General features: G+C 44.2%; 55 protein-coding genes and 1 pseudogene (1 of these 56 running past the window's edge). 21 read left to right on the forward strand and 35 right to left on the reverse strand.

The genetic code is table 11. The features are described from left to right. Positions 1–140: 140 nt before the first annotated feature. Entirely contained in the window at positions 141–1,877 is a 1,737-nt protein-coding gene (locus R7M92_RS07025) for a BCCT family transporter (RefSeq protein WP_021035854.1), read from the reverse strand. 319 nt (positions 1,878–2,196) lie between these two features. Between R7M92_RS07025 and R7M92_RS07030 the strand changes: the two genes are divergently transcribed. The 6 genes and pseudogenes from R7M92_RS07030 (at position 2,197) to R7M92_RS07055 (ending at position 8,074) form a co-directional block, all read left to right on the forward strand. Then, positions 2,197–3,384: an aromatic ring-hydroxylating oxygenase subunit alpha gene (locus R7M92_RS07030; RefSeq protein ID WP_213972879.1), complete on the forward strand. Its 1,188-nt coding sequence runs from the start codon at positions 2,197–2,199 to the stop codon at positions 3,382–3,384. 1 nt (position 3,385) lies between these two features. Beyond that, a complete protein-coding gene (locus tag R7M92_RS07035) occupies positions 3,386–4,822 on the forward strand; it encodes an aldehyde dehydrogenase family protein (protein ID WP_318132996.1) in 1,437 nt (478 codons plus the stop codon). Positions 4,823–4,964: 142 nt separating this feature from the next. Further along, positions 4,965–5,126, forward strand: a pseudogene (locus R7M92_RS07040) (rubredoxin); the annotation flags it as partial. Beyond that, positions 5,115–6,398, forward strand: coding sequence for an NAD(P)/FAD-dependent oxidoreductase (locus tag R7M92_RS07045; protein WP_318133120.1), 1,284 nt, complete (start codon positions 5,115–5,117; stop codon positions 6,396–6,398). The pseudogene R7M92_RS07040 and the gene R7M92_RS07045, both read left to right, overlap by 12 nt. A 12-nt stretch (positions 6,399–6,410) precedes the next feature. Continuing rightward, entirely contained in the window at positions 6,411–7,727 is a 1,317-nt protein-coding gene (locus R7M92_RS07050) for an FAD-binding oxidoreductase (protein ID WP_318132998.1), read from the forward strand. Then, entirely contained in the window at positions 7,724–8,074 is a 351-nt protein-coding gene (locus tag R7M92_RS07055) for an ethanolamine utilization protein EutQ (RefSeq protein ID WP_017635301.1), read from the forward strand. The genes R7M92_RS07050 and R7M92_RS07055 overlap by 4 nt, the downstream gene beginning before the upstream one ends. 226 nt (positions 8,075–8,300) lie before the next feature. On the opposite strand, the gene azu is transcribed toward R7M92_RS07055, so the two are convergent. From azu to norR, 4 genes are all read right to left on the reverse strand, one after another. After that, positions 8,301–8,753 carry an azurin gene (gene azu / locus R7M92_RS07060; protein WP_005375211.1) on the reverse strand — a complete coding sequence of 151 codons (453 nt, stop codon included), beginning with the start codon at positions 8,751–8,753 and terminating at the stop codon, positions 8,301–8,303. A 335-nt stretch (positions 8,754–9,088) separates the two neighbouring features. Next, positions 9,089–9,739 (reverse strand): HAD family hydrolase, encoded by a 651-nt coding sequence (locus tag R7M92_RS07065; protein ID WP_054578640.1) that lies wholly within the window; start codon positions 9,737–9,739, stop codon positions 9,089–9,091. A 256-nt stretch (positions 9,740–9,995) separates the two neighbouring features. Next, a complete protein-coding gene (locus R7M92_RS07070; RefSeq protein WP_054578641.1) occupies positions 9,996–10,514 on the reverse strand; it encodes a hypothetical protein in 519 nt (172 codons plus the stop codon). Between the two features lie 399 nt (positions 10,515–10,913). Then, complete coding sequence (gene norR, locus R7M92_RS07075; RefSeq protein ID WP_258634038.1) at positions 10,914–12,446, reverse strand: nitric oxide reductase transcriptional regulator NorR; 1,533 nt, start codon at positions 12,444–12,446, stop codon at positions 10,914–10,916. A gap of 190 nt (positions 12,447–12,636) precedes the next feature. Here norR and norV point away from each other — a divergent pair, with 190 nt between their 5' ends. The 4 genes from norV (at position 12,637) to R7M92_RS07095 (ending at position 16,740) form a co-directional block, all read left to right on the forward strand. After that, positions 12,637–14,139 (forward strand): anaerobic nitric oxide reductase flavorubredoxin, encoded by a 1,503-nt coding sequence (norV, locus tag R7M92_RS07080; RefSeq protein WP_017821263.1) that lies wholly within the window; start codon positions 12,637–12,639, stop codon positions 14,137–14,139. 8 nt (positions 14,140–14,147) lie between these two features. Continuing rightward, the gene (gene norW / locus R7M92_RS07085; protein ID WP_318133000.1) at positions 14,148–15,296 is read left to right on the forward strand and encodes an NADH:flavorubredoxin reductase NorW; all 1,149 of its coding nucleotides are present in this window, start codon (positions 14,148–14,150) and stop codon (positions 15,294–15,296) included. Positions 15,297–15,338: 42 nt separating this feature from the next. Continuing rightward, positions 15,339–15,677: a DUF1971 domain-containing protein gene (locus tag R7M92_RS07090; protein WP_005375231.1), complete on the forward strand. Its 339-nt coding sequence runs from the start codon at positions 15,339–15,341 to the stop codon at positions 15,675–15,677. A gap of 184 nt (positions 15,678–15,861) precedes the next feature. Continuing rightward, positions 15,862–16,740, forward strand: a complete 879-nt coding sequence (locus R7M92_RS07095) for an NAD(P)-dependent oxidoreductase (RefSeq protein ID WP_017821261.1) — start codon at positions 15,862–15,864, stop codon at positions 16,738–16,740. A gap of 195 nt (positions 16,741–16,935) precedes the next feature. Here R7M92_RS07095 and R7M92_RS07100 read toward each other — a convergent pair whose 3' ends face one another. From R7M92_RS07100 to malK, 17 genes are all read right to left on the reverse strand, one after another. Continuing rightward, positions 16,936–18,375: a catalase gene (locus R7M92_RS07100; protein ID WP_318133001.1), complete on the reverse strand. Its 1,440-nt coding sequence runs from the start codon at positions 18,373–18,375 to the stop codon at positions 16,936–16,938. 292 nt (positions 18,376–18,667) lie between these two features. Then, positions 18,668–19,285: a glutathione S-transferase gene (locus R7M92_RS07105; RefSeq protein WP_318133003.1), complete on the reverse strand. Its 618-nt coding sequence runs from the start codon at positions 19,283–19,285 to the stop codon at positions 18,668–18,670. Positions 19,286–19,299: 14 nt separating this feature from the next. Further along, positions 19,300–20,334, reverse strand: coding sequence for an NADP-dependent oxidoreductase (locus R7M92_RS07110; RefSeq protein WP_170893371.1), 1,035 nt, complete (start codon positions 20,332–20,334; stop codon positions 19,300–19,302). A gap of 151 nt (positions 20,335–20,485) precedes the next feature. Next, positions 20,486–21,085 (reverse strand): TetR/AcrR family transcriptional regulator, encoded by a 600-nt coding sequence (locus R7M92_RS07115; protein WP_005385858.1) that lies wholly within the window; start codon positions 21,083–21,085, stop codon positions 20,486–20,488. A gap of 50 nt (positions 21,086–21,135) precedes the next feature. Then, positions 21,136–21,456: a N(4)-acetylcytidine aminohydrolase gene (gene yqfB, locus R7M92_RS07120; RefSeq protein ID WP_005385855.1), complete on the reverse strand. Its 321-nt coding sequence runs from the start codon at positions 21,454–21,456 to the stop codon at positions 21,136–21,138. A gap of 68 nt (positions 21,457–21,524) precedes the next feature. Next, positions 21,525–21,920, reverse strand: a complete 396-nt coding sequence (locus R7M92_RS07125; protein ID WP_053350073.1) for a VanZ family protein — start codon at positions 21,918–21,920, stop codon at positions 21,525–21,527. 2 nt (positions 21,921–21,922) lie between these two features. Then, positions 21,923–23,230, reverse strand: a complete 1,308-nt coding sequence (locus R7M92_RS07130) for an oligosaccharide flippase family protein (protein ID WP_021707644.1) — start codon at positions 23,228–23,230, stop codon at positions 21,923–21,925. Positions 23,231–23,238: 8 nt separating this feature from the next. Further along, the gene (locus R7M92_RS07135) at positions 23,239–24,270 is read right to left on the reverse strand and encodes a glycosyltransferase family 4 protein (RefSeq protein WP_258477454.1); all 1,032 of its coding nucleotides are present in this window, start codon (positions 24,268–24,270) and stop codon (positions 23,239–23,241) included. After that, complete coding sequence (locus tag R7M92_RS07140; RefSeq protein ID WP_318133005.1) at positions 24,267–25,100, reverse strand: putative capsular polysaccharide synthesis family protein; 834 nt, start codon at positions 25,098–25,100, stop codon at positions 24,267–24,269. The genes R7M92_RS07135 and R7M92_RS07140 overlap by 4 nt, the downstream gene beginning before the upstream one ends. 15 nt (positions 25,101–25,115) lie before the next feature. Further along, on the reverse strand, positions 25,116–26,363 hold the full coding sequence (locus R7M92_RS07145; RefSeq protein WP_318133006.1) for an O-antigen ligase family protein: 1,248 nt from the start codon (positions 26,361–26,363) through the stop codon (positions 25,116–25,118). Beyond that, positions 26,329–27,381, reverse strand: coding sequence for a glycosyltransferase (locus R7M92_RS07150; protein WP_253657192.1), 1,053 nt, complete (start codon positions 27,379–27,381; stop codon positions 26,329–26,331). The genes R7M92_RS07145 and R7M92_RS07150 overlap by 35 nt, the downstream gene beginning before the upstream one ends. Positions 27,382–27,383: 2 nt before the next feature. After that, the gene (locus R7M92_RS07155) at positions 27,384–28,193 is read right to left on the reverse strand and encodes a putative capsular polysaccharide synthesis family protein (protein ID WP_005375261.1); all 810 of its coding nucleotides are present in this window, start codon (positions 28,191–28,193) and stop codon (positions 27,384–27,386) included. Further along, positions 28,171–30,351, reverse strand: coding sequence for a polysaccharide biosynthesis tyrosine autokinase (locus tag R7M92_RS07160; protein ID WP_318133008.1), 2,181 nt, complete (start codon positions 30,349–30,351; stop codon positions 28,171–28,173). Before R7M92_RS07160 ends, R7M92_RS07155 begins: the two co-directional genes overlap by 23 nt. A 15-nt stretch (positions 30,352–30,366) precedes the next feature. Further along, positions 30,367–30,900 (reverse strand): polysaccharide biosynthesis/export family protein, encoded by a 534-nt coding sequence (locus tag R7M92_RS07165; protein WP_005375265.1) that lies wholly within the window; start codon positions 30,898–30,900, stop codon positions 30,367–30,369. 12 nt (positions 30,901–30,912) lie between these two features. Continuing rightward, complete coding sequence (locus R7M92_RS07170) at positions 30,913–32,118, reverse strand: outer membrane beta-barrel protein (RefSeq protein ID WP_213867401.1); 1,206 nt, start codon at positions 32,116–32,118, stop codon at positions 30,913–30,915. Between the two features lie 10 nt (positions 32,119–32,128). Continuing rightward, positions 32,129–33,529, reverse strand: a complete 1,401-nt coding sequence (locus tag R7M92_RS07175; protein ID WP_318133010.1) for an undecaprenyl-phosphate glucose phosphotransferase — start codon at positions 33,527–33,529, stop codon at positions 32,129–32,131. Positions 33,530–33,951: 422 nt separating this feature from the next. Next, positions 33,952–35,070: a maltose/maltodextrin ABC transporter ATP-binding protein MalK gene (gene malK, locus R7M92_RS07180; protein ID WP_005375271.1), complete on the reverse strand. Its 1,119-nt coding sequence runs from the start codon at positions 35,068–35,070 to the stop codon at positions 33,952–33,954. Between the two features lie 672 nt (positions 35,071–35,742). On the opposite strand from malK, the gene malE reads away from it, so the two are divergent. The 3 genes from malE to malG all read left to right on the forward strand — a co-directional run bounded on the left by malE (position 35,743) and on the right by malG (position 39,478). Beyond that, positions 35,743–36,921, forward strand: a complete 1,179-nt coding sequence (malE, locus tag R7M92_RS07185) for a maltose/maltodextrin ABC transporter substrate-binding protein MalE (protein ID WP_005375272.1) — start codon at positions 35,743–35,745, stop codon at positions 36,919–36,921. Between the two features lie 79 nt (positions 36,922–37,000). Further along, the gene (malF, locus tag R7M92_RS07190) at positions 37,001–38,575 is read left to right on the forward strand and encodes a maltose ABC transporter permease MalF (RefSeq protein ID WP_005375273.1); all 1,575 of its coding nucleotides are present in this window, start codon (positions 37,001–37,003) and stop codon (positions 38,573–38,575) included. A 12-nt stretch (positions 38,576–38,587) separates the two neighbouring features. Then, entirely contained in the window at positions 38,588–39,478 is an 891-nt protein-coding gene (malG, locus tag R7M92_RS07195; RefSeq protein WP_005375275.1) for a maltose ABC transporter permease MalG, read from the forward strand. A 367-nt stretch (positions 39,479–39,845) separates the two neighbouring features. Here malG and R7M92_RS07200 read toward each other — a convergent pair whose 3' ends face one another. From R7M92_RS07200 to R7M92_RS07210, 3 genes are all read right to left on the reverse strand, one after another. Continuing rightward, positions 39,846–40,091: a hypothetical protein gene (locus R7M92_RS07200; RefSeq protein ID WP_005375277.1), complete on the reverse strand. Its 246-nt coding sequence runs from the start codon at positions 40,089–40,091 to the stop codon at positions 39,846–39,848. A gap of 171 nt (positions 40,092–40,262) precedes the next feature. Then, positions 40,263–40,748, reverse strand: a complete 486-nt coding sequence (locus R7M92_RS07205; protein WP_005375279.1) for an acyl-CoA thioesterase — start codon at positions 40,746–40,748, stop codon at positions 40,263–40,265. A gap of 145 nt (positions 40,749–40,893) precedes the next feature. Continuing rightward, positions 40,894–41,799 (reverse strand): DMT family transporter, encoded by a 906-nt coding sequence (locus tag R7M92_RS07210; RefSeq protein WP_047101784.1) that lies wholly within the window; start codon positions 41,797–41,799, stop codon positions 40,894–40,896. Positions 41,800–41,897: 98 nt separating this feature from the next. Between R7M92_RS07210 and R7M92_RS07215 the strand changes: the two genes are divergently transcribed. Then, complete coding sequence (locus R7M92_RS07215) at positions 41,898–42,686, forward strand: AraC family transcriptional regulator (protein WP_047101782.1); 789 nt, start codon at positions 41,898–41,900, stop codon at positions 42,684–42,686. Here the strand turns inward: R7M92_RS07215 and R7M92_RS07220 are convergent. Then, positions 42,681–43,598, reverse strand: coding sequence for a M14 family metallocarboxypeptidase (locus R7M92_RS07220; protein ID WP_318133011.1), 918 nt, complete (start codon positions 43,596–43,598; stop codon positions 42,681–42,683). The two genes, R7M92_RS07215 and R7M92_RS07220, sit on opposite strands and share 6 nt — an antisense overlap. A 172-nt stretch (positions 43,599–43,770) precedes the next feature. Here R7M92_RS07220 and R7M92_RS07225 point away from each other — a divergent pair, with 172 nt between their 5' ends. Then, positions 43,771–44,676: a DUF808 domain-containing protein gene (locus R7M92_RS07225; protein ID WP_017821242.1), complete on the forward strand. Its 906-nt coding sequence runs from the start codon at positions 43,771–43,773 to the stop codon at positions 44,674–44,676. A 95-nt stretch (positions 44,677–44,771) separates the two neighbouring features. Here the strand turns inward: R7M92_RS07225 and pyrC are convergent, their stop codons facing one another. Continuing rightward, positions 44,772–45,800 carry a dihydroorotase gene (pyrC, locus tag R7M92_RS07230; protein ID WP_262634137.1) on the reverse strand — a complete coding sequence of 343 codons (1,029 nt, stop codon included), beginning with the start codon at positions 45,798–45,800 and terminating at the stop codon, positions 44,772–44,774. Positions 45,801–45,955: 155 nt separating this feature from the next. After that, positions 45,956–46,120 (reverse strand): YqaE/Pmp3 family membrane protein, encoded by a 165-nt coding sequence (locus R7M92_RS07235; protein ID WP_005375297.1) that lies wholly within the window; start codon positions 46,118–46,120, stop codon positions 45,956–45,958. 267 nt (positions 46,121–46,387) lie between these two features. Here R7M92_RS07235 and R7M92_RS07240 point away from each other — a divergent pair, with 267 nt between their 5' ends. Continuing rightward, positions 46,388–48,205: a hybrid-cluster NAD(P)-dependent oxidoreductase gene (locus R7M92_RS07240; RefSeq protein WP_213897556.1), complete on the forward strand. Its 1,818-nt coding sequence runs from the start codon at positions 46,388–46,390 to the stop codon at positions 48,203–48,205. A 100-nt stretch (positions 48,206–48,305) separates the two neighbouring features. Here R7M92_RS07240 and nadE read toward each other — a convergent pair whose 3' ends face one another. After that, positions 48,306–49,136 carry an ammonia-dependent NAD(+) synthetase gene (gene nadE / locus R7M92_RS07245; RefSeq protein WP_005375299.1) on the reverse strand — a complete coding sequence of 277 codons (831 nt, stop codon included), beginning with the start codon at positions 49,134–49,136 and terminating at the stop codon, positions 48,306–48,308. A gap of 178 nt (positions 49,137–49,314) precedes the next feature. On the opposite strand from nadE, the gene R7M92_RS07250 reads away from it, so the two are divergent. After that, positions 49,315–49,848: a nicotinate-nicotinamide nucleotide adenylyltransferase gene (locus R7M92_RS07250; protein ID WP_213870348.1), complete on the forward strand. Its 534-nt coding sequence runs from the start codon at positions 49,315–49,317 to the stop codon at positions 49,846–49,848. Between the two features lie 14 nt (positions 49,849–49,862). Further along, a complete protein-coding gene (locus tag R7M92_RS07255) occupies positions 49,863–50,345 on the forward strand; it encodes a hypothetical protein (RefSeq protein ID WP_017635276.1) in 483 nt (160 codons plus the stop codon). 127 nt (positions 50,346–50,472) lie between these two features. On the opposite strand, the gene R7M92_RS07260 is transcribed toward R7M92_RS07255, so the two are convergent. Beyond that, a complete protein-coding gene (locus tag R7M92_RS07260) occupies positions 50,473–51,081 on the reverse strand; it encodes a hypothetical protein (RefSeq protein WP_005375302.1) in 609 nt (202 codons plus the stop codon). A 191-nt stretch (positions 51,082–51,272) separates the two neighbouring features. Here R7M92_RS07260 and R7M92_RS07265 point away from each other — a divergent pair, with 191 nt between their 5' ends. Beyond that, positions 51,273–52,382, forward strand: coding sequence for a 1-acyl-sn-glycerol-3-phosphate acyltransferase (locus tag R7M92_RS07265; protein WP_005385027.1), 1,110 nt, complete (start codon positions 51,273–51,275; stop codon positions 52,380–52,382). 73 nt (positions 52,383–52,455) lie between these two features. Here the strand turns inward: R7M92_RS07265 and R7M92_RS07270 are convergent, their stop codons facing one another. After that, entirely contained in the window at positions 52,456–53,055 is a 600-nt protein-coding gene (locus R7M92_RS07270) for a hypothetical protein (RefSeq protein WP_005375305.1), read from the reverse strand. Positions 53,056–53,373: 318 nt separating this feature from the next. Between R7M92_RS07270 and R7M92_RS07275 the strand changes: the two genes are divergently transcribed. After that, positions 53,374–53,646, forward strand: a complete 273-nt coding sequence (locus R7M92_RS07275; RefSeq protein WP_005375306.1) for a YnjH family protein — start codon at positions 53,374–53,376, stop codon at positions 53,644–53,646. Between the two features lie 88 nt (positions 53,647–53,734). Here the strand turns inward: R7M92_RS07275 and R7M92_RS07280 are convergent, their stop codons facing one another. Next, positions 53,735–54,034: a YfcZ/YiiS family protein gene (locus R7M92_RS07280; protein ID WP_005375307.1), complete on the reverse strand. Its 300-nt coding sequence runs from the start codon at positions 54,032–54,034 to the stop codon at positions 53,735–53,737. Positions 54,035–54,641: 607 nt separating this feature from the next. Here R7M92_RS07280 and R7M92_RS07285 point away from each other — a divergent pair. Then, the gene (locus R7M92_RS07285; RefSeq protein ID WP_005385033.1) at positions 54,642–55,103 is read left to right on the forward strand and encodes a TetR/AcrR family transcriptional regulator; all 462 of its coding nucleotides are present in this window, start codon (positions 54,642–54,644) and stop codon (positions 55,101–55,103) included. A 112-nt stretch (positions 55,104–55,215) separates the two neighbouring features. Here R7M92_RS07285 and R7M92_RS07290 read toward each other — a convergent pair whose 3' ends face one another. The 3 genes in view from R7M92_RS07290 to R7M92_RS07300 are tightly spaced (at most 9 nt apart) and all read right to left on the reverse strand, a layout consistent with a single transcriptional unit that may run on beyond the window. Next, complete coding sequence (locus R7M92_RS07290; protein WP_005385036.1) at positions 55,216–55,998, reverse strand: heme ABC transporter ATP-binding protein; 783 nt, start codon at positions 55,996–55,998, stop codon at positions 55,216–55,218. After that, entirely contained in the window at positions 55,998–57,035 is a 1,038-nt protein-coding gene (locus R7M92_RS07295) for a FecCD family ABC transporter permease (protein WP_005375318.1), read from the reverse strand. Before R7M92_RS07295 ends, R7M92_RS07290 begins: the two co-directional genes overlap by 1 nt. 9 nt (positions 57,036–57,044) lie before the next feature. Then, positions 57,045–57,377, reverse strand: partial view of a hemin ABC transporter substrate-binding protein gene (locus R7M92_RS07300; protein ID WP_205461280.1) — the end only. It continues 537 nt past the right edge of the window; only the last 333 of its 870 coding nucleotides appear in the window; its start codon lies off the right edge, out of view; its stop codon occupies positions 57,045–57,047.

The following is a 57,377-nucleotide window of genomic DNA, read 5'->3' on the forward strand; positions in this document are numbered from 1 at the left end:
AGTTCTTTTAGTTGTTGATTTCATAACACTCTCCAATTTTGGGGGTGGAAAGTGTCAACCTTATTTAGGACGGCACATGGTCATGTTAAAAAGCGGGAATATCAGTTCCCGCTTTTTTAATTGATTGATGAAACGACGCACTAACTTAGTACTGGTCCCTGATTGAGTGTGGAATCATCTTTCAGCGAGGATCTTGAAGCGATAGGCTCGGAAGCCACAGTTTTGCTTTCAACAAGCGGTTCAACAGGACCATCAAGTTTCTCTTGTTCTGGGTGAACATGTTCAGGAAGCATTGCCCATGGCTTAGGTTCGCGTCGAATACTATGGAACAGCGTTAAGCTCATCACCGCGATAAAAATCGCGATAGGGAAACCGGCAATAATGGAGGCCGTTTGCATTGCTTTTAACCCTCCTGCATATAGAAGCACTCCCGCAATGGCAGCGATCATGATTCCCCACAATACGCGTATAGACGTAGGAGGCTCACTGTGTCCAGCGGCATCGAGGGTACATAGAACCAAGGTACCCGAGTCAGCGGAGGTAATGAAATAAGTACCGAGTAATAAACACGCAAGTACGCTAAGTAGTTTACCAAACATACCTGTATCTAGATTGTCGAATAGCGTAAACAAAGCGCGTGTCGTATCGGCTTTAGTCGCTTCAAGAATCGGGCCGCCAGAAAAATCCGCAGGTGGTGTTTGTTTGGCTTCTTGTGCCGCAGTGACTTGCTCTTGATGAGCAACACGAGCGTCTTGCTCTACCTTTAACGCTGCGCCACCAAATACTGAAATCCATAAAAACGTGATCAGCGTAGGTACGATGAGAGCACCACCGATAAGCTCACGTATTGTGCGCCCTTTAGAGATACGAGCTACAAACATGCCAACGAAAGGTGCCCAAGTCATCCACCAAGGCCAGTAATAAGCCGTCCACCAGTTTTGCCAGCCAGAGTCATTCTGTGCATCGCTCCATAAGCTCATACCGACAATGTTTTGTGCATAAAGCCCCGTGCTTTCAAGTAGCGTATTTAAGATATAGCGAGTTGGGCCAATATAAAGTACGACCAGCACGAGTGCGAGTGAAAGCAGCATGTTCCATTCTGATAAACGGCGAATACCTTTCCCTACACCAGATAGCACCGACGCAACCGCACAAGTACAAAGGGAAACGATAATAAAGAGTTGAATCCCCAAACTAATGTCTAGGCCAAAGGCTTGATTCAAACCAGAGTTTATTTGGATAACTCCCATCCCCAAGGTTTGAGAGATACCGAAAGCAGTCACCGCGACGGTTAGGATATCAACCGTGTGCCCGATAGGCCCATAAATACGATCGCCAATCAAAGGGTACAAGATAGAGCGTAGGGTAAAAGGCAGATCTTTACGGTAGGAAAAGTAGGCTAATGCGAGTGCAACAATAATAAAGACAGACCAAGGATGTAGACCCCAGTGAAAGAATGTCAGTTTCATTGATGTTGTTGCGGCTTCATTGGTCAGGCCTTGAGTAAATGGGTTGTCAGCGTAATGCCACATCGGTTCGGCGACCGACCAGAAAATTAAGCCTATCCCCATGCCTCCGGAAAAAAGCATGGATACCCAAGACAAATAACTAAACTCTGGTTTTTCGTCATCTTTACTCAAACGAATATGTCCATATCGACTAACCATAAGGTAAAGAAGAAAACCGACAACGAGTGAAACAAGTCCGATGTAAAACCACTTCATATTCTGCAGCAAAATGCCGGAAATCGTTTCGAAGTATTGGCCCGCTTGGTTGGCGAGAATGGCGCAGAAAAGTACAAAACCGATAACGACGATCTTTGATGCGATAGTCACAGTCGGATTGAGTCCTTTCAATATCCCAGATGTTGCTCTCATAGGCATCCCTCACAGTGCGTTTGTTTTAGCGTTATTGTTTGTTGCGTTATTGTTAATTTTTGAAAGAGAGTAGAGAGAGGGCTTTTGTGTTTCAACTGATTAATACTCATCGGTTAATGAGTATTAATCATGACAAGAAGATCATTGTTAATTAAAAGGTTATTTTTTTGTTCGAGATCAATGCATGAATGACAAAAACTCATCCAAGCCCGGCGAAAAAGTCGTTTGTTTGTTGCCGGGTTGTTAATCAAAATCATCTCCACTAACACAACACGATGTTGTACGCACTGGATGCAACTCGACTCTCGGAGATAAGAATATGAGCAATGTCAACCAAACCATTATTCCTGTTGAACTTGTTGATAATGTACTGAACCCAATCAGTGAAGCAACAGGAATGCCGAATCAGGCCTACACCAGCGAAGAGTATTTTACTTTTGAGCGTGATCAGGTGTTTGGTAACACTTGGGTATGTATTGGTTTTGCATCAGACCTGCTTAAAAATGGTTATGTGATGCCACTTGATTTCATGAATCTTCCACTACTCATGATGAGAAATCGCCAAGGTGAAGTCCAAGTTTTCCACAACGTATGTAGTCATCGTGGTATGAAGCTGGTTCATGAGGCAGGCGAAGTTCAAGGCATGATTCGCTGTCCTTACCATTCATGGACGTACGATCTTGACGGCAATCTAAAAGGCACACCACACATTGGTGGTATCGCAAAACATAAAGATGATCGATTTAAGTGTGAAAAGCACGGCCTTAAGCCACTTCGTTCAGCCATTTGGATGGACATGGTATTCGTCAACTTATCGGGCAATGCAGAAAGCTTTGAAGACCATATCGCGCCGCTAGAGCAACGTTGGCAGCAATTCTTAGGTGAAGAAGGATTAGGGCTTCTTCGCCGCGTGAACATGGGTGGCAACTTAGAGATAGAAGTGAAAAGTAACTGGAAGCTTGCCGTAGAAAACTACTGTGAAGCTTACCACTTACCTTGGGTGCATCCGAGTTTGAATAGTTATTCTCGCCTAGAGGATCACTACAACATCATGTTTGCAGAGCGTTTTGCTGGCCAAGGTAGTCTCGCATACAACCTCTCTGATACTGCAGGAACACACTTACCTAAATTTCCAAGCTGGCCAGAAGATAAACTGCGTCATGCAGAATACGTTGCACTCTTTCCAAACGTGTTGCTTGGTATTCAAGCCGATCATGCCTTTGCGATGATGATTGAACCAATCACTGCGAACAAGAGTGTTGAGCACCTACGTGTTTTCTATGTGGGTGATGAAGCAACGAAAGATGAGTTCGCTGCGTGCCGTACTGCTACGGTTGAGTCATGGCGAGTCGTATTCGGCGAAGATATTGGAGCGGTCGAGGGCATGCAGGAAGGTCGTTACTCACCTGGCTTTGGTGGTGGTGTGTTCTCACCAGAAATGGATGTTCCGACGCATTTCTTCCAAACCTGGTTGGCAAAGCAAGTGAAAGCGGCACTGGAGCAGTAAGATGATGCATTACCTTAATTATATTGATGGTGAGTGGTGCGATTCAGAGCAAGCGCTGACCGTCATGAACCCTGGCACAGCCGAAGCGTATGCGACGATTGCAGAAGCCACTATCATCGATGCCGACCGCGCAATGGCAGCGGCACGTCGAGTGGTCAAGCAAGGTCTTCTTTCGGACGTTCGTCCAGCCGTCAGAACCGAGTGGATGTTAAAAGCCGCCGCGGCTATTCGTGAAATGGTTGATGAAGGTGGGCTAGTTGCCTGCCGTGAAAATGGGAAATCTTTGCAAGATGCCAAAGATGAGTTTTTAGAATCGGCACGTTACTTCGAATACTACGCTGGCATGGCCGACAAGCTGGAAGGCTCGTCAATTCCGTTGGGTAAAGATTATGTCGATTTCACCCAATATGTGCCGTTTGGTGTGTCAGTGCAGATTGTGCCGTGGAATTTCCCAGTTTCTATTTGTGCACGCTCATTAGCTCCTGCATTAGCTGCTGGTAACGCAGTGGTGATCAAATCGCCAGAGATTTCCCCACTCGCTATGACGTTGTTGATTAAAGCGATTGAAAAAGCGGGCTTCCCAAAAGGCACGATTAACTTGCTATGTGGCAAAGGCTCAGTCGTTGGCAGTCATTTGGTGCAGCACCAAGAGGTCGATCAAATTGTCTTTACGGGTTCTGTTCCAACTGGCCAACGCATCCTGCAAGATTCAGCGCAACGCGCTACTCCATCGGTGATGGAGCTGGGTGGTAAATCGGCTGCTATCGCGCTGAAAGATGCGAGCCTCGAAACACTTTTGAAAAGCGTCCAGGTCGGTATTTTCTTTAACGCTGGTCAAGTGTGCTCGGCAATGTCTCGTTTGCTGATTCAAAAAGAGCGTTATGAAGAAGTAAAAGCGGCGGTAGTGGAAATGGCAAAAAGCCTAACTATTGGTCAAGGCGAAAGCCAGCCGGACATCACACCCTTGGTATCGGCTGATCAACAAGCGCGCGTGCTTGAAATGATAGAACAAGCAAAAGCCGACGGCGCGAATATCCTAACGGGTGGCTACGCACCTGATTTATCGGGTTACTTTGTGGCACCAACGGTGATTGAAGCCTCACCAGATATGCGTATTGCTCAAGAAGAAGTGTTTGGTCCTGTACTGGTAATTACGCAGTTTGAAACCGATCAAGAGGCTGTTGAAATCGCGAATGGCACCGATTTTGGCCTAGTCGCTGGTGTCTTTGGTGAAAGCCTAAACCAAACATTGCGTGTGGCACAGCAACTGCGTGGTGGACAAGTGTTCATCAATGAATGGTTTGCTGGTGGCATCGAAACACCATTTGGTGGCGTGGGCTTGTCCGGGTTTGGGCGAGAAAAAGGACAAGAAGCGATTTATAGCTACGTCCAGACACGCAATATTGCCATTCGTTTGCAGCAAGACAGCAACGTATAGCTACCGTGTAACTGTATTTTCATCACCTCGTACCGGCTTGGATTTCAGACCACAAGCTAGGGCGAGGTTGATGGAATCACAACAAATCTGACAGCGGTTTGTAAACACGGAAATTCTGAACAAGGTAGTTGGAGTATAAGTGATGAGAAAGTGGCTCTGTATTATTTGCGGCTTAATCTATGATGAAGCACAAGGTTGGCCATCCGATGGCATTGCACCAGGAACAGCATGGGAAGATGTACCGGATGACTGGTTATGTCCTGACTGTTTAGTGGGTAAGGCCGATTTTGAAATGATCGAAATTACCGACGATGCGCCACTAGAAGAGGTTGCAGCGGTGTCTTCGGTGTCGGTAGAAGCGTCTGTTCAGCCAAATACGGCTCAGCCTCTTCCATCTGAAGTTACTCAACCTGTATTCTCAAATGACCCTATCGTTATCATAGGTAGTGGCCACAGTGGTTACCAGTTGGCGGCGGCACTTAGAGCACAATCCGAGACGGTTGCTATCACCATCTTTACCGCTGATGATGGCGCTTTGTACAGCAAACCAGCATTGTCTAATGCACTGGTCATGAACAAAGACGGCGACGCGCTACAAAGTGAGAGCGCGTTGGAGTGGGAAAGCCGTCTCAATATCCGAGTTTACCCGCATACCCGTGTTGAACAGATCGATCGTGCCAATTCAACGTTACATACCTCCATCGGTAAATACGCCTACAGCCGCTTGGTACTGGCAACAGGTGCATCACCGATTGAAATCCCAATTGAGGGCGATCGCTCTTGGGTTATGAGTGTGAACGACTTAGTTGATTACCGCCGTTTCAGAGCGGAGCTGCAAGACAAAAAGCGCATCGCGATCCTAGGTGATGGCTTAATTGGCTGTGAGTTCGCGAATGACCTGATCGAAAGCGGTTATGAAGTGACAGTTATCGGGTTGGGTCAATGGCCAATGGAGCGTTTGATCCCGCAACAGTTGGGTGAATCATTACAAAGCGCACTTGCCGAACGAGGCGTGCAATGGGCTCTACAAGACAGTATCGCCAGAATCGAGCCAAGGTCCGAATCCAGTGCGGTTTTACATCTGAACAGTGGCAAGCAGATTGAAGCAGATCTAGTGCTGAGCGCGGTTGGACTCAAGCCAAATGTTTCTCTGGCTGAGCGCGCGGGGCTTGAAGTTGGCCGGGGCATTAAAGTGAATCAATTCGGCCAGACGAGTGATGAGAATATTTACTCGCTAGGTGACTGTGTTGAAACTGAGCAAGGTTGGCAGCCCTATATTGCACCGATTAATCAAATGATCCCTTCTGTAGCGAAAAGCTTGCTAGGCGATGTCGCCCCTATCTCGTTAACACCAACTCCAGTGATTGTAAAAACGCCGATTCTTCCACTCACGATTTTCCCGGTAGCCGCTGAAGAACAGGGACAATGGTACATCGAGACCCAAGCAGATGAATTGACCGCTGCGTTTTATTCACCAGAAGGAGCAATGCTCGGTTTTGCGTTGCTAGGAAGAAAAGTACAGTCATTACGCGGCCCTTGGCTAGATCAATTGTCATTGAAACTGTCAGCAGCGTAGCGGAGAAAAAAGATGATTCATTTACCCAATGATGACGTGACGTGTGGTTGGTACCATGCGTTGCCAAGTATTCCAGAAAAATCGGCGTTAAAAGGTAAACAAAGTGCTGACTATGCCGTGTTAGGTGCCGGTTTCGCAGGCCTAGCTATGGCAAGACGTTTAGCTGAACTTATGCCTAATGCACGAATTATACTGATTGATGCGCAACGTATCGGCCAAGGGGCTTCAGGAAGAAATTCGGGCTTTGTTATCGATTTGCCTCATAAGTTTTCACTTGAGCATCCCGACCCTGAGCACAAACAAAAGTTATTGTCGCTCAACCGTTCTGCGATTGCTCAGCTAAACACTTTAGTGTCGAAGCACAGTATTTCTTGTCAGTGGTCAGCAAAGGGCAAATATCAAGGAGCCGTAGGGGCGCGCGGTGAAGCGTATCTCGATCACTTTGAGCACCTAATGAAAGACCTTGGCGAACCATACTTCCATGTTAATGGCAGTGAGCTGGCGAAAGTCTTGGGAACCAACTACTACAGCCGCGCAATTTACACGCCAGGTGGTTATTTAATGCAACCTGCTGCTTTGGTGCGTGGGCTAGGGGAAAGCCTTCCAGAGAACGTCGAGGTGTTAGAGAACTCGCCAATCCGCAAGCTCAGTAAAGAAAACGGTTGCTGGGTATTACATGGAGATAGTGGCTCTGTTGAAACCCCTGAACTGCTGCTTGGGACCAGTATTTTTACTCGGGAGTTTGGTTATCTTAAAAACAGACTACTTCCAGTGATGACGTTTGCAAGCTGGACGCGTCCATTAACCGACGCAGAAATGCAACGATACGGAGGTGAGCTGAATTGGGGGTTAACTCCAGCTGATCATGCGGGAACGACGTTACGTATGACCGCCGATCGACGTATTTTGATCCGCAATACTTACAAACACGTGCCGAAATATGGCTTAAGCATGAACGATAAAGTCAGAGAACAAATTCGCGACGATCATCGTCAGGTCTTTCTGGCGCGTTATCCCGAGCTGGCCGACGTACCATTTACTCACACATGGGGTGGGGTGTATGCAATCTCTCGTAACTTTACTAACTTTTTCGGTCAATTAGATGAAGGTGTTTATGCCAGCGCTTGTGACAATGGTGTTGGTGCTGCGTGGGGAACCATTTCTGGAACACTGTTAGCTGACTATGTCGTTGGTGCGACATCTAAATCATTGGATGACATACAGCAAGTGACAGGAATGCCTTGTTTGAATCCGCCAGAGCCTTTTTTAGGTTTGGGAGTAAAAACGCGTATCCAATTAGCAAAATGGCAAAGCCGGAGTGAATTATGAAGCCAGTCAAACTTGTTGATAGTAAAAGTCTAGATTTCAATGTTCGTGGTGATACGCCGGGAATGGCGTATGTTGCCAGGGCGTTAAGCCCAGAAATTTCACCAAACATAGGCGTAGGCTTTGCTAAATGGGAAGGCGCTAAAGTGGCTTGGACAGTGCTTTATGATGAGGTTATTTTCGTGATTGAAGGCTGTTTCGAGCTGACCGCAAATGGTGAAACACATTTTGTGCACCCAGGTCAGATGCTGTGGATACCGGAAGGGACTGAATTGGTTTATGGTGGGCATGCTCTGTTCGGCTATGTGGTTCATCCAGGAAACTGGAAAGAGTTACATGGTATTGAATGACTTTTATCATTTAGTAGTGTTTCGGAAAGGCAAAACAAAAATCCGATTTTTACCCATGAGTTTTCGTAAAAGAACTTAATCTCAGTGGAGCAAGGGTTTCTTACTTGCTATGTTTCTTGGTCACGTTTCCAGACGTGTTAGACCTTTCTCAATTGCTATTTTATCTATCAAAAAGGGAAGCCTTGGCTTCCCTATAATGAGTCTTCTTTTGGCTTGGCTGAATCTTTTATTTTAGCTCAAATTTACCCTGCATGATTGCCCAGTGACCCGGGAACGAACAGAAGAATGAATAGTCACCGCCGGCTTTCATTTTCTCAGTACTGAACGTAATGCTGGTGCTTTCACCGCCACCAATTACTTTTGTGTGAGCGTAGACGCGATCATCATTTGGTTTTACGTAGTTATTTTCTGCTCCAGCTGCCATGCCATCAGTACCGACTGCTTGTAGGTTGGCTGTGTCAGAGATGACCACGTTGTGACCCATCGATTGCGCTGGCATCTTACCTGTGTGATTCAGCGTTAGTTTTACCTCTTTACAAGTGGCTGGTACGCTCAATGTTTTAGTAGAAAACTGCATCATATCGTTAGCATCTAATGACACTTCACACTCGGCACTGGCTTGGGCACCAAAGCTCATTCCTACTAATGCGAAGGTTGTTGCTAATAAACGTAAAGACATATAACACTCTCCATTTTGTATTTTAGGCTGACTTGGATTGATCTTATCCAATAGTTCTCATTATCAGCCAATTTTCACTCCAAAAACGTGCTTCAATCGGTATATTGACGTTTTGTTGCAAGCTTGTACTGGTCAGTTCCGCTATTTGATCACTCAAATGCCTTATTTCATGCGATTGCGTGAGTTAAATCAAAAGTCGTGATTAGCCAGAGTTAAGGTGAAAATAATCTCTCTAAACGGGTGGCAGAATTGTTTGGTTTTACGGTATTGGAGAGGTTTCAAGAAAGAAGCTCAGCTAAATTGCTGAGCTTCTAGAGAACAGACGACAAGTAGACCTAGCGAGTTTGCTTTAACGTGTGCAACACATCATGCAGTGAAGGTGCGACGGTATGGCCTAATTGTTTTATTTCGTTGCAAGGCTCAACCAAATCAGGAATTTGATAAGTGATCATGTTCGCTGCTACAGCAGCACGCACGCCATTATTTGAATCTTCAAAGGCGAGACATTTGGTTGGATCTACGCTTAGACGACTTGCTGCAAGCAGGTAGATCTCTGGCTCAGGTTTGCCGTGTGACACTTCACAGCCTGTCGTTAAGTTGTCGAAATACTTGCTTAGGCCCGCTAATTCCAACTTCTTCTGTGCCACTTCTTTTGCTGTAGAAGTGGCGACTGCAATTGGCAACCCTTGGCTTTTCAACCACTCAAGCAGCTCAATCACCCCTTCTTTTACTGGTATCGCTTGGTGCTTAACCACAGCGTCGTAACGGTCGCGCCACTCTTGGTGTAAGCGGTCAAGATCATCCCCATAAGCTTTACGAAAAATCACTTCAATGCCCGCTGCATTGCGACCAATGATTGAAAGATAAACATCTTTATAGAAGGGTAGGTTCTGGGCTTCACATGCTTCTTGGAAAATATGCATACAGACGCGCTCAGTATCAAGGAGCAAACCATCCATATCAAAAATAGCAGCTTGGTAGTTCATTACATTAAGACTTTTTGGTTGGGATGGCGCATTTTGACACAAGCAGATCGGTTTTTCTTCTAAAAATTAGAACTTGATTTTGATCCTATGAGTTCACATTGCCTTTGAACACACTATACACAGAGTCTATAAACTAGGTGTGAAATATAATGTTTTTAAAATTAGAAAAATTTCAGTTAAATAGATAAAACTCTATCTTAATATAAGCTAGAGTTTTATTAATATCCTATTGTTATTTTAACTATTGAATGATTTATTAATAATAAAATAATACCAAGTCACGATTGTTTACGACTGCATGAGTGTACCAGCTCTTGACTTCAGATATTTGTTGCTCTGATAAGCCTCCGAAGTCAACGTTATCTTGGTGAATATCTTGATTTTTTATCATAAAAACAACAGGGAAATCGTCAGGGAATGGGAATTTTATAGGATAATCGGTATTAGTGAATGGAATATCGCAGAAATCGTTTACATCGCAAGGATACCAAGAGTTATTGGATAAGTAATAACCAGTTATCTTACATATAGCTTCAAGCAAGTAAGCATAGGCGTAACCCAAGTGACTGTATTTTATCTCTTCAGACAACATTTGCATAAGAAGCTCTTCAGCTCGGATGCTTTCGCCACTACTTTCCAGCATTTCATTAATCGCCTTAAAGGAGTCTTGACACCTTTCCATGATGGCTTTTTCTAGCTCTGGATTACGCTCATTCTTTAGTACGTTAAAAACCTTTTCAGTATCTAATGAATATACTGTCGCCCCATATCCCATATTTTATTCTCCTCACTTTTATACAGTTAAATTCATTTAAGTGTTTTTTATCGAAGGGATTATATTTTGATGTTTTTTGAAGGTAAAGTGTATATATAGAGGTTGTATTTATTATGATGAACTTTGAAAGTTTAAATTCTTAAAATAAATACTATATATTTAGTTTTATTAGATCTAGCTCATAAAAATACCTTAACTATTATTGTGTTTATTGTTAAGGGTTATTAAATCTGTGAGGTGGTTCAAGACAATAAAATTTAGAAGAAAATACCGTCAAACTTAGGTGGCTATTCTATCTGAGCACTCAGCCCACTACTTATGGTGGGCTGAGTGCGCGGTTGGGCATCAGGCACATTATTTGGCGATGAATATGCCATATTAGGTGATATTCGTTAGTGTCTATTTTATCCCTAGGCGTTTTGCTAAGCGGTGTAAATTACCGTTATCTAATTCAAGCTGACGTGCCGTTGCTGCCCAGTTACCTTGGTTCTCTTCCAGAACTCGAACAATCATCGCTTTTTGGAAGGCGTCTGTGGCAGGCTTTAATCCGCCTTCTGGTAGCTCAAGCCGAGATTTTTGTTCCGTTTTTTCAACGTTCTTGATGTTCTGATTCGGCGTTCGAATATCAAAATCTTGCTCAACTAACTCAATGTCCATGGCGTGGGTACGCGCTTTTGCCAAAACACCAGCACGTTTAATGACATGTTCTAGCTCTCGCACGTTGCCCGGCCATGAATAGTCTTTGAGTGCTTGTACTAAAGTGGGGGACAAACGAATGCTGTTCAATCCCAATTTGCTTCTTAAGCGTTCGGCAAAAAAGCCTGCGAGTAACACCACATCGTCTTCACGTTCACGAAGAGGTGGAACATGAAGCGGGAAGACGCTTAGGCGGTGATATAAGTCGGCTCGGAAGCGCCCAGCAGTCACTTCTTCATGCAATATACGGTTAGTTGCGGCGACAATGCGTGTGTTGACTCGAATATGGCGGTCATCACCCACACGTTGAATGTCGCCGTATTGTAGGGCTCGAAGTAACTTAGCTTGCAGTTCTAACGACAGTTCGCCGACTTCATCCAAAAACAGTGTGCCGCCGTCGGCTTGTTCGAACTTACCTTTACGATTGCTGATCGCGCCTGTGAATGCGCCTTTGATATGGCCGAACAACTCGCTTTCCGCGACTGATTCTGGCAGCGCCGCACAGTTGAGGTAAACCAAAGTATTGTTCGAGCGGCTAGAGCGATGGTGAATAGCGCTCGCAACCAACTCTTTACCCACGCCCGTTTCTCCCATGACCAATACAGACAACTCCGTATCGGCGACTGCATCAATCTGCTCTTGAAGATTTTGCATGCCCTGAGAGTTGCCAATGATTTCATTACTTAAGGTGCGTTTCTCGGCGTAAGAGTCGCGTGGCAGGCTCGCTTGTGTCTCTAGCTGTTCTAGTAGGAGTGCAGTGTGCAAGCCACCTGCTGCCAATGCGCTGACAAAACGTAACTCTTGGTTGCGTAGCCCATCAAATTGGTTGGGGTCGAAGGCGTCAATCGTAATGGCACCAATCAGTTGATCGTCGATCAGCAGAGGTAAACCAATGCAGGAATGGACATGCAGTTTGTCATCGTGGTTAGGGATCAAACCATCGTATGGATCAGGTAAGTCGCTGTCAGAGGGAAAGCGCACGATATCGCCTGCTCGGGCAATGGCTTCTAATCTTGGGTGCTGCTCAATGGAGAAACGGCGTCCAAGCACTTCTTTCGCCAATCCATTGATCGCTAAAGGTTTAAAGTGCTGGTCTTCATACAAAAGAAGGGCAGAAGAGTCACACTTCAATACGTCTCGAATCGTGGTTAACAACGTATCGAAGCGAGCCTGTTGAGTGAGGGCCGAGTTAAGGTCTTGCGTGATGTGTAGCCATTGCGCGATTAAAGAAGTCATAGCCAATACCGATTGTGTCAATATGACTATTGTAGTGTCTAAATGACAATTTTCAACTGTGTCTCAATGACAGTCATTAAAGTTGGTTTTCAATTAAGCTATTGAAATATATAGCAATTAGAAGTTGGCACGCCCAGTGCAATACAAGAAGAAATTATTTTTGTTTATCCCGTCATTCAAGGTAGTAATTATGACAATTCACGTAAAAAACAACATCCACTGGGTAGGTCAACGCGATTGGGAAGTTCAAGACTTCCACGGTACAGAATACAAAATGACAAAAGGTACCAGCTACAACAGTTATCTAATTCGTGAAGAGAAAACCGTATTGATTGATACGGTCGATCATCGATTCAGTCAACAATTCATCCAAAATTTAGAGATGGAAATCGACCTTAAGTCTATCGACTTTATCGTGGTAAACCATGCAGAAGAAGATCACTCAGGTGCATTGTCGGCATTGATGGAGAAAATTCCGAACACACCAATTTACTGTACAGAAGCGGCGATTGATTCGATTGTGGGTCATCACCACCATCCTGAGTGGAACTTCAAAACCGTAAAAACGGGCGACAGTATCGATATTGGTAACGGTAAGCAATTAGTCTTCGTGGAAGCACCGATGCTGCATTGGCCAGACAGCATGATGACTTACCTAACGGGCGATGCAGTGTTATTCAGCAATGACGCATTTGGTCAGCACTATTGCGATGAACGTCTGTTCAATGATGAAGTGGATCAAAATGAGTTGATGGAACAGTGTTTGCGTTACTACTCAAATATCTTAACGCCATTCAGCAGCTTGGTAACCGCAAAAATCAAAGAAGTGCTGAGCTTCAATTTGCCTGTCGACATGATCGCCACGTCACACGGTATTGTATGGCGCGATAATCCGGTTCAAATCATCGAGCAATACTTAGCATGGGCAGACAATTATCAAGAAGATCGCATTACGATTTTCTACGATTCAATGTCAAACAACACTCGAATGATGGCCGATGCAATCGCGCAAGGCATTCACGATGTCGATCCTGGTGTGGCGGTCAAAGTCTTTAATGTCTCTAAGCATGATAAGAATGAAATTCTCGCCAACGTATTCCGCTCAAAAGGCATCTTGGTTGGTTCTTCTACCATGAATAACGTCATGATGCCGAAGATCGCAGGCATGCTAGAAGAAATTACCGGTCTGCGCTTTAAAGCGAAGAAAGCCGCTGCATTCGGTAGTTACGGTTGGAATGGTGGCGCGGTGGATCGTATCCATGCTCGATTGACCGACGCAGGCTTTGAAACCGCAGTGAGTTTGAAAACCAAATGGCGACCAGATGGTAAAGCGATGCGTGAATGTCGCGAACATGGTCAAAACATCGCGAAATTATGGGCAAAGCATGACCTGACAAGTCCTGTTATTTCTCCGGCAATTGCTGCGTCTGCACCACAAGTTCAATCACAACCTGCTGCGCCAGCTACAACACAGGCGGTAGTAGATACTGCTCCTAGCAACCCTAGTACCGAGGCGCATCCTGCAGGTTGTCAATGCATGGTTTGTACGGTTTGTAATTGGGTATACGACCCAGCTAAAGGCGAGCCTAACCAAGGTGTTGAACCGGGTACAGCTTGGTCGGAAGTGCCAGATTACTTCTTGTGCCCAGAATGCCATTTAGGTAAAGACGTTTTCGTTGAATACAACGGTTAGGAGGGAATATGCAAGCACCTATTGTGATTATTGGTAGCGGCTTTGCGGCTTACCAATTGGTGAAAACAGTGCGTCGAATGGACGCACATATTCCGCTGCAAGTGTTTACTGCTGATGATGGCGCGGAATACAACAAGCCTGATTTGAGTCATGTATTCAGTAACAAGCAAACTGCCCGAGACTTGGTAGTTAAAAGTGGTGAGGCGTTTGCACAGGAACACAACATCGAACTGTTCGCCCATACCAAGGTTGAGCATGTCGACGTGCAAGCTCAGCAAGTGGTCGCCAACGGCCAAACCTATCCTTATTCCAAACTGGTGTTTGCGACAGGCGCGAAAGCCTTTGTGCCGCCAATATCTGGTGGTGCAGCACCTGAGGTGATAACGCTGAACTCGCTGCAAGAATATCAATTAGCGGAAGAGCAAATTAGCCGCGCGGAACGAATTCTAGTAATGGGTGGTGGTTTGATCGGCGTCGAGATCGCCATGGATCTCGCAACCAGTGGTAAAGCCGTTACGGTGGTTGAGCCAAATCCCCGTTTGCTCGCTAACTTGATTCCTGAATTTGTTGCATTGCCGCTGGAGAATCAACTTAAGCAGCAAGGTATTCAACTTGCCTTAGAGACTGGAGTTGTCGCGATCAATCACTCGGATGATTCGCTGGTGGCAAGCTTGAGCAAAGGTAAGGACATCGAAGCCGATGTAGTGATTTCAGCTGCGGGTTTACGTGCTAACACTTGGTTAGCGAAGGCTTGTGGGTTGAGTGTCAATAAAGGCATCGAGGTGGATGCTCGATTACAGACATCAGCAGCCAATGTGTTCGCATTAGGCGATTGTGCTGAGATCCAAGGTCGAATGATGCCGTACCTCCAACCGATCGTGCTAAGTGCCAATGCTTTGGGCAAACAACTACTGGGGCAAGAAGCAGAGTTGAAACTACCGCCCATGATGGTAAAGGTCAAAACGCCGAGCTACCCAATTCAATTGGCAGGCGATTTTAGTTCGGTGACGAACTGGAGCGTGCAGATTTCTCAAACTGGCATTGCCGCGAAAGCAGAGGATGAAAATAGCCGACTCATGGGCTTCGTCGTGACGGGAGAACAAGTTACGCAAGCATTTCCATTGCTTCGAGAGTTGTCTCAAGCCGGTCAGGCTTAACCGATTTAAACGAAAAGAATTGTAATTAGAGAGGGTATTATTATGTCGCATCTACGAATTCCTAAAGACTGGACTGTTCAACGTTCAACGCCTTTCTTCACTAAAGACAATGTGCCACCAGCGCTACTGACTCATCACAATACCGCTGAGGGTGTGTTTGGGCAGCTGTGCGTCATGGAAGGGCAAGTGACTTACTACGGCTTTGCTGATGAAAATGCCACAGAAGCAGAAGTAGTGGTGGTGATTAATGCAGGCCAGTTTGCTACAAGTCCACCGCAGTACTGGCACCGCATTGAGATGAGCGATGATGCTCAGTTCAACATCAATTTCTGGTCGAACAAGGACAAGAGTGGGCAAGCGATGTTCCACGCTAAGCAGTAGTGAACCTTTGTAAGTGCTTTGACTGTTACGCTAATCGTCAAGTAAAGGGGGGTAGAAGGCGCAATAAACGGACTGCAATGCAGGATCATCGAGACCGAGGAAAGAGAAATCACGAGTAATGATTTCAATTCTTTAGTAGCATGTTACGAAACATTTCAGTCAGGTGAACTAAGGGAAGCGTGCAATGGAAAAACAACGAGTAGCATTTATTGGTCTGGGTGTGATGGGATACCCAATGGCTGGTTACCTAAGTAAAGCGGGCTTTGAAACCAAAGTATACAACCGCACAAAAGCGAAAGCCGACAAATGGGCTGAAGAATACCAAGGCGTAGCTTGTGAAACACCACGTGAAGCGGCAGAAGGCTGTGACATCGTTTTTACCTGTGTGGGTAATGATGATGACGTTCGTAGCGTTGTTTACGGTGAAGAGGGCATTCTGGTCGGTTTGAAAGCGGACGCAGTGCTAGTCGATCACACGACCACTTCTGCAGACCTAGCGGTTGAGCTGGCTGAAGCTTGTGTTAAGTACGGTAATCACTTTATTGATGCGCCAGTTTCTGGTGGTCAAGCGGGCGCAGAAAATGGTGTTCTAACCATCATGTGTGGTGGTGAACAAAGCATTTTTGACCGTGTGTCTCCGGCGATGGATGTGTACGCGAAGCAGATGACGCTACTGGGTGAAAACGGTCAGGGTCAACGCTGTAAGATGGTAAACCAAATCTGTATTGGAGGCGTTTTACAAGGTCTGAGTGAAGCTTTGTTGCTAGCACAAAAATCAGGCTTGGACATTGCTCAAGTTGTAGAAACACTTAAGCATGGCGCTGCAGGTTCTTGGCAGATGGAAAACCGCGCAAATACGATGGCTGAAGACAAGTTCGATTTTGGCTTCGCTATTGATTGGATGCGCAAAGACTTAGGTTTCTGTCTGCAAGAAGCTGAGCGAGTGGGTCTAGAACTTCCACTGACTAAGAAAGTGGATGAGCAATACGCAGACCTTCAACGTGATGGTTTAGGTCGCATGGATACATCAGTACTGATCAAAGCGGTAGCTAAAAATCAGTAGTTGATGAATCAGTAATAGATAAACAGTTCTTTGGTATCAAAGAGCTTAAAGAAATCTAAGTTAATCATAATGAATCTCCTTGAGCATTGGTTGTGGCTAGTGATTAAGGATTAGTGATTTGAAATCAGGAGGTGCTGTTGGGCACCTCCTTTTTTATGTCTTTTAATCACACAGCGTGACGATCACAGCGTTCGCTTACTTGTTTAAGCCTAGTGCAATCTCAAGACCTTTGCCGTACGCTTCGTCCGCTTGGTATGCGTGTTGAACGTGGCGCTGTTGGATGAACTCTGGTACACCGTCCATTGCGCGAGCTGTGTTGTCGAACAGAGTTTGACGTTGCTCTTCACTCATCAGACGGAATAGGTCACCCGCTTGGCTGAAGTAGTCTTCGTCTACACGGTGATCGTAGTGATCAGCGTTGCCGTTGATGCGTAGAGGTGGCTCAGAGTAATCTGGTTGCTCTGCCCATTCTTGTTTGTAGTTTGGCTCGTAACCTAGTGTTGAACCAAAGTTGCCATCAACGCGCATTGCGCCATCGCGGTGGTAGCTGTGAACAGGGCAACGAGGTGCGTTCACTGGGATTTGATGGTGGTTCACACCTAGACGGTAACGCTGAGCATCGCCGTAAGCGAACAGACGACCTTGTAGCATTTTATCTGGAGAGAAGCCGATACCAGGTACGACTGCTGCTGGGTTGAACGCTGATTGCTCAACTTCTGCGTAGAAGTTTTCTGGGTTACGGTTCAGTTCGAACTCACCAACTGGGATCAGTGGGTAATCTTTTTGAGACCATACACGTGTTAGGTCGAATGGGTTGAAGTTGACTTCATCCGCTTCTAGCTCAGGCATGACCTGTACGTACATCTTCCATTTAGGGAAGTCTTGGCGCTCAATCGCTTCGTAAAGGTCACGGTGATGGCTTTCGCGGTCTTTACCTACGATCGCTTCTGCTTCTTGGTCAGTCAGGTTCTTGATGCCTTGCTGAGTTTTGAAGTGGAATTTCACCCAGTAACGCTCGTTTTCTGCGTTGATGAAGCTGAATGTGTGGCTACCAAAACCATGCATATGACGGTAAGAAGCTGGGATACCACGGTCACTCATTACGATAGTCACTTGGTGGAATGCTTCTGGTAGTGATGTCCAGAAATCCCAGTTGTTGGTAGAGCTACGCATGTTAGTGCGAGGGTCGCGTTTTACTGCGTGGTTTAGGTCTGGGAATTTTAGTGGGTCACGTAGGAAGAATACTGGTGTGTTGTTACCAACCAAGTCCCAGTTACCTTCTTCAGTATAGAATTTTAGTGCGAAACCACGGATGTCACGTTCTGCGTCTGCTGCACCGCGCTCACCAGCTACAGTAGTGAAGCGAGCGAATAGTTCTGTTTTTTTGCCGATGTCAGAGAAGATCTTAGCGCGAGTGTATTTTGTGATGTCGTGCGTTACTGTGAACGTACCGTAAGCACCAGAACCTTTTGCGTGCATACGACGCTCAGGGATCACTTCGCGGTCAAAGTGTGCCAATTTTTCAAGGAACCAAACGTCTTGTAATAGTTGAGGGCCACGAGGACCTGCAGTCATAACGTTTTGGTTATGTGCGACAGGGCAGCCTGCTGCTGTAGTCAATTTCTTGTTTGTCATTTTTCTTCCCCCTCCAGGGTTCAATACCTTAGAAACTGTAGAGGAGGTTATTACGGAAAAGCTGGGGGAGAAAACTGATATTGCTTATCAATTCAATAGATGGTGACTATGGTCGAAACTATATTAGAATCAGAAATTTACTACATTAGCTTGATTGACATAACAATCGGCGTTCTCGAAAGCGATTGACTGGGGGGGGAGCGCTATCCAGTTAACGTGTCTGCGATGCTAGTAATATCGCCCCTTAAATGAAGTTTTACGTGTCATCAAAGGGGCGAAAGGGGGGAAGTAATTAAGAGTACTTCACTTCAAGTTGTTCAGCTTTTGCAAATGCTGGGTGTGTCGCGAGCTGTTTCCCATAACGTTCAGTATTAGGGAAGTGATTAACTAAACCAAACTTTTGAACCAATTCGACAATGAAAGACATCATGATGTCAGCGCCAGTCAGACGCTCTTCTACTAGGTAAGTTTTGCCTTCTAAGGATTGCTCGAAGTAGCCTAGTACATTCATTGCTTCCTTGTCGGCATAGCCTGATAAAAACTGAGTTTCATTTGGCTCTTTGCTTACGAAGATTTTTAGCAGCATAGGTAAAATTGCAGAGCTTTCTGCAAAGTGCATCCATTGCAAATATTCTGTGTGTGCTTTTGTACCACGCTCAGGAGCAAAGGCTCCGTCACTGTATTTCTCAATCAAATATTCGGTCATTGCACCTGACTCAATGATAATCTCGCCGTTATCTTCAAGAACAGGTGACTTTCCTAATGGGTGAACACTTTTTAGTTCTGGCGGTGCCATGAAGGTCACGGAATCACGGACATAGGGTACAATCTCGTAATTTACATCTAGCTCTTCAAGTAACCAAATGATGCGCTTTGAACGAGACTGATTGAGGTGGTGAAGTTTAATCATTTACATATCCCTTTTTATAATGGGTCGTTAATCTGTACTACAAGCTTGCCGAAATTCTTACCTTCCAACAGACCGATGAATGCTTCTGGCGCATTATCCAGTCCTTGTACTAGATGTTCGCGGTATTGGATCTTTCCTTCTGCCAACCATTGATTAATATCTTGCGCAAATTCACCGTAACGATGTCCGTAATCATCAAAAATGATGAAGCCTTGCACCTTGATTCGTTTGGTCAGGAGCTTACCCATTAGTAATGGAAGATGGTCGGTACCTTCAGGCAGCTCTGTCGCGTTGTACTGAGAAATCAAACCACAAAGTGGGATACGCGCATTTGTATTCAGAAGTGGCATTACAGCCTCGAATACTTTGCCACCTACGTTTTCGAAGTAAACATCGATACCTTTGTCACAGGCATTTTTCAGTTGTTCTGCAAAGTCTTCAGCTTTGTGATCAATACACTCATCGAAACCAAGCACCTCTTTAGCGTAACGGCACTTTTCTTCTCCGCCTGCTATACCAACAACTCGGCAACCTTTGATTTTACCAATTTGACCAACTGTTGCGCCTACAGGCCCCGTAGCAGCTGCTACCACGATGGTTTCCCCTGGTTTTGGCTGACCAATGTCGAGTAAACCCATGTACGCGGTAAATCCTGGCATACCTGCAACGCCTAGCGCGTAAGAAGGATTTTTCGGTTCTTTACCAAGTTTAATGACCATCTCACCAGTTGAGATAGCGTAGTCTTGCCAGCCAACAGTGTAGGCAAGAACCCATTCACCTGCTTCGTAATCTGGGTGGTTTGATGCTTCTACCTGACAAACTGTACCACCGACCATTACGTCATCAATTGCAACAGGGTCAGCGTATGATTCAGCATCACTCATGCGACCACGCATGTATGGATCTAGAGATAAATAAACCGTTCTCAATAGCATTTCACCCTCTTTCGGAGTCGGTTTCGTTACCTCTTCTAAACGAAAGTTTTCTTGTGTCGGTGCACCATGGGGACGTGACGCGAGTACTATTCTGCGATTTGTTGCGTTAGTCATATCTATCTCACTTGTTGATTAGACCGGTCGTCTAGTGTTTGTTTCAAAATATCCCGCTTATGTAAAGCGGGAAGGTTTACTGTGTTAACACTGACGCTTTTTCTGACAGTGAAACGTGTGTAGGGTGTTCATTCTGCTTCCACGCCGCCCGTTATGGGCAAGTGCGCGTATTCTGCAGTAAGTGTTGAGTATAGGTCAGACTTTGCGTCAATGCTGCCTGATCTTGATAAAGTTTGTTCAGCAAGCTAGCGCCATTCCAAAGGTAGTATATCTGCCTTGCTAATAACGCACTGTCACCATTGGGGATTGAGCCATCTTGAATGCCGATGTCAATGCAATCCGCTATCGCTTGAATGGTTTTGTCTGCTCCTTGGCGTAATGCCAAGCGCATTGACTCAGAGAGATCGGAGACTTCTGCACTTAACTTAACCAATAAACATTTGTTCGCATTACACACGTCGTCTTCTACTTTGACCATTTCTTCGAAATAGCTCATTAGGCGTTGGTAGCCACTCAGTTCAGTATTGGTAAAGCGTGCGTTTAAACGCTCAAAATACTTAGTAAAGTAGTCTTGAATCATCGCTTCACCAAATTGTTCTTTGGACTTGAAGTAATGATAAAACGAGCCTTTTGGCACTGCGGCCTTTTTTAATAGCTCTGAAAGACCAACACTCGTGAACCCTCGGTTTACGATCAACTCGTATCCGACGTCGAGAATATGTTGGCGTGTGTCATTCGTCTTTGCGTTCATGGAGTGTACTATAGAATGAATTAGACCAGTCGTCTAGTGTTTGTTGTGGGTTATTTAATCAGCTCATACTCAATAACAAAGAGCGTGTCGGTATTTGGGTAGATTTCTCGAATTAACTGCTTGAGTTTTGGTAGTTCGATGGCTTCTTGTTCTGCATGAAACTCATTAATATCTTCAAAGTGAAGTGGTTCTACAGAACGTATCTTGATATCGCAGACTTTACGATCCGTTTCTAAGGTAAAAACTTCGACTTCTGTATTGGGAACGTAATGGCTTTCTGATTCATCTCGAATCGTTATCGTCTTTTTGCCTGACGTGATCAACGGGGTTAAGAATTCAAAAAAAGTAATCTTGGTTGGATGAGATGGCATGATGTACTCGTTAGTCTGGTTGTTTGGCGTAATTATATACCCAAATCCCCCCAGAGATTCCTGTATTACTAGAACGATCGAGTGCGGATGAAGCGAATTAACTTGGCACTAAAGTAACCTGAGATAACGCCTATCCAGTTGGTGCTGAGATCATCAAAACTAAATGATCGATTTGGAATAAAAAGTTGGCTTATTTCTTCCATTGAAACGATAGCCAACAGCAGTAGCAAAAGACGAATCCCAAAAACGTCGGTTTTATTCGAGCTCACCAGAGAAGGGAACGTGAAGACCGATAAAAAGCCGATCAATAAACTGAAAGTAAAGTGAAGCGTACTCGATCCGCCTAAGTAGGTTTCCATTTGCAGGTAAGCAGTATGGTGTAAGTCAGAGCTTTTCCACAAAGAGAGTGAAGCGGTTAGCATCAGGACTAAAACAAAACTCGTGCGTGCCAGTATTAAAGCCATAATTAACCTATTGGAAAGAAGCCTAAGTAACGTTTTACAAAGTACAGTGCAGCTAAATTCTGGATAGCCATGCCAATTGCCATTGCCCACGCTGCACCAATCACCCCAAACATTTGGCAAAGCGTAACAAGTAGGCAGATGGACACCGTACCGGAGGAAATTGTAATGTATTTCATGGTTCTCTCATGACCACTCATTAATAATAAAAAACCTACTGAACCAGTCGCAACATTGACTAACTGCCCCAGAGAAAGGACGACTAATAGTGGCGCCGCGGCGAGAAACTCCTCACCAAAAAACTGCATTACAAACTCGGGGAAGAGGGTGCAAATAATTACGGGTACAATCGCTAAACCAACATTAGCTCGGCACGCCAAGCGGCTCAGGTTCTGCAGTTTGCGCATTTGACGCTCTTTGTAGAGAGACGCAAACATCGGGGCGACCACAAAGTTAATGGTAATCAGCACGAAGCCAATCAGTAGTGATGTACGTTGGGCTGCGGCTAACAAACCGAGTTCCGCTGTTGAGATAAAAAAGCCCGTAATAACAAGGCTTCCCCATTGAAGAACATTCGTGAAGATACTGCCAACCCAGACTTGCTTGGCAGAAGAGACCATTTTTTTGTTTGGTACGAAAGCCGATGTTTGATATTGATCTGAGCCAAGCCAATTGGCACTAGATATGACCGCGACACCTATGCTCGCTAAAAGCAGTGCGGTCATTAGATTGTTGATATTTTGCTGACCGATATAGTCTAGGGCAAAGACAAAAATGACCATCAACATGCTTACCCCAAGCTGCAACGCAAACAGAGATGATACAACTTTTCTACATGCTTGAAGCACCCGACTGTTGGTTTGCGCAAGCACCAAGAAAGGTATGCAAAGCAAGCATAAAGTAATCGCATACATTGGTGATTGAGTCTGGTTTAGCTGTTCTGGAAACAGATTAAACCCTGCCAACAAAACGCCTATGGCGAGCAAGCAAAATGCCATACTTCGATAAAGTGCGGTTTTATAGTTTTGGCTTTGTTCAAGCTTCTCTTTGTTATTAAAAGCGATCGCATTGTAACGAACTAACGAGACATCAAAACCTAGCTGAGAAACGATAGCGAGTAGCGAGACTAGGTTGAATAAAAAGAAAAATTGACCGGCCGTCGAAGCGTCACTGGTCTTCGATACAATCAGAGTCAGTAAAAAAGCAAATAGCGCACTCAACACACGCGTGATTGCGGTTTTTAATCCGGTAGATAACAAGCTTTTTTTACCGCTGGGCATCAACAGTAATTTTTGTTGAACAGTGTGAAACATAGGAGCATTTAACCGTATAGTTTATTGAGTGCTAGGCGCTGTTTTTCTTCACTGAAGGCATCGTTTAATTCTGCTGTATATTGGCGAAAATCGATCTCTTCATAATAATTGACACAATGCGCGATCTGCTTGGCCATTTCTTCAGGTGTGAGCGCTAAAAACGGGTAGTTGAGATCTTTGGTTGCGCCGATGGTCCGAATAACCATAGGAAGATGTAACTTGGATGCTTCTAGAATGGTTAACGGCATCCCTTCCCATGCTGCAGTGTGTAGATAAAGGTCTGAACCCTTGAGCTTTTCAACTACCTCATCGCGAGGCAGCATACCCGTTACATCCACATTTTCAGTACGTAATTTCTGTTCGAGTACTTGGTCACCGCCACCTATCCATGTGATCTCTATCGGGCGGTTAAGCGCATACCGATTAAGGAACTGCAATGTGCTGATAAGAAACTGAGGATCTTTTTGGGGCGCGACACGACCAAGTACAACGAGCTTCAGCGCTTCTTGCTTGTTTCGCTCTATACGATCTTCACTTTGATAAGACACGTAGTTGTTGAGCAGTTCGGCACGTTTCGCACCAATGCTAATGGCTAGGTCACACTCTCGTTGGCTACAGCCTGCAACCACATCAATTTTGCTCAGTTTTACTTTCTCTAGTGCTTTATAGATCTGGCGTGCAAGCTCTGAGATATCTTCACGTTCGAAGGCATAACAGTGCGGTGTGTAAACCAAGCGTGCCTTGCCAAGCTTTAGAAATCGGCCGAGAAATCCTGCTTTACTCGAGTGCAAATGCACGACGTCGGGACCAAGTGATGCAATCATGTGGTTTGCATCGCGAATAAATTGAAGCAAGCCGCCTTCTACCCACTTTGTCTGTACGAAAATGTGGTGGTTGTTCTCATTGGTCAAGTCGTTTTCTCGGGCTCTGGCTAGCAAGAAATGCTGATAAGGCTCGTCTCTGGATGAGTGAACATAACTATAGAGAGCAGTTTGAACGCCACCTCCAAATGCTTCTGTAACATGGAGCACTTTCTTCATGATGATTTTGTCCCTGGTGTTTGCATCCATTTGTGTTTAAAAGCATCACGCTCTTGCTCTGAATAAACGTGGCGATACAAGGGAAGATCGTACATATAGAACAGTTTTGAGAAGTCGTAGTGATTCTTAAAGTGTTGGTGGATATTGGAGTACCACTTGTTTTTCGCTTCGTTGCTGTTTTTCAGCACGAAGTCTTGCAACTCAAGAAACTCACCGATTTCTTTATCAAGAGAACTGAGCTGTTCGCACTTGATTAGCATGACGTTGGCCTGATCGTTCTGGAATATGAAGAAAGGTTGAGTGTTGTCCAGCTCTTGGCGCATCACATCGATATTGAAATTACGCTTTAACTCGTTGTCGAACCAGTCCGCAAAATAGTTGAGATTGATATAGTTATCAAAGCAATGCTCGAGGTGCTGATACGTGACTTCCATATCTCGGTGAATTGCATCATTCTTTTTGCCTTCGATAAATTGCAAATGGAGGTCTTGAAAGAAGCGAGAAAAGACAGTTGCGATTGGATCGCGGACCAGCGTAACGATTTTAATCTGCTCGCGTTTTTGTAAGATACGTTTTCGCTGCTTGAGCACTAAGCGATAGAGTGCGCGGTTTCGGAAGTCGAAGAATTTACTCACGTCTTTTTTATTGTGATACATGTGAAATTCTTCGTGATCATCAAAGGTGTGGATGTGATAGCTCGGGATATTTTTCTCCCCTAGCGTGTGCTCAATTGATGAGGAGCCAACTTTGCCCATTTGGTAAACTAAAACAAAATTATCAGCTTGGAGTTCTCGGTTCTTTTCAAATTGTCGAGAGATTGAATACTTCATCTATCCTATCCTTGATTATTCATATTCGTGGTGATGGTTTACCGGAAAAGTATGAGCAATGGCCCGTGAGTCGTTGCTCATGCTGATCATGACGGGTAACAAGAGTATTAAAATTATGGTGGTGTTTACCGCAACGAAAAACACCATGATGAGGGCGTATATCGCAAGTAATAGGCTTTTTCTGTTTTCATTAAGGCTGCGGAAGCAAAAGCGAATAAAAAGAAAATAACCACCAAACAGCAGACCGATACCAAGCAATCCGTATTCAATTGCGGTATCTAACACAAAGTTGTGGGTGTAGATCGCCAGCTCATCATAGTTAAAGTAACTGATCATAAAGTTGGGTAACATTTTCGCGCCGACACCTAACACCGGGTGTTGAAGTAAAATATCTAGCCCATTGGCAAGTAAAAGTTTTCTATGAAGATTCGATACCCAGCGGGCTTCACTTTGGTTGGCAAATAAGACGTCTTCTTGGGTTATTTCCAATGTGTCTGCTAGCGTTTCAAACCCAACGTAGAGTGTGGTTGTGACGGCAGTAAACACAATGAAGCTCAAGGCTAATAAAATTGTCCACGTGTACGTTTCGCTGAGCGATTTTCTCATTAAGTTTTTTACGAGCAGTTGGTCAAAGAAGAAAAGCAGACAAAAACCAAGTAGCGCTTTTCTTTCTTGTGACAACACCAGTAATACTAAAGCTACGAGCATCAAAAGGTGGAAAGCGCGAATTTTATCTCGATAAAGGTACAGTAGCGAGCACAGTACACCGAACCCGTATTTACTTACCCCGAGTAACTTAAACCCGCTTTGATAGCCCTGAGCAAAGTGCCATAAGGCAACGAGCGTACAGATGAAAAACAACAGATACGTGAAATAAACCATTACCCGTTCGTCATCAAACACGCCATAGGCGTACATTAGGCTCAGTAGGCACAAAATCGCTAACCATTGCACAGTTTCTATAATTAGCGGCATTAAAGGGACGCGATTTAGCAGACCATTTATGAACACATACCCAGTGAACAATATGAGGAACCCCATACAGGGATGCATGAGTTTTTCAGCTTTTCCTTCCAATACCACTAATGCAGTAAAACCAATAGACAAAAGGCTTGCGATGTCAGATGGGGCTAGCGCTATTCCTCCAGCACGAAACTTCATTGGAATAAAGAACAATACTAATAGGCATGCTGCAAGCAATGAGGCGCGATGGCTCGATGGCGCGGAACTATTTGTTGGCGCAAAGCTGCTGGTAGATTCCATAGTAACCTTCACGAAATTTATCGATGGTGTAGAGAGAGGCCCTATTGACTGAGTATTGACTTGCAGCGTCATACCGCTTAACACTTTCACACAGCTGGAGCACTTTTTGGCTCAGTTCAGTGGCGTTACCAACCTGAAATAAATATTCGGCACGTCCGGTGACGTCATCCAAACCAGGTACGTCCGATGATAATACGGGTAAGCCTGCTGCCATGGCCTCAACCGCCGCCAAGCCAAAGCCTTCGACGTGCGACGATTGCACGTAAATATCCATGTCGTTCAAAAAGGCAGGAATGTCAGAAACTACGCCATGAAAGTGAACACGTTGCGCGACGTTGATTTTTGTTGCCAATGCTTGCAGTGACGATTTTTTTTCTCCATCTCCCGCAAGGTGGAGTTCGTATCGTCTTGGTAAATGGATAAGTGCTTGGATAAGCGTTTCATGATCTTTATGTTGGTGAAGTCGGCCCACCATTCCAATCTTGATAACTGGTTTGTCGATTAGGTGGCTGGCGCATCTTGGCGTCATAGAAAACCTTTTTAAATCAACGCCATTGTGCACCACGTGATATTTGTGTTGGTAGCGAGGCATGAACTTCACCAGTTCATCTTGTACTTTTTCACTAATACTGACTGTCAAGTCGTGGCCCCAATATAAGACGTATTCCATGAACTTAAACAGCGGATAGTCACGTCGACGGTTATAAGAACAGTGCTCAGTCTGGATTCGTTTTTTACCTACCGCCAATAGCGCTAGGTAAATGGAAGGGTAGAGGTGCCCGTGAACGACATCCGGCCAACGCAGCAAAGAGAATTTCTCACTCAATGGCAATGTGCGCCAGTTAAAACACTCTATGCCTTGGGCGGATAGCATTGGTAAGTAATCATTTTCATCACACAAGACCAAAATTTTGATTTCGTATTCAGGCTTATGTTCTAAAACAAGGTCGACTAAGAACTTCTGAGCACCGCCGTTCTGAGAAAGATCATTAATAATATGTAGAATCTTGGTTTTCATGATTAATTGGTCAGATATTGCTGTTTAAGGTCGGTGATTTCTGCATTTGAGAAAAAGTGCTTCGTCAATTTAGAATTCAGCATTTCTTCAACGTACTCGGGTGTAGGTTGAAATTGCGTTTTGAATTCTTTCATTAGTGGCGAGTACCATTTGTTGTCTGATTGATTTTCATAAACAACATCCACGGGGTAACCTAAAAAGTCTTCAACTGCGGAGTTAGCCTTCGTTAGCTTGTCACTTCGAATGACCAACAGTGAGAAGTTATTGTTATGGTATGTTTGATAGCCTACTTCGTGATTAAAAGACTCGTTAAACACATCAATCCCTGTTAGTTGTTTGATCTCGTTGTCAAACCACTGCAGCGCATATTGATGATTCATGTGCTTATCAAATGCTTCTTGGAGTAATTGAGGTCGTTCGGTACGTATTGCGCTGTCATCCTTTAGATATTTGTCCGCCATCCAAAAAGGAAGTGCTTGAAAGAACATTGAGACATTTCGTCCGATCGGTTCACGCACTAGCGAGATGATTCGAACTTTTTTCTTGCGCTTTAACATATGGCTCATCGTTATACGCTTTAGTCGTCGCTTTAACGCATTGATCTGAGGCTTATGCAATTGCGCTCTAACGGGGGATATTTGTTTTTGCGCATCGACGGTCATAAGGTCGTGCAAGTGAATCGAGTTAGGAATGGAATGCTCTAATGCACTCGAACCTACTTTGCCCATTTGATAGATCAATACCGGCTGTTCTTGGCTTTTCAACGTTTGGTACCAAGATAGGTTTACGTTAGTAGGCGTATTTCTGGACATAGAGCGTCTCTCCTTCCTTGGCCTTGGCTTGTGTGATTAAGACGCCAAGAGATGGAACTGAGTGTTGTATTTGTTTAGATAACGCAAGGTTAACCAGTGATGATTTTGTTGATTCTGAGCGAATGACGGTAATCAGACCATTGGCATATTGACCAAGAATAAGTGCGTCACTCACTGACAGTAGGGGCGGCGTATCGATAATGATCCGGTCATACTTATTTTGAAAATGTTCGAGCAACTTTTTAAAGCGATCAGAAGCCAGTAATTCCTGTGGGTTTGGCGGAATTAGGCCGGCCGATAATACATCTAAGTTGGCTTCTTTTATATGTGTAACACAATCTTTGATTGGCGTATCCATCGTCAGGATATGCGTTAAGCCAGGGCTTGATTCAGCAATACCGAATCGCTTTGCGATGGAAGGTCGACGTAAATCGCAGTCGATGATCAACACCTTTTCCATTTTTGAAAACGACACCGCCATATTGATACTGGTTGATGTTTTTCCTTCTTCTGGAATAGCAGAGGTAAAGGGCAATATCTTTTGCTTCGTGTTGGTTAATCTGAGCAGAAGCGAGGTTCTGACGGAGCGGCAAGCTTCACTAAATAGCTTTTCTTCATCATCTAAATACGCGGTATAACTGACGCCGTTTTTACGCAAATTGCGTTTTTTGACCATAGGAATCACACCTAAACACGTAACACCAAGTTTTTCCTGCACATCGGCTGTGCTTCGGATAACTTCTCGCATCGTTTCTAAGATGATGACTAGAGCGCAAGCAATGGCAAAGCCAAAAAAGGTGGCAATTAGTACCAGTTTGATTCGTTGTGGTGCCACCGGGAATAGAGGAATGATGGCTTTATCAGTAAAGCGAGCAGTGACATTCTTGTAGTCGCTGGTGGCGTTGGTCTCTTTCTCACGATTTAAGAACGCTTCATAGAGTGCCTTATTGGATTCAACCTCGCGTTTTAACTGTTCGTAACGCGCTTTTTGTGACCCTAACGATTGGAAGTCTGACTTTTTGTTATCGAGTTCTGCGCGAAGCATGTCCTCTTGCGCTTTTGCAGCAAGAAGGTCTTGTTGCTTACTGAAGGAAATGTCACGGATGAGTTGCTGGGTTCTAGATTGAATTTCAGCAAGCTGCGCTTTCGCCTGAATCATTCGATCATGCTTAGGTCCGTAGCGCTGTGCCAGTTCAGAGAGATTTTTGGCTGCCTGTGCTTCCGACAATTTTAGATCGCGGATTTGCGCTTGATTAGCGAATTCATCAATTGACAACAAGCTGTCTAAACTTTGCGAAGATTTACGTCGTAACAGTTGGATTAACGTCTGCGCTTCAATACGCTTATTAACAGCGATATTCAGCTTGCGAGTGAGTTCTTCTAGCTCATTTGCGTAAATTTCATCAATACCGTTTATATCGATCAACCCTTCTTTTAACAAGAATTCTTGCAGCGCTTGCTCCGAGTTACGTAATCGCTCCTCCAATTTTTGAGAGTTATTTGTCAACCAAGTAGCCGCATTTTGTGTAACGACCAATTTGGCTTCAAAATTTGCGTCAATGTAGGCTTGGCCGACCGCGTTGGCGATTGTCGTCGCAAGCTTAGGATCGGTAGAACGAAAGCGAATTCTGACTAATTGGGTGTTACGTACTGGCTCAATATCGAGTTTACTTCTGAAAGCTTGAAGTGCCTGATAATAGGACTCTGAAAACTGGGCGGTTTCTTTTGGGCTTGGTGCCACATTCAGTAGGTCTTGAACAAAAGGAATCGACTTTATTTGGTCGATTTTTTTATTTAACCCCCCTGAGCTTGTGAATTCAGGTAATTGGGTGAGGTTCAGCTCTCTAATGACCTTATCTGCAATATGATTCGATTTTAAAATGGCGATTTGCGTTTGAAAGTACTCTTTTTTTGTCGTGTCGACGCCATATACTTCCTCGATTGAAAGGGCGCTTTTTTGCTCCTCTTGGATGAGTAGCGTAGCTGTAGCTTGGTATATCGATGCTTTGGAGTAGATATACCAAGTACAAGTTAATGAGAACAGAAGCGTGAATGCTGCGATGTTTAGCCAATTCTTTTTAATCGCTTTGAAGTGATGGCCAAAACGAATCAGTTCTACTTTGTTCATCTGGAGATTATTTGGATGAGTCCCGTTCATTTGATTCCCTGTCACTTAAAAGAAGCTCTGGTCAATAAATACAATGTCACCAGGTTCAACGTTGCGGTGCATACTGACCCCTTCCATCGTTTGACCTGTTTTATGCTTGGTGAGGTTAATGCCTTTGCGTGAGGCTCTGTCGGTCAAGCCACCTGCTAGAGCGATGGCCTTCTCTATGGTTAACCCTGGACGGTACTCAAATCCACCAGGTTTCCTGACTTCGCCATTAACGTAAAACAGACGAAAGTTATTGATGGTGACCATCACTTTTGGATTGATGAGATAATCGCCTTTTAAGCCCGTTTCTATTTCGTACTTGAGTTGTTTTGGTGTTTTTTTGATTGCTTTAATTCGGCCAAGGTAGGGGTAATCAAAGTAGCCATCTGACGTTATTAGAATATTTTTAATCGTAAGATCTTCTTCACCATAGACCTGCACGGAAATGGTATCGCCAGTATCGAGTAAGTAATCTTCCTCGTTTGAGTCAGCGTTGACCAAAGTGCTAAATAGCAACAACGCTACACTCATGAATTTGATGAATGCCTTCATTAATAATCCTTTTTACAGAGAAAACTGTGCGCTTAAAGTCCAAATATTTTGTTCGAAGCTATAATCCGATCGGCTAGAGTTTTTATCTTGGTATTGCCAATCGGCTTGCAGCTGTATCCAACGTTTGATCTGATAATCGATACCAAAAGATAGAGTGTACCGATCGTCGTTTCTGGAGATTCCCGTGTAATCATCTTGTTGATAAACAGCACCTAAGCGAGTTGCAAGGTAACTATTCCAATCGTGCTTGAGGTTCAGTCGGTAACGAGTTTGTAGGTTGTAATCGCCATCTTGATCGGGGTTAACCGCCGCTTGAGTGGTTTTCACGCTGACTAGAGTTTGTTCTTGAGGCAACCATTCAAAGCCGATATCCCAACTAAAGCCTTTAAATGTCTCTCGTTGAGCGCTGTCAAAATCTTTGATTTGATAACCGATTCGAGCGATGCCTTTGGTTTTTCCTGTGACTTCCCATTCGGCACCGGTGTAATAGAAACTGGTGTTGTTATCTTTCGATGGCTGCGCAGAATTTCGGTGCTGATACTCGGTTACGATTTGGTTTGTTCCGACTAACCAATAGGTTCTTGGCGTCGCTCTTAAATAGAACTCCAAATGTGCATTGGGAGCTCGAAAATCGTTGTATTTAGTTTTCGCGTTTGGGCGCCCAGGCAAGCCGTCACGATAGTTTTGATAGGTTTTATCACTATAGCCTAAACCGAATTCGAGTCTGCCTTTGGCACCGTTAGATCCAAAGACATAATTGGTTTTTACATCGTTACGGTTGAACTCTATTGGTGAGTCGATTGCGCTACCATTACCTTCGGTAATATCTTCTCCTCGAACTTCATGCTGGGCGCGAAAACGGTAATCAACCACTAAACGATGACGATGATTAAATTCGAAAAAGTTGGAAAACTGAAAAGTGTGGTCGTCGAAGTCGTTGCGATCGTCAGATGAAAAGCCAGCTTTTAACTTATATAAAATATCTGCGCGATAGCGATTCCGTTCTATACGTGCTAGTAAGCTTGGTTCTATACCCCAAATATTGACCGATTCTACATTGCCGGATTTTTCCGCTTTATTGATGTTGTCATCTCCCTCGTAGAAAGTTTTTACGAGGGGAATCAACTCTATACCAGACTCGGTTTGGTAAGCCATCGGTTCTGCGAGCAAGTCAGTAGAAAACAGACTCAATGCTATTGCCATTGTCAGTTTCTTCATAATCTCAACCTTAGTAAGCGTTAGCACCAGTGAAGCCTTTGAAAACGGTCATAAAGATGATTTTGATGTCCATCCAAACCGACCAATGGTGGATGTAATCCAAATCAAACTCGACTCTCTTTTCCATTTTTTCTAAGGTGTCGGTTTCGCCGCGATAACCATTAATCTGTGCCCAGCCAGTAATGCCTGGTTTTACTTTGTGACGTAGCATGTAGCGATCCACGATCTGACGGTATTCTTCATTGTGTGCCACGGCATGAGGGCGTGGGCCGACAATAGACATGGTCCCTTGCAGTACATTGATAAATTGAGGCAGTTCGTCCAAAGAAGTGCGACGCAGAAATCCGCCAAAAGGCGTAATACGAGGATCGTTCTTTGTCGCCTGTTTCACGTTGGAACCTTGATCCATGGTTGTCATTGAACGGAACTTCCAGACTTCAATCTTGCGTCCATCAAGACCGTACCGATGTTGTTTAAAGATGACAGGGCCTTTAGAAGTTGCCTTAATGCCAATCGCAATGACGAATAGAATAGGGGCGATTAAGACCAAAATAATGCTCGAAAACAAGATGTCTTCAAACCGTTTTACCCAAGAAGAAACTCCAGCAAAAGGTGTATCAAAGACACTTAGAGTTTGAACTTGGCCAATCTGCGCCCAACGAGAATGTAAAAGGTTATAAGTGAAGAAGTCGGGAATCAGATACGTATTTGCGGTGGTGTCTGAGAATTGGTTAAGAAGTGACGCAATGCGCTCTTTTGCGTGCATTGGCATCGCGATATAGACGTAATCTACTTCCCCTTTTTTAGCTCGCTCAAGGGCGTGGTCAACAGCTCCTTTAATAGGATAATCAGAATTTGGCAATCTGTCGGAAGATCGTTCGTCGTAAAAACCATCAAAAAGCACACCGTGTTCTGTGTGGCTTTGAATTTCGTTAGCTAGGGTAATGCCGTGAGGAGTTTGGCCGATGATGATCGCAGTGCGAGTGTTGAATCCTTTTTTTCTCAAATAGGCTAATCCGGTACGGAACGTTACTCGCCATGCCAAAAGCAGAGCGGGCGTAATCGCAAACCACAGCACTAAAATTGTGTTATCAAATAAGGTATGGACTTCAGAAAAATACAGCACAATAAAGATAAGTGCAGAAGTCACCGCCCAAGCAACACAGACAATAAACATCTGCTCTTTAAACGAACTGGTTCGCCAAGAGCGATACAGATTGCCGCTTTCTGCCATAAATAGAAAGGAGATGCCTCCAACGAAAGCCAATATGACGTAATCTTTCCCCATCGCAGTATTCATGTCTTTGAACACTAAAAGCAGCATAAAAGAGACGATGACAGCAAGATCTGAGATGCGATATAAAAAAGCGAACTCCATCTCATGAGAGCGGATAAGTCCTTTTTGTTTCATGACTCAGTTTCCCTTCTGACACGCTACCGCCCTTGGGTGTCTTCCCCAATTGCCGTGTCGTGAACGTTATTAGTAGTTAGTGCACAGAGCATTCTGTGGAATGCTGCTGAGTTTTTTGTCACGTGTAATTTCGTTGATAAGTGTAAAAATTTGCTTTGTTGAGGTAAGTGGAAATAAGAATGATATTTAGCCCTTTGGCTAAGTTTGGCGGGTTAGGAAAAAGCTGGTACTTACTTATGAGGAATGAGGAAAAGTATTAAAAATGAAGTATCAGTACAAAGACAATGGTCTATGTGAGGGTAGAAGAAACGGGTGATTTGATTCGTTCACGATTAATGATTTAGTATCGAATTGCTGATATTTATTAAGATAAAAAAATCCCTCTCACTTGAGAGGGATTTTTTTGAGTAAGGACGAATGAATTATTCGACTTCTACGCCGTTTTCTTTGTATAGGCGGCGGCATGCGCGACCATCACTGTGGAACAGGTGACAACGATGAGCTGGAATACCGATCTCGATTTTATCGCCAGTGTCGACTGCAAGCGTGTCAGGCTGACGGAAAATAACGTCGGCGTCCGCACCTTCTAGGTTTAGGTATACTTGAGTTTCGTTACCTAGCTTCTCAACAATCATCACTTCACCGTGAATACTTGCATCAGCTTCAGAAGCGGATAATAGGTGCTCAGGGCGAATGCCTAAAGACATTCGGTCGCCGCGGTTAACTGTTGTACCATCCACCGGAATCCAGAAAGATACGCCGTTAGATAGTTGAACTTTGACGCGCTCTGCTTCTACTTCATCAATGAATACGCTCATGAAGTTCATTTTCGGAGAACCGATAAAGCCAGCTACAAAGCGGTTTTGTGGGTAATGGTAAAGCTCAAGCGGCTTACCAACTTGCGATACATAACCGCCGTCTAGTACAACGATTTTATCTGCCATTGTCATCGCTTCTACCTGATCGTGCGTTACGTAGATCATGGTACAACCAAGTTGGCGTTGTAGCTTAGTAATTTGTGCACGCATGTTTACACGCAGTGCCGCATCCAAGTTTGATAGTGGCTCGTCTAGAAGGAATACATTTGGCTGCGATACCAATGTTCGGCCAATCGCCACACGTTGACGCTGTCCACCAGAAAGTGCTTTTGGTTGGCGCTCAAGCAAGTGGCCTAGTTGTAGGATTTCTGCTGCTTGTTCAACACGCTTGTCGATTTCTGCTTTGTCTGCTTTTGCTAGTTTCAAGCCAAATGACATGTTGTCATATAAGTTAAGGTGCGGGTAAAGAGCGTAAGACTGGAATACCATACCAACACCACGTTTGGATGGTTCGACGTCATTCATGCGCTGGTCACCAATATACAAATCACCTGAAGTAATGTCTTCAAGACCGGCAATACAACGTAAAAGGGTAGATTTACCACAACCTGATGGACCTACAAAAACAACAAATTCACCTTCGTTGATTGTTAGGTCTACGTTCTTAGAAATCAGTACGTCGCCATACGCTTTACAAACATTTTTTAACGTGACACTCGCCATGTAGCTCGTCCTCGATCAATTTTTTATTATTCACCGCTCATCATTATATGAATTATCTAGCGAGCAGTAACAGTAGGAATCGGTAAGTTCTTGCGGTTGGTAAGAAAAGTAGGGTAGCACTTCAATAAAATGTCCTGAATAGAAGTGCTACCCATCATAGCCAAGTACGAGTTTCTCTCCCCCACATTATTCGTATTGTCTCCCCCGTGAAATAATTACCACAAACAACACTAATAATGACATTCCACTCGTCTGGCAATGCAAAACCAGCAAATCTTTTTCCTAATACGTAGGCACTGCTGGGAAAGGGTTCTTACCATCCACTCTTGGATGACTGCAGTTTCTAAGATTGTGCGTAGTGCGACATCCTCCTAATAGAAATAATTGTAGGGGGAGTAGAAAGGGAGGAGTAAAAAAGGAGGAGGAAGAAAGCAGTTGGTCGGAAATCACATTATTGCACCACCTAAAGTTGAAACCGATCACAGGAACTATCCATTTTGTGATTTGAGTCTCTTACCCTTGGCGATTTAGATCACGAAAATACGTCATAATTGTAAGGGCGTAGGGATTAGGAGGATGAGACATATTGGATTATTTCAGATGATATATGTCGAAATACGGCTGAACCTCAATGGACTAGCCCTACATCAAAAATATAAAAAGGATACGAACATGAAAAAGTTAAGCGCTGTAGCACTAGGTACTCTTGTTGCTTTGGGTTCTTTTGGTGCTAATGCTGCCATCGAAGAAGGACAACTTACTATCTGGATCAACGGTGATAAAGGCTACAACGGCCTTGCTGAAGTTGGTAAGAAATTTGAAGAAGACACAGGCATTAAAGTGACTGTGGCTCACCCAGATGGCCTTCAAGACAAATTCCCTCAAACTGCAGCGACTGGCGACGGTCCTGATATCGTATTCTGGGCTCACGACCGTTTCGGTGGTTACGCAGAAGCTGGCCTGCTAGCAGAAATTAAACCTTCTAAGAATATTCAAGAAGGTATCGTTGATTTCGCTTGGGATGCAGTACGTTACGACGGCAAATTGATCGGCTATCCAGTTGCGGTTGAGTCTCTATCTCTAATCTACAACAAAGACCTAGTTCCAAACCCACCAAAGTCTTGGGAAGAGGTTGCAGCATTAGATGCAAAACTTAAAAAAGACGGTAAGTCTGCAATCATGTGGAACCTAAAAGAACCGTACTTCACTTGGCCACTAATGGCGGCTGATGGCGGCTACGCGTTTAAATACACTTCTGAAGGTTACGATGTTAAAGACGCAGGTATCGCGAAAGAAGGCGTTAAAGACGCAATGAGCTTCGTAAAAGGCTTAGTTGATAAAGGCGTAATCTCTGCGGATATGGATTACTCCGTGTCTGAGTCTGCGTTCAACCAAGGCAAAACAGCGATGACGATCAACGGTCCATGGTCTTGGGGCAACATTGAGAAGTCTGGCGTTAACTACGGCGTGACTACGCTACCTAAGTTCCAAGGTCAATCTTCTAAGCCATTCGTTGGTGTTCTAACGGCTGGTATCAGCACTGCGTCTCCAAACAAAGACCTAGCAGTTGAGTTCATTGAGAACTACCTACTAACAAACGATGGCCTACGTATGGTTAACAACGATAAGCCTCTAGGTGCGGTAGCACTTAACTCGTTCCAACGTGAGCTAGATTCAGATACTCGTATCGCAGCAACAATGGACAATGCGATGAACGGCGAAATCATGCCAAATATCCCTCAAATGAACGCATTCTGGGGTGCGGCTAAGAACGCAATCATCAACGTAGTTGACGGTCGTCAAACTGTCGATGCAGCTCTTGCAGATGCAGAAAAACAAATGACTAAATAATTAAGTAAGACCTTTTTAAGGAGGAGGCAACTCCTCCTTACTTTTCTATATTTATTCTATATTCGCTAGCAGGTTCCCTATGCAGTCAGTTCAAGGTACAAATGCTATGACAGCACCAGAAGCCAGCCTTCCGAGCAGCAAAAAAGTGTTCATGAAATGGTCACTTTTAGGCACAGTCGGCATCATCAATGGCTACGCAACAATCCTTATGTATTCTCGCGGTGAGATTGCGTTTGCACTACTTACGCTCATTCTTACCGCTTTAGCGTTGTTCATCTTTGGTAGCAAAAAGACGTACGCACACCGTTACATCTACCCTGGTATAGCAGGGATGATCCTTTTCATTCTTTTTCCTTTGGCGTACACCATAGGTTTGGCGTTTACCAACTATAGCGCGAAGAACCAACTCTCTTTTGATCGCGCTCAGAACGTACTTTTGGACCGAACTTACCAAAGTGGTGATAGCTACCCGTTCACTTTGTATAAAACGGAGCAAGGCCATCAACTTGTGGTTGAAAAAGATGGTGAGCTACTTGCAAGCCCGACTTTTCAGCTTGATAACCTTTCAGCATCGGAGTTTGATCTTTCACCAATTGAAGAAGTGACGGGTGAAAAAGAATCAATCAAGGCGATTGTTAAGAACCGCAGTGCGTTGAGCAGTGTCGATTTACATTTGCCAAGCGGTGATGATATCCGTATGAGTGGGCTGCGCAAATTTGCTGCAGTTGTACCTTTGTACACATTACAAGAAGATGGTGAAACGCTTTACAACAACCGGACTGAAGAAACGCTACGTCCAAATATGGAAGTAGGTTACTACCAGCCTGTCGATGAAAACGGTCAATTTGTTGGCAGCACAGTGTCACCAGGTTTCGTGGTGAACATTGGTACCCACAACTTTGAGCGTGTTTGGAAAGATGATGGTATCAAAGAGCCGTTTATCAGTATCTTTATCTGGACCATTGTTTTCTCTGCGCTAACCGTATTATTTACGCTTGTTATTGGTCTTGTCCTTGCCAGTGTGGTTCAGTGGGAAGCACTTAAAGGTCGCTCAGTTTACCGTTTGTTGCTAATCCTGCCTTATGCAGTTCCGGCGTTTATTTCTATCTTGATCTTTAAAGGTTTGTTTAACCAAAGCTTTGGTGAGATCAACATGTTGTTGGAAGGCTTGTTCGGCATTAGCCCGGCTTGGTTCTCTGATCCGTTCATGGCGAAAACCATGATCTTAATTGTGAACACTTGGCTTGGTTTCCCTTACATGATGATTTTGTGTATGGGCTTACTAAAAGCGATTCCAGACGATTTATATGAAGCATCAGCCATTGATGGTGCGAACTTTGTCACGAACTTCACACGTATCACACTACCAATGATGTTGAAGCCGTTAACACCATTGTTGATCGCGAGTTTTGCATTTAACTTCAACAACTTCGTACTTATCCAGTTGTTGACTGGCGGTGGTCCAAATATGATTGGTACATCAGAGCCTGCGGGTTACACCGACCTACTAGTAAGTTACACCTACCGAATCGCATTCGAAGGTGCTGGCGGTCAAGACTTCGGCCTAGCAAGTGCGGTAGCAACGCTTATCTTCCTATTGGTTGGCGCATTGGCACTTATCAACCTACGCGTAACTAAAGTAGCTCAGGACTAAGGAGAAATTACAATGGCAATGGTACAAGGTAAGTCATTAAAGTATCGTGTTTGGGCTACTCATATTGCAATGTGGGCATTCTTGGCACTGATTATTTTCCCTTTACTGATGATCATCGCGATTTCATTCCGTGAAGGTAACTTTGCAACGGGTAGCCTGATCCCAGACAACCCAACACTTGATCACTGGAAATTGGCATTAGGTTTCTCGGTGACTAATCCAGACGGTACAGTTACACCGCCACCATTCCCAGTAATGACATGGCTGTGGAACTCGGTAAAAGTGGGTGGTATTTCTGCAATCCTAATCGTGGCGCTATCAACCACATCGGCTTACGCGTTTGCTCGTATGAAGTTCAAAGGTAAGAACACCATTCTTAAAGCGATGATGATCTTCCAGATGTTCCCTGCAGTGTTGGCATTGGTTGCTCTGTACGCGTTGTTCGACAAACTGGGTCAGTACATTCCTTTCCTTGGTCTGAACACGCATGGCGGTCTGATCTTCGCTTACTTAGGTGGTATCGCACTGCACGTTTGGACCATTAAAGGCTACTTCGAAAGTATTGACTCGTCTCTAGAAGAAGCGGCGGCTCTTGATGGTGCTACACCATGGCAAGCATTCCGTTTGGTATTGCTGCCACTGTCTGTGCCAATCCTAGCGGTAGTCTTCATCTTGTCGTTCATCATGGTAATTGGTGAAGTTCCTGTAGCGTCACTACTGCTTTCTGATGTAGACTCGTACACACTTGCAGTGGGTATGCAGCAATACCTATATCCACAAAACTACTTGTGGGGTGACTTTGCCGCAGCTGCTGTACTTTCAGCAGTGCCAATCACTGCCGTATTCTTACTTGCGCAGCGCTGGTTGGTTGGTGGTCTAACCGCTGGTGGTGTGAAAGGATAATCTCTTGTGGTCTGAGATTGATAAGAATAACTAGAAAAGGGCGACCACATGGTTGCCCTTATACTTAGCACGGATATTACAATTTTGGTTTGGCCGCCGATCAGTAATATCTTGGCTTTTATTGGCGTTACGCATAGCTGGCTGTTAGCTTAGTTCCTTACGATTCAATCACTAACAGTTTTTGTAACCATAACCTGAGTTTAGACTCAGGTTTTTTTATGCCTGTTAAAGGCAATTTTGCAATAAGTAGATAGAGATTAGCGGCTTTGCAATGGATTACACAGGGCTTGAATAATGCCCTGCGTAGCACTTCACATAAATAACTAGAGCTTAGTAAAAAGCTAAATTGAGGTAGGGAAGGAAGAGATTAAAACTCTCGGCTGGAAGGTGCGCATCCAACGTATTGAAGCAGCGTGTACAAACTTTCTTGCTGCAGTGCGACGCGACGAAATAAATTAGCAAAGGTAACGTCACCGCCAAAGCAAGTTTGAATGTAATGATTAATTTCTGTTTCGTTATACCCCTCGACGTACATGGTTCTCACCCACTGGTACTCGACCGCTTTTAAATTGGTCAACGTCTCTTCACTTAAGGTCGTTTCTTTTAGTCTCAAGATCCAAACTCTATCCAACTCTAAAATAATGGATGGATTTAAGCAAAGCTAGGTGAAGGATTTATGACAGAGAAGGGCGAGCGTGAAACAAATGGCGAAACCATGATGTTGCTCCACACTCTGGGTCTAGGTAACGTTGAGGTACTTAATAGCGTTCTTAACGGATGCCAGTTACTTGAGATATTTAACGTGTGCTTCCATTTCTTCCCCAATCTCTTTACGCATGTTCATAAGACGGATAGCGGATTGCTCTAAGGCTTTGTCTTCATCTGACTCTGGAATCCATTTCGGTACATCGGTTGGTTTTCCGTTTTCATCTACAGCAACCATGATAACGATACAGTGAGTGGTGAGTCTGTTTTTCATTTGCTTTGGATCACTGGCTTGCACGTCAATCGCAATGTGCATTGAGCTTCGTCCGGTATAAATGACTTTCGCGCTAACTTCGACTAAGTTGCCGACATGAATCGGCGCAACAAACCGAATGCCGCCAGCATATGCGGTAATGCAATATTTACCACTCCACGCTGCAGAACAGGCGTACGCTGCCAAGTCGATCCATTTCATTACGGCGCCGCCGTGCACTTTTCCGCCGAAATTGACGTCGCTGGGTTCTGCTAAAAAGCGAAGGGTAATGTCTCTTTGACCACTGCTCATCTGTCTTTCCTTGATGGGTTATTGTTTTCCCAATTTAGCAGCAAGATGAATTTTCGGGAATAGCGAATGAAACAAAATATTAACTTTTATTCGAACGCTGGAAGTGACAAGCCACAGCGTATTTCTGTGGCTTGAGGTGTAGATGTTAATTGGCGGTAGAGGCAATCTCAGAATTGGACAATAGTTTTCTCTGTCTTACTTTTATTTGCGACAGGATAACGCCAGAGATGACTAACAACCCACCAATAATATGGTAAGCGTAAATTTTCTCGCCAATTAGTGTTGAAGCAAGTATGACGGAAACCACAGGCATTAGGTTCATGAACATAGCGCTTGAATCAGCACCAATTGAATCAATCGCTTTTACCCACATCAGCGGCGCGAAAATGGAAGCAGCAATACCAGCATAAGCGATTAACGGTAGCGCATCTTGGCTTGGTAACAGTTGCTCACTAGAGAGCCAAAGTGGTGTGAGCATCAAAACAGAAAAGAAGCCCTGCATGTAAACCAGAGTCAGACTACTGAATGGCATTTTCCAGCGTTTTAGCAGAACACAATAAGCCGCGTATACCATGGCAGCAACGAGCATTAAGCTGTCACCTTGCGTTAAGTCTTGATGTAAAAAGTAAGTGATATCACCGTGACCAAGCATAAATGCCAAGCCGCCGAGCGAAATGACACCACCGACGATACTTAACATTGATATAGATTTACCGAGCAATGGGACACTTAAAAACACACTGATCAAAGGAACTAAAGAGGTGATCAGGGCCATATTAGAGGCCGTTGTTGTTAAACCGGCATAGTATCCAAGTGACTGGTTGAGAACCATACCAAGTAACGCAAGAAACGCCAACTTAGCTAAGTAAGGTCGAATAATGTGTCGTTGTTTGATGATTGCAGGCAGGCAAAATGGCGTTAGGAGTACCATTGCGACAAACCAACGGTAGAAACTCATCGCACTTGGTTCAATGGCGCTTGCTGCCATCTTGTTCACAATTGAGTTACCACCCCAAATCATAACGGTGAAAAACGGAAGTAAATAAATCATGAGAACCCTATAGCACAATTATTGATGGCGCTAGTCTGGCAGGTCTTTATAATAAAAAGTATCTCTTAAAAGACATCGTAAGCGATAGGAAGACAATTTTGAAAAAGAGCGCCAGAAATCTTCACCCCTCCTTATCAATCGATCGTGCGCCATCAGATGTATTTATGAATTTCGAAGCGTTTCTCTCTAATACAGAAACACGAATTCATAGCCACCCTTGGGGGCAAGTGCAACTGATCAGCGGTGGGATTCTGGAGATGGATGCAGAAGACACAAGATTTCTAGCACCTCCACATCTTGCTATTTGGGTTCCCGCCGGAGTTCGTCACACTAGCTACAACCGTAAGCCAATCGAATATTGTTCTTTGAACATTGCCCCTGAATTGACGGCGCATTTTCCAACTAAAACGAGCTTGATCAAAGTGACTCCAATCGTGTCATCTATTATTGAGGACTTTCGTCAGCGAGACATTAACGTGGCGCAAACTGATGAAGACAAGCGCTTGGTACAAGTGTTATTGGACCAGCTTGCAAAGCAAGAAGTCGAACATCACTTTTTACCGACTACCGACAATAAGTATCTTGAACCGATTTTAAAAGCAGTAGAAGAATCGCCGACGGATGAGATCAGTTTGGCGGAGTGGGCGGCAAAAGTGCATACCACAGAACGCACGTTAGCGAGACATTGCCAGAGTGAATTAGGAATGAGCTTTACTGAGTGGCGCTTACGTGTACGATATTTACATTCTATGGAGTTGCTGCGTAAAGGGCAGACAGTAAAAGAAGTCGCTCTGACGTTAGGTTATAACCAAGCTAGCCCTTTTATCGCGATGTTCAAGAAATACTCCGGCATGACACCGGAGCAATACAAGAATCGATTGTTATAGCTGAGCGATTATGTAATTCAAACCACCCACCACGGCTGCAACCTGTGCATCGTTACATTCTTCGTCGGTCACCGTTGGGCTGTCTGGGTACACTTCCGTTGTCGTGCTGTAAACGCAATTTGTTACGCCGCCACACAGGCCCAGTTTTACCATTGGGTAGTTGATAACGCCAAACTGTACGACGGGTGAACCAATGATTTCGCCGTTTTCATCTGTTGGTGCAATGTGAGTCACTTTTGCAACTGACTCAATGACCGCTTTTTGGAAGTCAGGCTGAGGGTTTTCACTATCTCCCACCGTGTAAAAGCCATCTGGGATCATACCTTCAATGTACTCAATACCATCACGAGCAGCTAAGGCTGGACGGAACTCAGTTTCGTCAGAATCTGTCGTTTCATGTAGATCAATGTGCATTAACACATCGCCTAAAGTTGCAACGAGCTTCATGAGGTTAGCGGACTCTTCAGCAGGGCTGTCTTTATAGAAAGAGCGGTTTGGATCAATCGCGTTTGGATTCCAGCGGTTGATCACCTCGTAACCCCAAGGGCTTACGCAGGGTACAACGACAATATTGAAATGCTTTGCATAGCGCTCTGCTTCCGTTTCTACAAACTTTAAAGCGCCATGTACACCGCTGGTTTCGTAACCGTGCACGCCGCCTGTGACCAACACAGCAGGTTTAGTTGAATCCCAATTGCGTGTTTTGATACAAAACAGAGGGAAGCGTGCCTCGTTGTATGAGAGCGCACCATATTGTTCAACATCAAAACGCTCGCGTAGGGCATCGATTTTACTGACGACTTCATCTTGGTAGCTACGTTTTACTTCTTGCGTTGCTAACCAAGCTTTACGTTCTTCTTCGTTCCAAGGTTGGCCAGGAGTACCGATCGGGTAAATGTATCCACTTTTCATCTATACTTTTTCTTTTGACTGCTGAAAGGTATCACAAGACTAGACCTGTCTTATCTTTACGGCAATATAAAACACCATTTGGGGTGGTATTCTTTGCAAAATCATCACTTTGATGAGTGATTCATTGGTGTTACATTTTGTTACTTACTCAATTTCATATAAGAGACAAAAAATGGCTGGAGCAAGTTTACTCACACTGTTGGACGATATTGCCACGGTGCTTGATGATGTCGCCTTAATGTCAAAAATGGCGGCAAAGAAAACCGCAGGTGTATTGGGAGATGATCTAGCGTTAAACGCTCAACAAGTGTCTGGTGTTGCATCTGAGCGAGAGATTCCAGTGGTTTGGGCGGTTGCAAAAGGCTCATTCAAAAATAAATTGATTTTAGTTCCTTCAGCTTTACTTATTAGCGCGATTATTCCATGGCTTATTATGCCATTATTGCTAATTGGCGGCTTATTTCTCTGCTTTGAAGGGGCAGAGAAAGTACTTGAGAAAGTGTTTCCTCACTCGCATCCGCACGAAGAAAAAGAGGAGCTAGTTAATACTGGCGAGTCGATAGAAGAGTATGAAAAGCGTAAAGTTTCTGGTGCGATTCGGACAGACTTTATCCTTTCAGCAGAAATCATCGTGATTGCGTTAGGTACCGTGACAGGAGCCAGTCTTGTTACGCAAATTTTAGTTGTCAGTTTAATTGCAGTGATTATGACGGTTGGAGTTTATGGACTAGTCGCTGGGATTGTGAAGCTAGATGATTTAGGCCTTTACCTTGAAAGTCGCTCAAACGGTAAAGGTTGGGTGGCGAAAGTCGGAGGGGCCTTGGTCGCTTTTGCACCAAAGTTGATGAAGTTGTTAACCATTGTAGGAACTGCTGCGATGTTTTTGGTGGGTGGAGGAATTGTGGTGCACAACGTGCCAGCCATTCATCACTTTGTAGAGCCGATTATTATGAACTTTAGTGGTCATTCGGTTGCTACAGCCATTTTGCCTATTTTACTGAACGGTATTATCGGCTTTGTGGCGGGGTTGGTTGTGGTTGCGGTATGGACGATGGTTGAAAAGCTTCGTGGTCAATAATCACATCTAAAACATGAGACGATAATAACAAGGGTCATGACTTCTTTTTACAAAAAGCATGACCCTGTTTTATGGGTGAAACGTCAGTAAAGTACTTACTTCACTTTCCACTCGATCTGTTCATTTGCTCGAATAGGCACAACGATATCATTGCCAAATGGCATCGTTTCTGGCACATCCCAAGCGGATTTTTCTAACGTTACTGTATCTGTGTTACGTGCAATGCCGTAAAAATCAGGACCGTTGAAGCTTGCGAAAGCTTCCAAGTTTTCCAACTTGCCTTCTTTTTCGAAGACTTCTGCATAAAGCTCTAGCGCTGCGTGTGCAGTGTAAGAACCAGCACAACCGCAAGCCGATTCTTTTGCCCCTTTCGCATGTGGCGCTGAGTCTGTACCTAGGAAAAACTTCTTGCTACCACTAGTTGCTGCTTCGATCAGCGCTTGCTGGTGGGTTCCGCGCTTAAGAATTGGCAAACAGTAGAAATGAGGTTTAATACCACCCACAAGCATGTGGTTACGGTTGAAAAGAAGATGGTGGGCAGTGATGGTAGCCGCTACGTTGTCTGAGGCGTTGTTAACGAAGTTTGCTGCGTCGGCGGTGGTGATATGTTCTAGAACGATTTTAAGATTAGGGAAATCATTGACGATAGGAGCGAGGACAGTATCAAGGAATTCTTTCTCTCGGTCGAAGATATCAACATCGTGATGTGTTACTTCCCCATGAACCAAAAGTAACATTCCTACTTCTTCCATCGTTTCGAGAACGTGGTAAATGTTCTTCGCATTGGTCACACCGGAATCTGAGTTTGTGGTAGCGCCTGCAGGATAGAGCTTGGCAGCAACAATGTGTCCGGTTGCTTTAGCCTTACGTATTTCGTCTGGTGTCGTGTTATCTGTAAGGTAAAGCGCCATTAAAGGCTTAAACTGTTCGCCATGTTGCTCTTTGAGAATTCGGTCACGGTAGGCTAGGGCGAGCTCAGTTGTAGTAACAGGTGGGACGGTATTTGGCATAATCAGCGCACGGCCATTGTAGCGGCTGATGTCGCGAACGGTGTCTTTAAGAACTTCCCCATCGCGTAAGTGAACGTGCCAGTCGTCAGGACGAGTGATAGTCAGTGTTGTCATTAATTGCTCCCACCATTGAAAAGTTGTCTGATTGGAGCCTAAGCGCCGTATTTGCTTTTGAGCAAACGCTTGCGCTTAGGCGACAGGATGATAGAGGAATTGCCCTCATATTTCATCCCATTTTTCAATTTTATAAAGAGTGAGAGTGTAAGTGGTTACTTCATTGTTAACCAAAGCGCGTGGATCGTACCTGGTAGAAAGAAGAAACACGTCAATATTAGATTAATCAAAAAGTCTTTATTTAGACCTTTCTCCATAAACACCGCGACAGGCGGAAGAAAGATACATAACAAAATCAGAACCAGTTTTCTTGTATCCATAATTAAGCTCCAAATCGATAAATGGGAGTAGTGATAACTTGGGTGAATTATGTGTGTCGTATCACACTTTATCAAACGGTATTTGGTCAGAACGGTGTTAAAAAACGCGAATATTGAGTGTAGTAAATACTTGTCACTAAAACCAAATTTATAAGAATATGGTTTCGAGAAAGTTGCGATGGATGAAGAGGCAGTAGACTCTGCAACTTAATGTGATTTGAGTATACAATACCGCAACAAATAAAAAACACCCGTAGGAAGAAGGCCATGTCGCAACCCGTTTTATCCCAAATTAATGTTTTTCCGGTTAAGTCAGTTGGCGGATTATCGCTGTCGTCCGTATGGGTTGAGAAGCAAGGATTGAGCTTCGATCGTCGCTTTATGATTGCGAAAGCTGATGGCTCGATGATCACTGCGCGAAAGTATCCGCAAATGGTAACCATTAAGTCTGCCTTATTGTCCGATGGAGTGGTGTTTAGTAGTTTGGGTATGGAGCCACTTAAAATCCGTTACCAAGATTTCAAAATGCAGGAGACACCTGCAACGGTTTGGAAAGATACATTTACTGCCTATACCACGACAGATGATGCAGATGACTGGTTTAGTCGTGTGTTGGGGCAACGCGTTGAGTTGTTGTTTAGTGGTGAGCAATCGAATCGTGTCCGTGAAAAGCTAGGTCAAAACGTCAGTTTTGCTGATGGTTATCCGGTTTTAGTGATCAGCCAAGCTTCACTTGATGAGCTGAACCGAAGAAGTTCAGAGCTACACTCAATGGATCAGTTTCGTACTAACTTAGTTGTCTCTGATACTAAACCATTTGAAGAAGATTCATGGAAGCGCATACGAATCGGTGAGGTAGAGTTTGAGTCTCTCAAACCTTGCGAGCGCTGTATCCTGACTACGGTGAATACCCAAAGAGGCACATTCCGTGAGAGCAAAGAGCCGCTCAAAACCTTGCAACAGTTCCGTGCAAACGATGTCGGTGGTGTGTTCTTTGGCCAGAATCTTGTCGCGCGAAATGAAGGCATTATTCGTCAAGGCGATAAAGTTGAAGTATTGGAGTACAAAGAGCCGGAGTTTTACGTAGATAACTCGCCAGTGCGCATGAAGCTTACATGTGTTGAGCGTGAAGACATTGCCCAAGACTTTGTGACCTTATGGTTAGAGCCAAACAAAGGTTCGTTGCCTAATTACTTGCCAGGACAACACCTGCCAATAGAGGTGAATATTGATGGTAAGAAAGTGGGTCGACGCTATACCTTATCATCCAGTCCTTCTCGCCCGGGTCGTTATGCTATTTCTGTAAAGCGTATCGCGGGTGGAAGAGTCTCTAACTCACTCTTGGACAACTTACAAGTCGGTGATGTTTTAGAGGCAGAACAACCTGACGGTCAGTTCCACCTTAAAACGCATGAAGCGCAGCCTCTGCTGTTACTCTCTGCGGGTAGCGGAGTAACACCAATGTTATCAATGGTGCGTTACTTAGCGGATCACAATCAGTTGGATAATGTGGTTTTCTACCATCAATGTCGCACCGAGAATGATATTCCTTGTCGCTCAGAGTTGGAGCAGTTAAAGCGTGAGCACCCAGGGCTAGAAGTAAAAGTCTGTTTAACGCAACCTGCTGTTGATTGGTTTGGTTTGAAAGGGCGTTTAAGTTTGTCACACATTAAGCAAATCAAAGATGTTGAACAGCGGCAGGTGTTTGTGTGTGGTCCTGATGGTTTTATGGAGAAAGCGAAAAATCTCCTGCTAAGAAAAGGGCTGCCAGAGGAAAACTACCATCAAGAAGCGTTTGGAGTTTCTTCTCTTACGTCAAAGCCAGAGAAAAGTCTCGCTATTGACTTTAATGGAACTAAAGTCGTAGGCAACAACCAAAAAACGTTGTTAGATCAGCTCGAAGATGCTGGGAAGGTCATCAGCAATAGCTGTCGTGCTGGCTTATGCGGCGCGTGTAAAGTTCAGCTTACGTCGGGGCAAGTTCATCATCCGGACGTGCCCGCGTTGACTGATGAGGAACGTGCAATGGGAACCGTATTGGCGTGTTGTGCTGTGCCAGAGACGGACATAACAGTAACCAACTAGGCGAGAGCACCTTTGTCCTTCGACAAAAACTGTTCCTAGACAAAAAAACGCTGCTATTTTTAGCAGCGTTTTGAGTTTTAAAGAGAGCTGAAAATATCGCTTAGTCGTAAATCGTCGGGATTGGCTGGCGTTTGTGCTGCGTTGCTTTGTAAATCGCTACCAGACGGTCACTCACTTGCTGTGGAACAGGTTTGCCCTCTAAGAAGTCGTCGATTTGCTCGTAAGTTAGGCTTAGGGCATCTTCATCTGCTTTTTGTGGAGCAAGCTCTTCTAAGTCTGCTGTTGGCACTTTCTTCACTAGTTGCTCAGGTGCACCCAATGTAGCAGCTACTTCACGAACTTGGCGCTTACTTAATCCGAACAATGGTGCCATGTCACAAGCGCCATCACCAAATTTAGTGTAGAAACCAGTGATGTTTTCTGCTGAGTGATCAGTACCAAGAACAAGGCCGCCTACGTAGCCCGCGATCTCGTATTGAGCAACCATGCGAGCACGCGCTTTTACATTGCCTTTTACGAAGTCGACTTTTGCTGCATCAGTTGGTAGAAGATCTGTGCCTTCTAATGCAACGTGAGAAGCCGAATGAAGCCCGTCAACACCTGCTTTGATGTTCACCGATACAGAATGGGTTGGCTGGATAAAAGACAGAGCGAGCTGAGCCTCATCTTCATCTTTTTGCTCCCCATAAGGCAGGCGAACTGCGATAAATTGGTAGCTATTGTTGCCCGCTTCTTCGTTTAGTTGGTCTACAGCCAACTGAGCTAAACGACCACATGTCGTTGAGTCAACGCCACCGCTGATGCCAAGAACAAGAGACTTACAGCCCGCTTCTTGCAATTTACGCTTAATAAAAGCGACACGGCGTTCAATTTCAAAATGCGGATCAATTGAAGGGAGTACGCGCATTTCGTCACGGATGGATTGTTCCATTTAGGGTTCCTTTTCCTGCAAATATTTCAGACTCTAAAGCACATTTGCTCAAATGGTGATAAACCATACAGTTGAGGCTCATTAAACGCGACTTTAGGGTCAAAAGCTGTAAAGATTAGTAGTATCATACCGAAATCATCAGATTAGAAAACTCTCTTCAACCAGGTAATCACCGGATATGAAAAAAATCGCCATTTTTGGTAGTGCATTTAACCCACCTAGTTTAGGGCATAAAAGTGTTATTGAGTCTTTGAGCCACTTTGATCTTGTGCTACTTGAGCCGAGCATTGCACACGCTTGGGGCAAGAACATGCTTGATTACCCAACTCGGTGCAAAATGGTTGACGCGTTCATCAAGGATATGGGGCTTTCTAATGTTCAGCGTTCTGATGCGGAGCAAGCTTTATACCAACCTGGACAAAGTGTGACGACCTATGCGTTGTTAGAAAAAACTCAAGAAATCTACCCAACTGCCGATATAACTTTTGTCATTGGTCCTGATAATTTCTTCAAATTTGCTAAATTTAGTAGAGCTGAAGAGATTACGGAACGTTGGACTGTTATGGCATGTCCTGAAAAAGTAAAAGTCAGAAGCACGGATATTCGCAAAGCATTGGCCGAGGGTGAAGAGGTCGGTGCCTATACAACACCTTCCGTACGTGATTTATTACTTAGTAAAGGCTTATACAGAGAAACATTGTCTGGGAACTGAGAGGTCAGATTTTCATGGTCAGAGTCGTTTTATTTAGTGCATGTGCGCTGCTTGTGGTGACACAAGCTCATTCCGCGTGTAACTATTTTTCTGATCGTTCCGTGGTGTTTGAAGATAACACTCTTCCTATCTGTGAAGAAATTTTAGATTCCATCGGCGTGTTAAGTACTGAAGCATTGATTTGGTATGCAGCGGAAGCGAAGCTTGAAGGACCAACAGAAAACTATTGGGAGGAGTGGGCGATTAAGCCGGAAGACACCCCACTTCTAACTCAAAACTTAGAAAAGAATTACTTTGGTCTTGGTTTTTGGATGCCGGAAGAGCTTCGAGACGAAGAGAGTAAAATGGATACAGAAGAGTGGCTTCGTAGTCACGGGTTGATGTTCAGCGTTGGTTTTGGGGATAAATCCGACGGACAGCCAAGAATGCGGTTTGATTATCGTTGGCACGAATATTATGACGCTGACTGGATGATGCAGATAGAAGTACCTTTCTAGACATCTCAAGCAAATGAAAAAAGGGCGTACATTATCAATGTACGCCCTTTTTGCTTTTACTTGAATCTCTACTTTCTGTATCCGTAACTCTACGTAATGCTGAAAACGTAGCTTGTTAAAGAGCAAGTTATAGCGCTTCTCCAAAGACTAAAAAGCAAAGCTGTTCATATTCTTCGGTGTTACCAGCAAAAAGAGAGTCAACAATTTGCTCTTCCTTCTTCCCCGACAGTTTCATTTTTCTTGCTTCACGTAGTGTTAGTACCAAGCAAAGCTCTTTAGAAATATTCATGTCACAGCCAGGAGTCCATTGATTGATGGTTCTCGTTAACGTTGAGTGCGCTAGTTTAGGAGACAGCGTCAATACTTCATGTCTTACTACTGTCAGTAGATCGGTTTGCAGATCCGAGCGTTCGGCAGTTGTTGCTAGCTTCTCGACGAGCGCTTTTAGTAGCGGTGAAGGCTTCACAAAGCCCGCCTGTTGTGAGAAGTCGTCATTTAAACGCACAGAAAAATCACAACGATATACACGAGAATTAGGTAAAAAGGTGAGGGAGCTCAAACATCCTTGAGGAATCCAAAAATATTGGCCTGGTTCAATGGCATACTCCTGCTTACCCAATTTAATGACGGCTAACCCTTCGATGACAGACAGTAGACTGTGCTTCAATGCTTTTTTACGCGCAGCTACATCAAGAAAGGGGTATTTAGCGTCGTGAAATTCAATTGCGTAGTTCATTATGAGTACCAGTGTTTTTTGGCGCTAAGGGTAACGTTAAACCCATACGATTCCAACCTGCAGAGAGAATTTTTTAGCATGATAAATGGTGGCTTAACTGGTATGACCATGTTAAAAGTATGGGTTGAAATGCTGCTTGTCAGCAAAACTATGCGTAAAATGTGCCAGCTTTTTTTGATATGTAATGAACAATGACAGCCAATACCGATCCTTATATTGAAATTCGTCCTTACAACGACGAAGAAATTCCAGCAGCGCTGGATCGTCTAATCCAAGATGATGAATTTATCACTGCTATCCTAGAACATCGCTTTGCTAATAAAGCAGCGTGGTTCAAAACGCTAATGAGCCCGATCCTGCGCATCTACCTGAAAGCCAAGTGGAGCAAGCTTGATTCTGTCGAAGCAATTCAGATTGAAGTGAAGAAGTATCTGAAAGATACATTGAATAAGACAACGGATGGCGTCACTTTTTCTGGTTTGGATAAGCTGGATAAAAACACGTCATACCTATTCGTTTCTAACCACCGTGATATTGCGATGGACCCTGCGCTCGTAAATTATGGCTTGTACCAAAGTGGGCACCGTACAGTTCGTATAGCGATTGGCGATAACCTGCTGAAGAAGCCATGTGCGACAGAATTGATGCGACTCAATAAGAGCTTCATCGTTAAGCGCTCTGCTAAAGCACCTAGAGAAATGATGAAAGCATTGGGACAACTGTCAAGCTATATCAAACATTCGCTTGATACTGGCAATTCAATTTGGATTGCCCAAAAGGAAGGTCGTGCTAAAGATGGAAACGACTTTACTGATCCTGCGATTTTAAAAATGTTCCATGTTGAAGGTCGTAAACAAAAGATCAGCTTTGGTGAGTACACGCGTTCTCTGAAAATCGTTCCTGTCTCGATTGCCTATGAAAATGATCCATGTGACATTGCCAAAGCAAAAGAGCTGTACGAAAAAGCAGAAAATGGCCGCTATGAAAAAGGCGAATTTGAAGATATCGAAAGCATCATTCAAGGTATCGTTGGCTATAAAGGCCGTGTACATGTTGCGTTTGGTGATGTGATTGAGCAAGAGTTTGAAACGCCGGAATCTCTTGCTGGTGAAATCGACCGCCAAATTCACAACAACTACAAGTTGTACCCAATCAACTTGTTAGCTGCTGGGCATGAAGATTCGAGCATCATTACGGAAGCGGTTAAGCGTCATCTCGCGGATAAGTTGGATCAGCTACCTGAAGGCGCAAGACCTTATTTGGTGGCGAGCTATGCTAATCCTGTGAATAACCAAGAGTAATCTTCGTCACTGAACTCGTTGATTCAGAATGCCTTAAAGCCTCGGTCTGCCGGGGCTTTTGTTTATCTGCTCTTTAAGGTGCGACGGCACCACCAAGGGTTAAATTGCTGGGCCATTTTGTGATCCTGTTACCACCTAAATAGATATTCCCTTTCACCGTCATTGTGTCTGGAAATACTTTCAGCGCTGATCCTCCAATATAGAGATTACCATCAACCACTAATCCTTCAGGAAGATCAGAAATGGGAGTGCGAATAACACTTAGATCACCTTTTACTCGAAGTTTAGCTGGAAGCGCTTTTAGCGGTGTATCTGTCAGATTTAGGTAACCGCCTAGTTTGATGCCTTTAGGCCAGTTTTCGATCTTACTACCTAGTAGGTTTGCATAGCCTTTTATCTTTGTTCCTGAGCGAATAACTTTGAGTGCGCTGTTAGTTGCTTCCAGACTGCCTTCAACATCAAGCCCTTTAGGCAAGGTTTTGATAGGGGTTTGTGAGATGTTTAAGTTGCCCTTTACCACTAGGCCAGAGGGTAGTTGGGTGTAAGGCTTGTTTCTAAGATCAAGATTGCCGTAATTATCGATGTGACCAAACTTAGAATAGTAATCTAGCTCATATGCCAAAGGAGACGAGCAGAGTAGGATTGAAGTAAGGCATAGGGAAACAAAACGCATAGTCAAAGAGTTAGTTAAATACCGAGATCAACAGGTGCTTATCTTATACTTAAATAAACCTATTATGCATTTTTTGCTCACAGTTTTTGATTCATAACTTAAATATTCAAATTAGAGATACACGTTAAAAGTGTGCGCTTCTTTACTGAGCTAAGTAACTTCAAGCTTACTAAAATGAGATAAATTAAATGATTGAATGTGAAGCAGACCCAAGTGTAGAGGTGAGAAAAATATCAGTAGATATTTGAATAATATGAGATTCTTCCAAGAACTTCACAAGGGTCCTTGTTAGTATTATTGAGGTTTGAGGAGATTTTCATGAAGTTAAAAAGTGTATCTATTTTTACCGCTGGTGTTTTTGCAGTACTGCTGTCGGGTTCCGTTTTTGCTAAATCATACAGTACACCAGAAAACAAAGCGCTAATAGTTGCTGACGGTAAGGTAGGTCAGCGTATCTGTTACTACGATGATAAAGCCTACACCACAGGGGCCGTGATTAATGTTGAAGGCGTATTACTGATGTGTACCGCTGAGAACGATTTTGAAACCAATGGCTCGTTAAAGTGGGTCGTGTTCAAAAAAGATAAATAAACGCGCCGAAGTTGTCTGTTTCATTTAGAGCGGTTTAAGATTAAGAGATTGGAAAAATAAAAAGCGAGCATCATGCTCGCTTTTTTCATTAACGCGCGAGTGAGCGAGTTTTTAATTCAAAGATAAGTTTTTCAGCACTTACTTCAAATTTGAATCGAGCCGTCGCTTGGTTCGATTCTTCGGTTATTTCTGAAACATTGTATTCAACATCAGCACATACTGATTTAGCGAGCTCGATGTATTTTTGTAGTTCAGACTCTAGCTCTGTTTTTGTCTGTGCGAAAACCGTTACGTCGGCAACTTCGTCACCTTCTTTGATGATAAAGCCAATCTCGCCAGCACAGCCGCAGGCCTCACATACTTGGTTTTTTTCTAATTCGACACTCATAACGAATCCTCTTGTAAATACTAAGGGTATTCTATCAGGTATTTGATCTGTATCTACAAAAATGACGACTTTTGCGTAAAAAAGGAACAGAATAGGCACTTGTTAAGTAAGGGTTAAAGATTGGATTACTAAATCATCAAGAACGTTAATGTGATATATATCAACATTTAAAATCAATTAACGAACATAGTGACGAGATTTTGCTCAGTCCAGTTGAACTAATGGTTAATTTATAAGACTATTTCTTGATTGATTATTTTTAATAATTATCATTCTTGGTCTTTGAATAGTTTCGATGAATAATTGGCGCAAGGTTTTGATGAGACTAACTTTTCGCCTTATTTTGAGTAGCATGTATTGACAAAAACATAACTGAAAATTACACATTACGCAGTGTAAAGACGTTATGGTTTGGAACTCGACATGATATTAAATAGTCGCAATACATATACCCAAAGCGCTTTCAAGTGCAGCGCTTAGCAACCTGATTTCTAGGTTTTCGCTAATCGAACCGCATCGGCGAGCCGGGTATAATGCTAAGAATGATTTCATTCTGGCCTCATTTAATAGTGAGTTAGATGGATTTACAAAGAGAAGAGCTTAAAATATGCCAAAGCGTAGTAAAGAAGATACCGAAATCACTATCCAAAAGATCATGGATGCCGTTATTGATCAGCTACTCAGATTAGGTTACGACAAAATGTCGTACACGACGCTAAGCCAGCAGACAGGTATATCGCGTACCGGTATTAGCCATCACTTCCCTAAGAAAACGGACTTCACCGCCGCACTGGATGGCCGTATCTTTAAAATGTTTATTGAACACTTAGAGTTTGATAAAGGATTAAATGCATTTTCACAAAGTTGGATTAAAGCGCTGGAAGATGCTGAGTTCCTCGCGATTTTACGACTGCTATTCCATCACATTGTCACCGCTGAAAATGCGCAAGAATTTGCTGCTAATGGTATTGACCGCTTATACAAAATGGTTGAAAGCCAGTTTGGTGCGGGTGGTGACAAAGAGCTTGAGTGGTTGATTGGTCGTTCATTGATCCAAATGAGCAAGTAATAGCCTTTAAAGCAACAAATTCTGCCACTACCAAAGCAAAGGCCCGCAACTCTCATATTGCGGGCCTTTGTCGTATCAAAGTGTTTTCGAGACGGCTTAGAGGAGATACGCTTTATGCTGCGGCATGCACTTGAGGGAAGTCTAGCGTCGGATGTTTTGTCACAATAGAGCGATAGCCATAAACTTGCTCAATGCGCTCTGACGTTAGTGCATTCCATGGCGTGTCATCACAAACTAGTTTCCCGTTATGCAAGAGTACAAGGCGGTCTGCGTACTGAGAGGCTAGATTCAAGTCATGTAACACCACAACCACCGCAGCGTTCTGTGCTTTTGCCGTTTCACGAGCAATTTTTAACGTGTTGTGTTGATGGGCGAGATCCAACGCTGAGGTAGGTTCATCAAGCATTAAGATTCGTTTTTCGCCAGATTGATGTAGTTGTGTCATCACTCGTGCTAGATGCAGTCGTTGCTTTTCTCCACCAGATAAAGACGGGTACAGGCTTTCTGCTAAATGCAATACGTCGGTTTGTTCCATGTAATGTAAAGCCAGTTTAGTGGTTTCTTTATTGGACAGTGATAGCGGTATTGCCCCCAGCTCTACGACTTCTCTGGCTAGAAATGGGAAGGTTAAGGTGCTGTGCTGCGGGAGCATTGCAATATGTTTGGCGCTTTTTTCAGGCTCCCAATCATGCTTTTGTTTACCGAAGTAGGTGATGTGATGATTCGAAGAGATCTCACCGCATAGAAGCTTGAGCAAAGTACTTTTACCTGCGCCATTGGGGCCGAGTAGGGCGGTCACTTCACCAGCTCGGATATCAATGTTGATGTCATCGAGCACCACACGGTTGCCATACGTCATCGAAATGTTTTTCCCCGATAAAACGATCTGGTTCATTACAAAATCTTCCCTTTTTGCTGGAACAATAAGTAGATGAAAAAGGGCGCGCCAATCAATGCGGTCACGATTCCAACTGGTAATTCAGCTGGTGCCACGGCAACACGAGCAAACATATCTGCGGCAGTAAGAAGCAGTGCTCCCATTAAGGCAGATATTGGTAATAGCGTTCGATGGTCAGGCCCAGCGAGCATGCGCCCTAAGTGAGGAATCACGAGCCCAATAAAGCCAATTGCACCACTGATGCTCACCGTAATACCAACACCCAGTGCAGAAAGTAAAATAAGCTGACGTTTGAGTTTTTGAACCGGAACTCCTAAGTGTCTTGCTTCTGATTCCCCTAACAACAGAGCATTCAGCGCCATCGACTTCTTCTGGAACCAGAGTAATAGGATGACGAGTGTTACAGCAGATAGAGCAATCCCTGACCAATTTGCACCAGCTAATGAGCCCATCGACCAAAGCGTCAAGTCTCGCAGCATCTGATCATCTGCGATAAAGTTCATGTAGCCAATCGCAGCACCCGAGAGCGCACTGATGGCAACGCCGGCTAACAACATAATTGTAACTGAGGTACCAAACTTACTTGTGCCGAGTTTATAAACGAGAATAGTCGTTAGTGCACCGCCAAGGAAAGCAAAAAGAGGCAGAGCCGCTAAGTTCATTAGTTGCGGATAGTTTTGGCTAAATTCAGCAAATACAACAATAGCGAATGCACCACCAAGAGCAGCGCCAGCAGACACACCAATGATACCAGGCTCGGCTAATGGGTTACGGAACAAGCCCTGCATAACCACACCACAAATTGCCAAAATGGCGCCGATGAACATACACAAAATGGTGCGAGGCAATCGGATTTCGTTAATGACCAACTGAATGTGAGGAGCGAGATCAGAACTGCCTCCCGTTAGGCTACGCAAACTGTCAGCAAAGCTAATGTTCATTGGGCCAACGGTAATAGAGGCGATAGCAATAAATGCTAAAAATCCACTAAGCACTGATAACGTCGTTGAAAGGGGGATGCGTCTTAACAACATGTCATGTCTCTATGGGTAAAGCAGTGCATTCAAGCGTTTAGCTTCTGCAAGGCTTTTAAGGCCCAAACCACCTACCAGAGCATGGCCATCAATCGTTATGATGTCTTTGTTCTTTCCAGCGGGTGTTGCAGCAAGAAGCGGCATTGCTTTTAAAATTGCATCGGCACCACCCAACGTTTCATAGCTGCGACCACTAACAATAATCACGTCAGGCTGCATCTCTACCATCGCTTCTGTGGATAGAGGCTTGTAAGACGAGAGTTGTGTAGCGGCTGGGTTTTGTCCGCCGGCGAGTTGAATAATTGCATCGGGTGTCGTTTGTGAGCCCGCAACATTTGCAGG

The organism is Vibrio sp. Vb2880, from assembly GCF_033337975.1.
GTDB classification, from domain to species: Bacteria; Pseudomonadota; Gammaproteobacteria; order Enterobacterales; family Vibrionaceae; genus Vibrio; species Vibrio alginolyticus.

What these genes read in the sequence shown, in the direction of transcription:
- R7M92_RS07095 (WP_017821261.1), top strand. Translation starts at nt 15,862, where the DNA reads ATGGAAAAACAACGAGTAGCATTTATTGGTCTGGGTGTGATGGGATAC.
- malF (WP_005375273.1), top strand. Translation starts at nt 37,001, where the DNA reads ATGCAGTCAGTTCAAGGTACAAATGCTATGACAGCACCAGAAGCCAGC.
- R7M92_RS07035 (WP_318132996.1), top strand. Translation starts at nt 3,386, where the DNA reads ATGATGCATTACCTTAATTATATTGATGGTGAGTGGTGCGATTCAGAG.
- R7M92_RS07175 (WP_318133010.1), bottom strand. Translation starts at nt 33,529, where the DNA reads ATGAAACAAAAAGGACTTATCCGCTCTCATGAGATGGAGTTCGCTTTT.
- R7M92_RS07225 (WP_017821242.1), top strand. Translation starts at nt 43,771, where the DNA reads ATGGCTGGAGCAAGTTTACTCACACTGTTGGACGATATTGCCACGGTG.
- nadE (WP_005375299.1), bottom strand. Translation starts at nt 49,136, where the DNA reads ATGGAACAATCCATCCGTGACGAAATGCGCGTACTCCCTTCAATTGAT.
- R7M92_RS07105 (WP_318133003.1), bottom strand. Translation starts at nt 19,285, where the DNA reads ATGATTAAACTTCACCACCTCAATCAGTCTCGTTCAAAGCGCATCATT.
- norW (WP_318133000.1), top strand. Translation starts at nt 14,148, where the DNA reads ATGCAAGCACCTATTGTGATTATTGGTAGCGGCTTTGCGGCTTACCAA.
- R7M92_RS07115 (WP_005385858.1), bottom strand. Translation starts at nt 21,085, where the DNA reads ATGAACGCAAAGACGAATGACACACGCCAACATATTCTCGACGTCGGA.
- R7M92_RS07055 (WP_017635301.1), top strand. Translation starts at nt 7,724, where the DNA reads ATGAAGCCAGTCAAACTTGTTGATAGTAAAAGTCTAGATTTCAATGTT.
- R7M92_RS07100 (WP_318133001.1), bottom strand. Translation starts at nt 18,375, where the DNA reads ATGACAAACAAGAAATTGACTACAGCAGCAGGCTGCCCTGTCGCACAT.
- R7M92_RS07155 (WP_005375261.1), bottom strand. Translation starts at nt 28,193, where the DNA reads ATGTCCAGAAATACGCCTACTAACGTAAACCTATCTTGGTACCAAACG.
- norV (WP_017821263.1), top strand. Translation starts at nt 12,637, where the DNA reads ATGACAATTCACGTAAAAAACAACATCCACTGGGTAGGTCAACGCGAT.
- pyrC (WP_262634137.1), bottom strand. Translation starts at nt 45,800, where the DNA reads ATGACAACACTGACTATCACTCGTCCTGACGACTGGCACGTTCACTTA.
- malG (WP_005375275.1), top strand. Translation starts at nt 38,588, where the DNA reads ATGGCAATGGTACAAGGTAAGTCATTAAAGTATCGTGTTTGGGCTACT.
- R7M92_RS07065 (WP_054578640.1), bottom strand. Translation starts at nt 9,739, where the DNA reads ATGAACTACCAAGCTGCTATTTTTGATATGGATGGTTTGCTCCTTGAT.
- malK (WP_005375271.1), bottom strand. Translation starts at nt 35,070, where the DNA reads ATGGCGAGTGTCACGTTAAAAAATGTTTGTAAAGCGTATGGCGACGTA.
- R7M92_RS07045 (WP_318133120.1), top strand. Translation starts at nt 5,115, where the DNA reads ATGATCGAAATTACCGACGATGCGCCACTAGAAGAGGTTGCAGCGGTG.
- R7M92_RS07090 (WP_005375231.1), top strand. Translation starts at nt 15,339, where the DNA reads ATGTCGCATCTACGAATTCCTAAAGACTGGACTGTTCAACGTTCAACG.
- R7M92_RS07170 (WP_213867401.1), bottom strand. Translation starts at nt 32,118, where the DNA reads ATGAAGAAACTGACAATGGCAATAGCATTGAGTCTGTTTTCTACTGAC.
- R7M92_RS07140 (WP_318133005.1), bottom strand. Translation starts at nt 25,100, where the DNA reads ATGAAGTATTCAATCTCTCGACAATTTGAAAAGAACCGAGAACTCCAA.
- R7M92_RS07110 (WP_170893371.1), bottom strand. Translation starts at nt 20,334, where the DNA reads ATGACTAACGCAACAAATCGCAGAATAGTACTCGCGTCACGTCCCCAT.
- R7M92_RS07165 (WP_005375265.1), bottom strand. Translation starts at nt 30,900, where the DNA reads ATGAAGGCATTCATCAAATTCATGAGTGTAGCGTTGTTGCTATTTAGC.
- R7M92_RS07265 (WP_005385027.1), top strand. Translation starts at nt 51,273, where the DNA reads ATGACAGCCAATACCGATCCTTATATTGAAATTCGTCCTTACAACGAC.
- R7M92_RS07025 (WP_021035854.1), bottom strand. Translation starts at nt 1,877, where the DNA reads ATGAGAGCAACATCTGGGATATTGAAAGGACTCAATCCGACTGTGACT.
- azu (WP_005375211.1), bottom strand. Translation starts at nt 8,753, where the DNA reads ATGTCTTTACGTTTATTAGCAACAACCTTCGCATTAGTAGGAATGAGC.
- R7M92_RS07210 (WP_047101784.1), bottom strand. Translation starts at nt 41,799, where the DNA reads ATGATTTATTTACTTCCGTTTTTCACCGTTATGATTTGGGGTGGTAAC.
- R7M92_RS07070 (WP_054578641.1), bottom strand. Translation starts at nt 10,514, where the DNA reads ATGGGATATGGGGCGACAGTATATTCATTAGATACTGAAAAGGTTTTT.
- norR (WP_258634038.1), bottom strand. Translation starts at nt 12,446, where the DNA reads ATGACTTCTTTAATCGCGCAATGGCTACACATCACGCAAGACCTTAAC.
- R7M92_RS07255 (WP_017635276.1), top strand. Translation starts at nt 49,863, where the DNA reads ATGGTCAGAGTCGTTTTATTTAGTGCATGTGCGCTGCTTGTGGTGACA.
- R7M92_RS07280 (WP_005375307.1), bottom strand. Translation starts at nt 54,034, where the DNA reads ATGAGTGTCGAATTAGAAAAAAACCAAGTATGTGAGGCCTGCGGCTGT.
- R7M92_RS07290 (WP_005385036.1), bottom strand. Translation starts at nt 55,998, where the DNA reads ATGAACCAGATCGTTTTATCGGGGAAAAACATTTCGATGACGTATGGC.
- R7M92_RS07250 (WP_213870348.1), top strand. Translation starts at nt 49,315, where the DNA reads ATGAAAAAAATCGCCATTTTTGGTAGTGCATTTAACCCACCTAGTTTA.
- R7M92_RS07145 (WP_318133006.1), bottom strand. Translation starts at nt 26,363, where the DNA reads ATGGAATCTACCAGCAGCTTTGCGCCAACAAATAGTTCCGCGCCATCG.
- R7M92_RS07125 (WP_053350073.1), bottom strand. Translation starts at nt 21,920, where the DNA reads ATGGCTTTAATACTGGCACGCACGAGTTTTGTTTTAGTCCTGATGCTA.
- R7M92_RS07285 (WP_005385033.1), top strand. Translation starts at nt 54,642, where the DNA reads ATGCCAAAGCGTAGTAAAGAAGATACCGAAATCACTATCCAAAAGATC.
- R7M92_RS07275 (WP_005375306.1), top strand. Translation starts at nt 53,374, where the DNA reads ATGAAGTTAAAAAGTGTATCTATTTTTACCGCTGGTGTTTTTGCAGTA.
- R7M92_RS07260 (WP_005375302.1), bottom strand. Translation starts at nt 51,081, where the DNA reads ATGAACTACGCAATTGAATTTCACGACGCTAAATACCCCTTTCTTGAT.
- R7M92_RS07240 (WP_213897556.1), top strand. Translation starts at nt 46,388, where the DNA reads ATGTCGCAACCCGTTTTATCCCAAATTAATGTTTTTCCGGTTAAGTCA.
- R7M92_RS07050 (WP_318132998.1), top strand. Translation starts at nt 6,411, where the DNA reads ATGATTCATTTACCCAATGATGACGTGACGTGTGGTTGGTACCATGCG.
- R7M92_RS07150 (WP_253657192.1), bottom strand. Translation starts at nt 27,381, where the DNA reads ATGAAAACCAAGATTCTACATATTATTAATGATCTTTCTCAGAACGGC.
- malE (WP_005375272.1), top strand. Translation starts at nt 35,743, where the DNA reads ATGAAAAAGTTAAGCGCTGTAGCACTAGGTACTCTTGTTGCTTTGGGT.
- yqfB (WP_005385855.1), bottom strand. Translation starts at nt 21,456, where the DNA reads ATGCCATCTCATCCAACCAAGATTACTTTTTTTGAATTCTTAACCCCG.
- R7M92_RS07030 (WP_213972879.1), top strand. Translation starts at nt 2,197, where the DNA reads ATGAGCAATGTCAACCAAACCATTATTCCTGTTGAACTTGTTGATAAT.
- R7M92_RS07205 (WP_005375279.1), bottom strand. Translation starts at nt 40,748, where the DNA reads ATGAGCAGTGGTCAAAGAGACATTACCCTTCGCTTTTTAGCAGAACCC.
- R7M92_RS07270 (WP_005375305.1), bottom strand. Translation starts at nt 53,055, where the DNA reads ATGCGTTTTGTTTCCCTATGCCTTACTTCAATCCTACTCTGCTCGTCT.
- R7M92_RS07235 (WP_005375297.1), bottom strand. Translation starts at nt 46,120, where the DNA reads ATGGATACAAGAAAACTGGTTCTGATTTTGTTATGTATCTTTCTTCCG.
- R7M92_RS07130 (WP_021707644.1), bottom strand. Translation starts at nt 23,230, where the DNA reads ATGTTTCACACTGTTCAACAAAAATTACTGTTGATGCCCAGCGGTAAA.
- R7M92_RS07295 (WP_005375318.1), bottom strand. Translation starts at nt 57,035, where the DNA reads ATGTTGTTAAGACGCATCCCCCTTTCAACGACGTTATCAGTGCTTAGT.
- R7M92_RS07135 (WP_258477454.1), bottom strand. Translation starts at nt 24,270, where the DNA reads ATGAAGAAAGTGCTCCATGTTACAGAAGCATTTGGAGGTGGCGTTCAA.
- R7M92_RS07160 (WP_318133008.1), bottom strand. Translation starts at nt 30,351, where the DNA reads ATGAACGGGACTCATCCAAATAATCTCCAGATGAACAAAGTAGAACTG.
- R7M92_RS07220 (WP_318133011.1), bottom strand. Translation starts at nt 43,598, where the DNA reads ATGAAAAGTGGATACATTTACCCGATCGGTACTCCTGGCCAACCTTGG.